Origin of the sequence: Shimia litoralis, assembly GCF_005518135.1 — a bacterium.
Classification (GTDB): Bacteria; Pseudomonadota; Alphaproteobacteria; order Rhodobacterales; family Rhodobacteraceae; genus Shimia_E; species Shimia_E litoralis.
In genome coordinates this window covers 171,117-228,787 of record NZ_SULI01000001.1, presented here as the reverse complement: position 1 = coordinate 228,787, position 57,671 = coordinate 171,117, and the positions used below count along the sequence as shown (strand labels likewise).

The 57,671-nt window shown below is 54.9% G+C and carries 54 protein-coding genes (2 of these 54 cut by a window edge); 33 read left to right on the top strand and 21 right to left on the bottom strand.

The window, feature by feature from the left end; genetic code table 11:
• Positions 1-692, bottom strand: the 5' portion of a protein-coding gene (locus FAP39_RS01060) for an SseB family protein (protein ID WP_138014510.1). Its footprint begins 100 nt before the window's first position; the window shows 692 of its 792 coding nt (coding positions 1-692); the start codon lies at positions 690-692; the stop codon falls past the left edge of the window.
• Complete coding sequence (locus FAP39_RS01055) at positions 670-1,263, bottom strand: uracil-DNA glycosylase family protein (RefSeq protein WP_138014509.1); 594 nt, start codon at positions 1,261-1,263, stop codon at positions 670-672. Before FAP39_RS01055 ends, FAP39_RS01060 begins: the two co-directional genes overlap by 23 nt.
• Positions 1,264-1,367: 104 nt before the next feature.
• On the opposite strand from FAP39_RS01055, the gene FAP39_RS01050 reads away from it, so the two are divergent.
• The 6 genes from FAP39_RS01050 to FAP39_RS01025 all read left to right on the top strand — a co-directional run bounded on the left by FAP39_RS01050 (position 1,368) and on the right by FAP39_RS01025 (position 7,670).
• Positions 1,368-1,712, top strand: a complete 345-nt coding sequence (locus tag FAP39_RS01050; protein ID WP_138014508.1) for an ArsR/SmtB family transcription factor — start codon at positions 1,368-1,370, stop codon at positions 1,710-1,712.
• Complete coding sequence (locus FAP39_RS01045) at positions 1,705-2,739, top strand: permease (protein ID WP_138014507.1); 1,035 nt, start codon at positions 1,705-1,707, stop codon at positions 2,737-2,739. The genes FAP39_RS01050 and FAP39_RS01045 overlap by 8 nt, the downstream gene beginning before the upstream one ends.
• Before the next feature lie 256 nt (positions 2,740-2,995).
• Complete coding sequence (locus FAP39_RS01040; protein ID WP_138014506.1) at positions 2,996-3,655, top strand: ABC transporter ATP-binding protein; 660 nt, start codon at positions 2,996-2,998, stop codon at positions 3,653-3,655.
• On the top strand, positions 3,633-5,309 hold the full coding sequence (locus FAP39_RS01035) for a KpsE/RkpR family capsule polysaccharide export protein (RefSeq protein ID WP_138014505.1): 1,677 nt from the start codon (positions 3,633-3,635) through the stop codon (positions 5,307-5,309). Before FAP39_RS01040 ends, FAP39_RS01035 begins: the two co-directional genes overlap by 23 nt.
• 3 nt (positions 5,310-5,312) lie before the next feature.
• The gene (gene kdsA / locus FAP39_RS01030; RefSeq protein ID WP_138014504.1) at positions 5,313-6,146 is read left to right on the top strand and encodes a 3-deoxy-8-phosphooctulonate synthase; all 834 of its coding nucleotides are present in this window, start codon (positions 5,313-5,315) and stop codon (positions 6,144-6,146) included.
• 27 nt (positions 6,147-6,173) lie between these two features.
• Positions 6,174-7,670, top strand: a complete 1,497-nt coding sequence (locus FAP39_RS01025) for a phosphomannomutase/phosphoglucomutase (protein WP_138014503.1) — start codon at positions 6,174-6,176, stop codon at positions 7,668-7,670.
• Positions 7,671-7,802: 132 nt separating this feature from the next.
• Here FAP39_RS01025 and FAP39_RS01020 read toward each other — a convergent pair whose 3' ends face one another.
• From FAP39_RS01020 to FAP39_RS01000, 5 genes are all read right to left on the bottom strand, one after another.
• On the bottom strand, positions 7,803-9,815 hold the full coding sequence (locus FAP39_RS01020) for a M3 family metallopeptidase (RefSeq protein WP_138014502.1): 2,013 nt from the start codon (positions 9,813-9,815) through the stop codon (positions 7,803-7,805).
• Between the two features lie 98 nt (positions 9,816-9,913).
• Positions 9,914-10,963, bottom strand: a complete 1,050-nt coding sequence (locus FAP39_RS01015) for a HesA/MoeB/ThiF family protein (RefSeq protein WP_138014501.1) — start codon at positions 10,961-10,963, stop codon at positions 9,914-9,916.
• The gene (dut, locus tag FAP39_RS01010; protein WP_138014500.1) at positions 10,963-11,424 is read right to left on the bottom strand and encodes a dUTP diphosphatase; all 462 of its coding nucleotides are present in this window, start codon (positions 11,422-11,424) and stop codon (positions 10,963-10,965) included. Before dut ends, FAP39_RS01015 begins: the two co-directional genes overlap by 1 nt.
• Positions 11,425-11,471: 47 nt before the next feature.
• A complete protein-coding gene (coaBC, locus tag FAP39_RS01005) occupies positions 11,472-12,665 on the bottom strand; it encodes a bifunctional phosphopantothenoylcysteine decarboxylase/phosphopantothenate--cysteine ligase CoaBC (RefSeq protein WP_138014499.1) in 1,194 nt (397 codons plus the stop codon).
• A gap of 64 nt (positions 12,666-12,729) precedes the next feature.
• The gene (locus FAP39_RS01000) at positions 12,730-13,467 is read right to left on the bottom strand and encodes a ChaN family lipoprotein (RefSeq protein ID WP_246058892.1); all 738 of its coding nucleotides are present in this window, start codon (positions 13,465-13,467) and stop codon (positions 12,730-12,732) included.
• 239 nt (positions 13,468-13,706) lie between these two features.
• On the opposite strand from FAP39_RS01000, the gene cobU reads away from it, so the two are divergent.
• From cobU to FAP39_RS00980, 4 genes are all read left to right on the top strand, one after another.
• Entirely contained in the window at positions 13,707-14,228 is a 522-nt protein-coding gene (gene cobU, locus FAP39_RS00995) for a bifunctional adenosylcobinamide kinase/adenosylcobinamide-phosphate guanylyltransferase (protein WP_138014498.1), read from the top strand.
• Positions 14,225-14,800: a histidine phosphatase family protein gene (locus tag FAP39_RS00990; RefSeq protein WP_138014497.1), complete on the top strand. Its 576-nt coding sequence runs from the start codon at positions 14,225-14,227 to the stop codon at positions 14,798-14,800. The genes cobU and FAP39_RS00990 overlap by 4 nt, the downstream gene beginning before the upstream one ends.
• Before the next feature lie 58 nt (positions 14,801-14,858).
• Positions 14,859-15,731 (top strand): glutathione S-transferase, encoded by an 873-nt coding sequence (locus FAP39_RS00985; RefSeq protein WP_138014496.1) that lies wholly within the window; start codon positions 14,859-14,861, stop codon positions 15,729-15,731.
• A gap of 71 nt (positions 15,732-15,802) precedes the next feature.
• Positions 15,803-17,320: a YifB family Mg chelatase-like AAA ATPase gene (locus tag FAP39_RS00980; protein ID WP_138014495.1), complete on the top strand. Its 1,518-nt coding sequence runs from the start codon at positions 15,803-15,805 to the stop codon at positions 17,318-17,320.
• Here the strand turns inward: FAP39_RS00980 and gshB are convergent, their stop codons facing one another.
• From gshB to rsmI, 3 genes are all read right to left on the bottom strand, one after another.
• Complete coding sequence (gshB, locus tag FAP39_RS00975) at positions 17,321-18,259, bottom strand: glutathione synthase (protein ID WP_138014494.1); 939 nt, start codon at positions 18,257-18,259, stop codon at positions 17,321-17,323.
• A 63-nt stretch (positions 18,260-18,322) separates the two neighbouring features.
• Positions 18,323-18,679: a YraN family protein gene (locus FAP39_RS00970; RefSeq protein WP_138014493.1), complete on the bottom strand. Its 357-nt coding sequence runs from the start codon at positions 18,677-18,679 to the stop codon at positions 18,323-18,325.
• A 73-nt stretch (positions 18,680-18,752) separates the two neighbouring features.
• Positions 18,753-19,610 carry a 16S rRNA (cytidine(1402)-2'-O)-methyltransferase gene (gene rsmI / locus FAP39_RS00965; protein ID WP_138014492.1) on the bottom strand — a complete coding sequence of 286 codons (858 nt, stop codon included), beginning with the start codon at positions 19,608-19,610 and terminating at the stop codon, positions 18,753-18,755.
• 97 nt (positions 19,611-19,707) lie between these two features.
• Here rsmI and FAP39_RS00960 point away from each other — a divergent pair, with 97 nt between their 5' ends.
• The 4 genes from FAP39_RS00960 (at position 19,708) to FAP39_RS00945 (ending at position 25,807) form a co-directional block, all read left to right on the top strand.
• Positions 19,708-20,877 carry a penicillin-binding protein activator gene (locus tag FAP39_RS00960; RefSeq protein ID WP_138014491.1) on the top strand — a complete coding sequence of 390 codons (1,170 nt, stop codon included), beginning with the start codon at positions 19,708-19,710 and terminating at the stop codon, positions 20,875-20,877.
• A gap of 10 nt (positions 20,878-20,887) precedes the next feature.
• Complete coding sequence (locus tag FAP39_RS00955; RefSeq protein WP_171006755.1) at positions 20,888-23,647, top strand: [protein-PII] uridylyltransferase; 2,760 nt, start codon at positions 20,888-20,890, stop codon at positions 23,645-23,647.
• Positions 23,644-25,179: a murein biosynthesis integral membrane protein MurJ gene (murJ, locus tag FAP39_RS00950; protein ID WP_138014489.1), complete on the top strand. Its 1,536-nt coding sequence runs from the start codon at positions 23,644-23,646 to the stop codon at positions 25,177-25,179. The genes FAP39_RS00955 and murJ overlap by 4 nt, the downstream gene beginning before the upstream one ends.
• A 112-nt stretch (positions 25,180-25,291) precedes the next feature.
• A complete protein-coding gene (locus FAP39_RS00945; RefSeq protein WP_138014488.1) occupies positions 25,292-25,807 on the top strand; it encodes an HdeD family acid-resistance protein in 516 nt (171 codons plus the stop codon).
• 53 nt (positions 25,808-25,860) lie between these two features.
• Here the strand turns inward: FAP39_RS00945 and FAP39_RS00940 are convergent, their stop codons facing one another.
• Positions 25,861-26,550, bottom strand: coding sequence for a rhomboid family intramembrane serine protease (locus FAP39_RS00940; protein WP_138014487.1), 690 nt, complete (start codon positions 26,548-26,550; stop codon positions 25,861-25,863).
• 72 nt (positions 26,551-26,622) lie between these two features.
• On the opposite strand from FAP39_RS00940, the gene trpS reads away from it, so the two are divergent.
• The 14 genes from trpS to FAP39_RS00870 all read left to right on the top strand — a co-directional run bounded on the left by trpS (position 26,623) and on the right by FAP39_RS00870 (position 40,099).
• On the top strand, positions 26,623-27,657 hold the full coding sequence (gene trpS / locus FAP39_RS00935) for a tryptophan--tRNA ligase (RefSeq protein ID WP_138014486.1): 1,035 nt from the start codon (positions 26,623-26,625) through the stop codon (positions 27,655-27,657).
• A 225-nt stretch (positions 27,658-27,882) separates the two neighbouring features.
• Positions 27,883-29,766, top strand: coding sequence for a PhoX family protein (locus FAP39_RS00930; RefSeq protein WP_138014485.1), 1,884 nt, complete (start codon positions 27,883-27,885; stop codon positions 29,764-29,766).
• 190 nt (positions 29,767-29,956) lie between these two features.
• Positions 29,957-30,832, top strand: coding sequence for a branched-chain amino acid aminotransferase (locus FAP39_RS00925; protein ID WP_138014484.1), 876 nt, complete (start codon positions 29,957-29,959; stop codon positions 30,830-30,832).
• Between the two features lie 59 nt (positions 30,833-30,891).
• A complete protein-coding gene (locus FAP39_RS00920) occupies positions 30,892-31,347 on the top strand; it encodes a universal stress protein (protein WP_138014483.1) in 456 nt (151 codons plus the stop codon).
• A 111-nt stretch (positions 31,348-31,458) separates the two neighbouring features.
• Complete coding sequence (locus tag FAP39_RS00915) at positions 31,459-32,022, top strand: NifU family protein (RefSeq protein ID WP_138014482.1); 564 nt, start codon at positions 31,459-31,461, stop codon at positions 32,020-32,022.
• The gene (gene tsaB, locus FAP39_RS00910) at positions 32,012-32,602 is read left to right on the top strand and encodes a tRNA (adenosine(37)-N6)-threonylcarbamoyltransferase complex dimerization subunit type 1 TsaB (RefSeq protein ID WP_138014481.1); all 591 of its coding nucleotides are present in this window, start codon (positions 32,012-32,014) and stop codon (positions 32,600-32,602) included. Before FAP39_RS00915 ends, tsaB begins: the two co-directional genes overlap by 11 nt.
• The gene (locus tag FAP39_RS00905; protein WP_138014480.1) at positions 32,599-33,012 is read left to right on the top strand and encodes a GNAT family N-acetyltransferase; all 414 of its coding nucleotides are present in this window, start codon (positions 32,599-32,601) and stop codon (positions 33,010-33,012) included. The genes tsaB and FAP39_RS00905 overlap by 4 nt, the downstream gene beginning before the upstream one ends.
• A gap of 172 nt (positions 33,013-33,184) precedes the next feature.
• Positions 33,185-34,186: a BMP family lipoprotein gene (locus FAP39_RS00900; protein ID WP_138014479.1), complete on the top strand. Its 1,002-nt coding sequence runs from the start codon at positions 33,185-33,187 to the stop codon at positions 34,184-34,186.
• A gap of 97 nt (positions 34,187-34,283) precedes the next feature.
• Complete coding sequence (locus FAP39_RS00895; RefSeq protein ID WP_138014478.1) at positions 34,284-34,640, top strand: hypothetical protein; 357 nt, start codon at positions 34,284-34,286, stop codon at positions 34,638-34,640.
• On the top strand, positions 34,637-36,166 hold the full coding sequence (locus tag FAP39_RS00890; RefSeq protein WP_138014477.1) for an ABC transporter ATP-binding protein: 1,530 nt from the start codon (positions 34,637-34,639) through the stop codon (positions 36,164-36,166). Before FAP39_RS00895 ends, FAP39_RS00890 begins: the two co-directional genes overlap by 4 nt.
• Before the next feature lie 99 nt (positions 36,167-36,265).
• The gene (locus tag FAP39_RS00885; RefSeq protein WP_138014476.1) at positions 36,266-37,360 is read left to right on the top strand and encodes an ABC transporter permease; all 1,095 of its coding nucleotides are present in this window, start codon (positions 36,266-36,268) and stop codon (positions 37,358-37,360) included.
• Positions 37,360-38,325 carry an ABC transporter permease gene (locus FAP39_RS00880; RefSeq protein ID WP_138014475.1) on the top strand — a complete coding sequence of 322 codons (966 nt, stop codon included), beginning with the start codon at positions 37,360-37,362 and terminating at the stop codon, positions 38,323-38,325. Before FAP39_RS00885 ends, FAP39_RS00880 begins: the two co-directional genes overlap by 1 nt.
• A gap of 92 nt (positions 38,326-38,417) precedes the next feature.
• Positions 38,418-39,335, top strand: coding sequence for a sulfite exporter TauE/SafE family protein (locus FAP39_RS00875; protein ID WP_138014474.1), 918 nt, complete (start codon positions 38,418-38,420; stop codon positions 39,333-39,335).
• Positions 39,335-40,099 (top strand): TIGR02186 family protein, encoded by a 765-nt coding sequence (locus FAP39_RS00870; protein WP_425471383.1) that lies wholly within the window; start codon positions 39,335-39,337, stop codon positions 40,097-40,099. The genes FAP39_RS00875 and FAP39_RS00870 overlap by 1 nt, the downstream gene beginning before the upstream one ends.
• Positions 40,100-40,107: 8 nt before the next feature.
• Here FAP39_RS00870 and FAP39_RS00865 read toward each other — a convergent pair whose 3' ends face one another.
• The 6 genes from FAP39_RS00865 to FAP39_RS00835 form a co-directional block, all read right to left on the bottom strand.
• A complete protein-coding gene (locus FAP39_RS00865) occupies positions 40,108-40,842 on the bottom strand; it encodes an SDR family oxidoreductase (protein WP_138014473.1) in 735 nt (244 codons plus the stop codon).
• Positions 40,839-42,359, bottom strand: a complete 1,521-nt coding sequence (locus tag FAP39_RS00860; RefSeq protein ID WP_138014472.1) for an ATP-dependent DNA helicase — start codon at positions 42,357-42,359, stop codon at positions 40,839-40,841. Before FAP39_RS00860 ends, FAP39_RS00865 begins: the two co-directional genes overlap by 4 nt.
• Before the next feature lie 53 nt (positions 42,360-42,412).
• Complete coding sequence (locus tag FAP39_RS00855) at positions 42,413-43,054, bottom strand: acyl-homoserine-lactone synthase (RefSeq protein ID WP_138014471.1); 642 nt, start codon at positions 43,052-43,054, stop codon at positions 42,413-42,415.
• Between the two features lie 91 nt (positions 43,055-43,145).
• Positions 43,146-43,859: a helix-turn-helix transcriptional regulator gene (locus FAP39_RS00850; protein ID WP_138014470.1), complete on the bottom strand. Its 714-nt coding sequence runs from the start codon at positions 43,857-43,859 to the stop codon at positions 43,146-43,148.
• Between the two features lie 400 nt (positions 43,860-44,259).
• Positions 44,260-45,546: a crotonyl-CoA carboxylase/reductase gene (ccrA, locus tag FAP39_RS00840; RefSeq protein ID WP_138014468.1), complete on the bottom strand. Its 1,287-nt coding sequence runs from the start codon at positions 45,544-45,546 to the stop codon at positions 44,260-44,262.
• A 153-nt stretch (positions 45,547-45,699) separates the two neighbouring features.
• Positions 45,700-47,058 carry a 1-acyl-sn-glycerol-3-phosphate acyltransferase gene (locus FAP39_RS00835; protein WP_138014467.1) on the bottom strand — a complete coding sequence of 453 codons (1,359 nt, stop codon included), beginning with the start codon at positions 47,056-47,058 and terminating at the stop codon, positions 45,700-45,702.
• 72 nt (positions 47,059-47,130) lie between these two features.
• Between FAP39_RS00835 and FAP39_RS00830 the strand changes: the two genes are divergently transcribed.
• Both FAP39_RS00830 and FAP39_RS00825 read left to right on the top strand, forming a co-directional pair.
• Complete coding sequence (locus FAP39_RS00830) at positions 47,131-47,721, top strand: GNAT family N-acetyltransferase (protein WP_138014466.1); 591 nt, start codon at positions 47,131-47,133, stop codon at positions 47,719-47,721.
• A gap of 99 nt (positions 47,722-47,820) precedes the next feature.
• The gene (locus FAP39_RS00825; protein WP_138014465.1) at positions 47,821-49,788 is read left to right on the top strand and encodes a protein meaA; all 1,968 of its coding nucleotides are present in this window, start codon (positions 47,821-47,823) and stop codon (positions 49,786-49,788) included.
• A 105-nt stretch (positions 49,789-49,893) separates the two neighbouring features.
• On the opposite strand, the gene FAP39_RS00820 is transcribed toward FAP39_RS00825, so the two are convergent.
• From FAP39_RS00820 to FAP39_RS00805, 4 genes are all read right to left on the bottom strand, one after another.
• A complete protein-coding gene (locus tag FAP39_RS00820; RefSeq protein ID WP_138014464.1) occupies positions 49,894-50,313 on the bottom strand; it encodes a universal stress protein in 420 nt (139 codons plus the stop codon).
• 11 nt (positions 50,314-50,324) lie between these two features.
• On the bottom strand, positions 50,325-52,949 hold the full coding sequence (locus FAP39_RS00815; protein ID WP_138014463.1) for a TRAP transporter permease: 2,625 nt from the start codon (positions 52,947-52,949) through the stop codon (positions 50,325-50,327).
• Between the two features lie 91 nt (positions 52,950-53,040).
• Positions 53,041-54,012, bottom strand: coding sequence for a TAXI family TRAP transporter solute-binding subunit (locus tag FAP39_RS00810; RefSeq protein ID WP_138014462.1), 972 nt, complete (start codon positions 54,010-54,012; stop codon positions 53,041-53,043).
• Between the two features lie 85 nt (positions 54,013-54,097).
• Positions 54,098-54,985 (bottom strand): MurR/RpiR family transcriptional regulator, encoded by an 888-nt coding sequence (locus tag FAP39_RS00805; RefSeq protein ID WP_138014461.1) that lies wholly within the window; start codon positions 54,983-54,985, stop codon positions 54,098-54,100.
• Positions 54,986-55,107: 122 nt separating this feature from the next.
• Between FAP39_RS00805 and FAP39_RS00800 the strand changes: the two genes are divergently transcribed.
• The 3 genes from FAP39_RS00800 to deoD all read left to right on the top strand — a co-directional run.
• Positions 55,108-55,890 carry a beta-keto acid cleavage family enzyme gene (locus FAP39_RS00800; protein ID WP_171006754.1) on the top strand — a complete coding sequence of 261 codons (783 nt, stop codon included), beginning with the start codon at positions 55,108-55,110 and terminating at the stop codon, positions 55,888-55,890.
• Positions 55,887-57,221, top strand: a complete 1,335-nt coding sequence (locus tag FAP39_RS00795; RefSeq protein ID WP_138014459.1) for an aspartate aminotransferase family protein — start codon at positions 55,887-55,889, stop codon at positions 57,219-57,221. Before FAP39_RS00800 ends, FAP39_RS00795 begins: the two co-directional genes overlap by 4 nt.
• Before the next feature lie 111 nt (positions 57,222-57,332).
• Positions 57,333-57,671: the beginning of a purine-nucleoside phosphorylase gene (gene deoD, locus FAP39_RS00790; protein WP_138014458.1), read on the top strand. 366 nt of this gene lie beyond the right edge of the window; only the first 339 of its 705 coding nucleotides appear in the window; it begins with the start codon at positions 57,333-57,335; its stop codon lies off the right edge, out of view.

Below are 57,671 nucleotides of genomic sequence, written 5' to 3'. Positions count from 1 at the left end.
CGCGCAAGCTGGGCCGCAACAGGATCGCTTGCCGAAAAGAACCCAACGTCCAAGGCCCCCGCTTCGATGCCGGAAAACGTCAATGCCTCGGACACAGCCTTGGCCAGCGCGGTTTGCGCCGCATCAATGGCATCGATAAACCCCAACATGTGGCTTTGGGTGCCGTTGTCATAGGTTGTGCCCACCAAATACGCGGATTGCGCCAATCCGGCGGCCGTCGACAGTTTGGCATCAAGGGCCGTGATCAACGTCTCGGGAAGACCAGCTGGCGGAGTGAACCCCTGAACATGGGCTTCCACCTGATCGGGGGCATGTGTCAAGGTCTCGGCCAACCACCCAAGCGCCTCTGGGGGGATAAGAATAGAAGACGGCGCAACCTCAAGGTTCACGCCCAAACCAATGCCCTGCCCTGCCAACATCGAGGCCACAATTCGCCCAGACAGCCCCGCATAGGGTGCGGGTTTTCCCACAAACTCTGCGAGGCGCTCTTCGGTGTCAAACACCAACACAAATGAATGATCCGAAAGGTCAAAAACTTCTGGTGCGATATTTTCGCCTTCGGCCTCTTTGCTTAACAGCAAAAACAGCTCTGCGTCGGCGAGGCGTTCATAAAACCGAAGCCGTGCGGCATCATCCGAGGGGTGCGCCTGCATTAGGGCATGCGCAATATCAAGCGGTGTCTCGTTGGTCATCTAGAACATCCCTTATGCGACAACGCAGCTCTGGCAACAGATCGGTTGTGAACCACGCGTTTTTCTTGATCCATCCCGTATTGCGCCACGACGGATGAGGCAAGGGAAAGACGTCGGGCGCATGGTCGCGCCATGCCTGAACCGTTTGCGTCACAGAGCCACGCGTTGACAGATGCCACTTTTGCGCATGCCCGCCGATAAGAAGCGTCAACCGCACATTTTTCAACGTCGCAAGGGCATCGCTGCGCCATGTTTTTGCGCAGATTGCTGGCGGCGGAAGGTCGCTACCTTTGCCCGAATACCCCGGAAAGCAAAATGCCATCGGGAGAATGGCAATCTTGGTTTTGTCGTAAAACACAGCATCCTCAAGCCCCATCCATTCTCGCAGGCGGTCTCCGGACGGGTCGGTAAAAGGTCGCCCGCTTTGGTGAACGCGTGCACCCGGGGCCTGCCCCGCAATCAGAATGCGCGCAGAAGGGTGAAACCACGCAACCGGACGCGGTGCGTGCTGCGTGGCGGCGAACCGATCAGCACAAATCTGACAGGCTTGGATCTCGTGCAACAAGGTCATGGTGCGATTGTGGGCCAGATCACGCGGATTTTGAATTCAATTTTATTTCGACAATACTCGAAGTATCTCTTGCGTTGCCAATTTATTTCTATATTTCTAGAAATATGAAACATGAATCACCTTATGACCTTTCGCTTGAAGTTGCAGCCTCGACCTTTGCTGCACTTGGTTCTGAACAACGCCTGTCTGTGCTGCGCTGTCTTGTACGCGCTGGCGAACAAGGCTTGAGCATCGGAGAGTTGGGCAAACGATCCGGCATAAGCGGGTCAACGTTAACCCACCACATGAAAATTCTCACACAGGCGGGCCTGACCACCCAAATGAAACAGGGACGCTCTATTATCTGTGCGGCCGTCGCCTATCAAGAGTTGCGCACCCTCTCAGAATTCCTTCTCAAAGAATGTTGTGCCGACAGCACCACCTGCCCCGAGGACCACATCCATGGCTGATACAACGCATTCCCCGTCGCCGTTCAAAACCTTTTTGGGCCAAGTTGACAAAGCATGGCTTGCGCTGGCTCTCATTCTTTTGGCGGTTGCCATTCTGGATCGCGCCCAGTTCATTCCAACGATCATCTTCTCGACCCAAGCTTTGGCAAGCACAGCGCCCTTTATCGCCTTTGCCGTCTTTGCGATTGGGTATTTAAAGGCGTCGGGTGCTGAAAACCTCTTGGCCAAAGCATTTGAGGGCCGCGAAACCCGGATGATCCTGTTTGCAGCGTTGCTTGGCGGCTTGTCACCGTTTTGTTCCTGTGAGGTCATTCCGTTTATTGCCGCGTTGCTCGCTGTCGGGGCCCCGTTAAGTGCGGTCATGGCGTTTTGGTTGGCATCCCCGTTGATGGATCCCGCAATGTTTGCGATCACATCCGGAACATTGGGGATCGAGTTTGCCCTTGCCAAAACTGTGGCTGCCGTCGGGCTGGGGTTGATGGGAGGTTTCCTTACCATGATCTTTGCCAAGTCCGCTGTGTTTGCAGACCCGCTTCGCGAACGCCCACAGGTTGGTGGCTGTTGCGGTACCCAGAAACCGTTTTCTGCGGCCCCAAAATGGAAATTCTGGCAGGAGGCCGAACGCCGCGAGACCTTTCGGGCCACGTCGCTGGAAAACGCACTGTTCTTGGTGAAATGGCTTGCGTTGGCTTATGTGATCGAAGCTTTGATGATCCATTATGTCCCGGCAGAGATCATTGCGGGCGTGCTGGGTGGCGACGGCATGATGCCAATTCTGCTTGGCGCACTGGTCGGGGCACCTGCTTATTTGAACGGATACGGCGCGGTGCCGTTGGTCGATGCGCTCTTGCAGCAGGGCATGTCAAATGGCGCGGCCATGAGCTTTGTCATCGCAGGTGGTGTGAGCTGCATTCCAGCGGCAATTGCAGTCTGGGCGCTGGTCAAACCTCGCGTCTTTGTGGCGTACCTTGGGTACGCTTTGGTGGGGGCATTTCTGGCCGGGATCGCATGGCAGGCGGTCGCCTGACCGCCTGGCGGGCCGACAATCCAAGCCTAGGCCCCACGGGATGTTGCATAAATCTGGGTATTTCTAATGAAAATTCAGATCAAAAAGTTGGAAAACCGGGGCCTAGGCACCGGTTTTTTGCATGACAATGTCACTTTCTTGCCCCAGAGAGTTGCTATACCCCCCTTGGTTCCGACATATTGGACCTTAAGACGCCACATAGAGCGTTAACTTTAGTCCTGTAACTAGGATGGCCAGAGCAGAGCCGGAGCGATTGATGCTCGAATTTGATAATGTAAGTAAGTCCTTTTGGACTGGCAGCCAGCGCAAGGTGATCCTTGACCGCGTTTCTTTTCGCGTGGATTTGGGCCGCTCACTCGGCATTCTTGCACCAAACGGAACGGGCAAAACGACATTGATCAACATGATGGCCGGCCTAGAAAAACCTGACGAAGGTGAAATCCGGCGCACCTGCCGCATCTCATTTCCGCTTGGGTTTATGGGCGGGGTCATCGGACGGCACTCCGCGATGGAAAACAGCCGCTATATCGCACGGCTTTACGGGTTGGACCCGGACTATGTCGAAGCATACTGTCGCTGGCTCTGTAATCTGGGTGAATATTTTGACCAACCTTTGGGCACCTATAGCTCTGGGATGCGGTCACGGTTTACATTTGCCCTGATGTTGGCGCTTGATTTCGACATCTATCTGATTGACGAGGGAATGCCCAACTCGACCGATGTCGAGTTCAACCGCAAGGCAGGATCTATTCTAAAAGAACGCCTGCGTACGACGACCATTATCATCGTATCGCATCAGGCCGAAGTTCTGGAAAAATTTGCAAGCTCAGCCGCCGTTCTGGTAGATGGGCAATTACACATGTTTGACACCTTGGAAGAGGCAAAGCAGCTCTATGACTACCAAGCCCAAGGCTAAAAAGTTTCGTATCCGCCGCAGCCCTTCCATGGCCGAGGGCACCGCAGCACCTGCGGCCCGTTCGGATGCTCCAACGCCGCCCCCTGCAAATCAGCACCCTTCTGAGCAGCAACCAACGGCCGCGCCAGTCGAACAGCCTCCGGAGCAGCCCACTGTGGCGCCGATCGATCCGACACCTGCGCCCATTGCAGGGCAAAAACCGAGCGCGTCCGGCATGACACCCGAACAAGAAATCGATGCCATCAAGCGCGAGGGCCTCACAGGACGTCAGGTGCGCATGGCGCGCCGTATGGCCCAGAAACAGGGGCTTGCCGCCACGTCCGACTATGACGCGGTTCGACTGTTGCGCGCCCAAGGCATTGACCCGTTTCAGCGCACCAACATGTTGGAATTGGTTCAAGGCAACACCGCAGGTGCCCAGCAAGACGGAAACAATCGCGTCCAGTTGCCCCAAACCATGGTGCAACAAACGCACCTTCCGTCAACCGATATTGCCTCACCAGCAGAAATTCGCACCCGTGAAATTTCTGAAATCCAACGCGACATTGCGCGGCGCCGACGTCGGCGTCTGGCGCTGCTGGCGGCACGATTGTCGGCTTTCGTATTTTTGCCTACTCTGTTGGCGGGATGGTATTTCTATGCCATCGCGACGCCCATGTACGCTACCAAATCCGAGTTCCTGATACTTCAGGCCGATAACACGGGCGGTGCGGGCTTTGGATCTTTGCTATCTGGGACGCAATTCGCCACCAACCAGGATTCGATTGCAACGCAATCGTATCTACAATCCAAAGACGCGATGATCCGCCTTGATCGGGATGAAGGCTTTAAGGAACACTTTTCCGCACCAGACATCGACGCAATCCAGCGGTTGCCAGAGAATCCGTCGAACGAAGCGGCCTACAAACTCTATAAGAAATACTTCAAAATCGGATATGACCCAACTGAGGGCCAGATCACCATGGAAGTCAGTGCGCCCGACCCACAGGTCAGTGCACGCTTTTCGGAACAGCTGATTTCCTATGCCGAACAACGGATTGACGACCTGTCCCAGCGCAAACGCGAGGATCAACTGCAAGATGCCCGAGAAAGTCTGGATCTTGCCAAGTCAGAACGCCGTGAAGCGCAGCAACGACTTGTGGCCCTACAAGAAAGCACGGTGCTTGACCCCGAAGCGGTGATTGCCAGCCTACGCTCTCGCGTTACCACGGTACAAATCCAGCTTCAGGAAAAAGAGCTTCAACTTCAAGCATTGTTGGACAATCCACGTCCTAACAAAGCACGTGTCGAAGGTGTCCAAGGTGACGTGCGCCGTTTGAAAAACTTGCTAAAGTCTCTTGAAGATAAGATGACCGAGGCCAATTCCGGTGATACGTCATTGGCACAAAAGACCTCGCAGATTCAGATGGCACAGGCCGATCTTGCGACTGCAGACGTGCTCATGCAAACGGCGCTGCAAACGCTCAAGACCACAGAACTTGAGGCCAACCGCCAAGTGCGATATTTGACAACCAGTGTCATTCCGGTGCCCTCCGAAGACCCGAGCTATCCACGTTCATTCGAAAATACACTGCTGTCATTCCTAATTTTCTCGGGTATTTACCTGATGATTTCGCTCACAGCCTCCATCCTCCGAGAACAGGTATCCACTTAAGCTATGAAACACATCAAAATTGCGGGCCTCACCGTTGGCAACGACATGCCCCTGACGGTCATTGCAGGCCCTTGCCAGCTTGAAAGCACGGATCACGCCCAAATGATTGCGGGTCACATGAAAGAGGCTTGCGACGCCGTCGGAGCGCAATATGTGTTCAAGGCATCATATGACAAAGCCAACCGAACATCTGTGTCGGGCAAACGTGGTTTGGGCATCGACGCAGGCCTTAAGGTGATGCAAGACGTTGGCAAGGCCATCGGAGTGCCAACGCTGACCGATATCCATTCCGAAGCCCAGTGCGCACCAGCGGCCGATGCCGTAGACATTCTGCAAATTCCTGCGTTTTTGTGTCGTCAGACTGATTTGCTTTTGGCAGCAGGAAAAACCGGCGCGGTGATCAACGTGAAAAAGGGCCAGTTCCTTGCTCCTTGGGACATGGATAACGTCGTCACCAAAGTAGAGAGCACCGGCAACACGCGGATCATGCTGACCGAACGTGGCACCTCGTTCGGATATAATACGCTTGTGACTGACATGCGCGGTCTGCCACGCATGGCGAAAACCGGATATCCGGTCGTCATGGATGCCACGCATTCTGTGCAACAACCAGGAGGCCAAGGTGGCTCTTCCGGTGGCCAGCGCGAATTTGCGCCGGTCATGGCGCGCGCAGCTGTGTCGCTGGGCATTGCGTCGGTATTTATTGAAACACACGAAGATCCAGATTCGGCGCCCTCAGACGGCCCAAACATGATCCCGTTGGATCAAATGGCAGCCCTTGTAAAATCCTTGATGGCATTTGATAAGCTGGCAAAGTCCGACCCTATTACTTTGTAATTATCTATTTTCAGGAAACGTATTGTTATGACTCGCCCCGCTTCTGATGTGACCCCGAATACTTGGGAATTTTTGCGCGATCCAATGATCAAACCCACAGGGTTTCGTGAATATGACGCGCGCTGGAAATTTCCAGAAGAAATCAATCTACCTGGTGTGACCGCATTAGGGCTTGGCCTTGGAACGCAAATGCGCCGCCGCGGCATCGAGCCCGTCATCGCCGTTGGGAATGACTATCGCGACTATTCTGTGTCTATCAAAAATGCGTTGATCCTTGGCCTCATGCAGGCGGGTATTCAGGTCAAAGACATCGGCCCTGCCCTGTCACCGATGGCCTATTTTGCCCAATTCCATTTGGACGTGCCTGCGGTTGCAATGGTCACCGCATCTCACAACCCCAACGGCTGGACCGGTGTCAAAATGGGCTTTGAACGCCCTTTGACACATGGTCCGGTTGAAATGGACGAACTGCGCGACATTGTTCTAAACGACGAGGGCATGGCTTGCGATGGTGGATCTTACGAGTTCATCCATGGCGTCAAGGAAGCATACCTTGATGATCTGGTTGGTGATTTCAAAATGTCTCGCCCGCTCAAGGTGGTCTGCGCAACAGGCAACGGCACGGCGTCTGCCTTTGCGCCTGAACTCTTTGCGCGCATGGGTGTCGAGGTCGTCGAGAGCCACAACAGGCTCGACTATACGTTTCCCAACTATAACCCCAACCCCGAAGCCATGGAAATGCTGCACGATATGTCTGACAGCGTCAAAGCCTCAGGCGCGGACATGGCGCTTGGGTTTGATGGCGATGGCGACCGTTGCGGCGTTGTCGACGACGAAGGCGAAGAAATTTTTGCCGATAAGGTGGGCGTCATCATGGCCCGCGATCTGTCAAAACTGTATCCAAACAGCACATTCGTGGCAGATGTGAAATCCACCGGCCTGTTTGCCTCCGACCCGGAATTGCAAAAAAATGGCGTCACCGCTGACTATTGGAAAACCGGCCACAGCCATATGAAGCGCCGCGTCAAGGAAATTGGTGCGCTGGCAGGGTTTGAAAAGTCCGGTCACTACTTTTTGGCGGAACCCATTGGCCGTGGGTATGACTGTGGGATGCGGGTTGCAGTCGAGATCTGCAAACTGATGGACCGCAACCCTGACATGTCAATGTCAGACCTTCGCAAAGCATTGCCCAAGACATGGGCCACCCCGACCATGTCGCCGTATTGTGGTGACACGGAAAAATACGACGTGCTCGAGCGTTTGGTGGCCAAGCTTGTCGCGAAACACGAAGCTGGCGAAACATTTGCAGGACGCCCCATCAAAGAGGTTGTCACCGTCAATGGCGCACGCGTTATTCTGGACAATGGCAGCTGGGGGCTTGTACGCGCCTCAAGCAACACGCCGAACCTTGTCGTGGTTTGTGAAAGCAGCGAAAGCGACGCAGAAATGCGGGCTATTTTTGCAGATATCGACGCGGTCATTCGGACTGAACCGTCTGTCGGGGACTACGATCAAACAATCTGATCGGCGCTCCCGCCCCCTAACAGAACGCCCCTTATGGGGCGTACCATCAGGCCTTGGGCCAAGCCGGGCACGCTGTGCCCGGCGTTTTTTCTTGTGTCAGAATACGTCGTAACCGTCGTAAACTGGAATACTTCAGCTATTCAAACCGCGGCCCTTAAGCAAGGCCGAGACCCCGGGGAGGCGTCCGCGAAACGCCTTGTATAGGTCTTCTGGATCTTGCGAGCCTCCGGTTGACAGGATGCAGTGCTCGAGCGCCTTTGCAAGCTTGGGGTCAAACGCACTCCCTGCCTCTTCGAAGGCAGAAAACGCATCTGCATCCATCACCTCGGACCACATGTAGCTATAGTAGCCGGACGCATACCCATCCCCGGAAAAGACATGTGCAAAATGCGGCGTGGCATGGCGCATGGTGATCGCAGACGGCATGCCAATGACTTGCAACACCTCAGCTTGCGCGGCCATCGGGTCAGTGGGTACCTTGCCTTGATGAAAGGCCAGATCCACAAGCGCCGAGGACACATATTCAACGGTCTGAAACCCCATATCAAAATTGGCAGCCCCAAGAACCCTATCCAGCAGTGCCTTAGGCATCGTCTCGCCCGTATGAGCATGCGTTGCAAATTTCTCCAATACCTCTGGCACATCCAGCCAGTGCTCGTAGAGCTGTGAAGGAAGTTCAACGAAATCACGCGCAACCGACGTGCCCGAGACGGATTCATACGTCACATTCGACAGCATTTGATGCAAGGCATGGCCAAATTCGTGGAACAGCGTGCGCGCATCATCATATGACAATAGGGCCGGATCCCCCTTGGCAAAGTTACAAACATTTATCACGACAGGCGCTTGGTCATGCGGGAACTTGGCTTGCGCACGCATTGCCGAACACCACGCACCAGACCGTTTTGACCCGCGTGCAAAGTAATCTCCGATAAACACCGCGACGTGCGCTCCATCGCGTGTGACCTCCCAAGCGCGGCAATCCGGATGATACAGCGGCACATCCAATTCCCTGAACTCTAGCCCGAACAAGCGGGTCGCACAGTCAAACGACGCCTCGATCATGCGATCCAACTGAAAATACGGTTTGATAGCGGCTTCATCCAAATCGTGTTCGGCAACCCGACGTTTTTGCGCATAATAGCGCCAATCCCACGGTTCCAGATCCCCGTTGATGCCATCCGCATGCATCATCTTGGTCAAGACATCCGCATCACTCAGCGCGGCAGCTTTGGCAGGTTCCCAAACATCCATCAACAGATCATGAACCGCGTCCGGCGTTTTGGCCATTTCGGTTTCAAGCTTATAGGCCGCAAAAGATGCGTATCCCAGAAGATTGGCCCGCTCTTGGCGCAACTCAAGAATTTCAGCGGCAATTGCGCGATTGTCAGTGGCGCCACCGTTTGCGCCTCGGGCAGCCCACGCCGCAAACGCAATTTCACGCAGGTCACGCCTTGCAGAAAACTGAAGGAACGGGGTGATGATCGAGCGCGACAGGGTCACAACCGGGCCTTGCACCCCTTTTTCGACCCCGGCAGCCCGCGCCGCATCAATCAAAAACTCTGGCAGCCCGTGCAAATCGTCATCCTGCAGTTCCATGAACCAATCGCGTTCGTCGGCCAGCAAGTTCTGGGTAAACTGCGTGCCCAACACGGCCAAGCGCGATTTGATGTCTTTCATACGCGTATCTTCATCGCCGTCTAATGCGGCCCCGCCTCTGACAAACCCACGGTGGGTCAACATCAACACACGGGCCTGCTCTGGGCTGAGGTCAAGCGTATCGCGCGCGTCCCAAACATGTGCCACACGCGCAAACAGTGCCTTGTTCGATGAAATTTCTGCGCCGTGCGCCGCCAGCTTTGGCGAGAACATGCGCTGAAGCTCTTCGCGTTTGGGGGTGCTATCGGCACCTGCCAACGTGAAAAAGACCGACAGCACCTTGTCCAACGCCGCGCCCGAGGCCTCTAGAGCTTCGATGGTGTTGGCAAACGTCGGTGCTTGGGGATTGTCCGCGATAGATGCAATTTCAGCCTGATGTGCCTGCAAGGCCGTTTCAAAGGCAGGTGCGAAATCATCATCCGAAATTGTATCGAACGGGGCCAGTTGAAACGGGGATGTCCATTCAGACAAAAGAGGGTTGGTCATGCGGCGACTCCTTGTTTGAAGGGCACTCTACGCAGTCCGCATGAGCGCCGCAATCAAGGGCGCCTTCATTTCCAGATTACGTTTGAGACGGCTCAGGTTTACGCTGTGTCTGGCGCATTCGCCCCACACACAGGACAATCCTCGCGTGGCTTAAGCCCAAATTTCCGGCTTTCGCCATAGAGGGCATCAAAAATGAACATTTCTGAACGCAGGGCATGACCCGCCCCAGTGATGACCTTGATCGCCTCGACTGCCATCATCGTTCCGATGACACCTGGCAATGGCCCGATCACCCCCGCTTCGGAACAACTTGGCGCCAACCCATCTGCAGGTGCCTCGGGAAACACACATTGATAACAGGGGGTTCCGTTCGCAGGGTCAAATACACTTAGCTGACCTTCCCACTGTGACAACGCCCCAGAGATGAGCGGTTTTCGGTGTGCGGCGCAGACACGGTTCACCAGATACCGTGTGTCAAAGTTATCTGTGCCGTCCAAAACCAAATCAAACTCGGCGACCAGTTGATCGGCATCTTTTGCCTCTAGCCGTCGGTGAAAAGGGCGTACCGTGACATATGGGTTTTGCGCCTTCATTGCGTTCATGGCTGAGACGACTTTGGGCGTTCCGATCGCATCATCGGTATGGATCACCTGACGCTGCAGATTAGAGTTTTCCACGACGTCATCGTCGATAATACCGATTGTCCCCACACCAGATGCGGCGAGATACAACAACGCGGGCGAGCCCAACCCGCCAGCACCAACCACCAGAACCTTGGATTCTTTCAGCTTTTTCTGCCCTAGCCCCCCGATTTCGCGCAGAACAATGTGGCGGGCATAGCGATTCAGCTCGGTCTCGGAAAACAGCTCCGGCTGCGCAACCGGGATCTCGGGCGCAACACGTCTGCGCAACCATCGCAACCCCGCCCGATAGACCAAAAAGATCACAAAGCTCGCGCCGATCATCAACCACAAAACGGGGCTTTGGCCTGTCGCCATGCGCAACGAATGCCCTGCCGGAAGCGTCAGGTTGATCAGCAAAACAGCCAGATATAAAATCCCGATCATGCTCCAGCGTGCAGATGCCGGTGCCTTCATCACCGCGCCGATGCCATAAATCGCAACCGCCATCACCAATACCAGCAGCATCAGTTTACCCCCGTCGAGCCAAAACCACCCTCGCCGCGCGCGGTTTGGCCAAGATCGCCCTGCACCCCAAACGTTGCTTGCACGACAGGCGCAACAACGAGCTGTGCGATCCGCGCACCATGGGCCACGTGAAACGGGGTATCGCCCAAATTCAGCAGGATAACCCCCAAAGGTCCGCGGTAATCGCTATCAATCGTGCCGGGGCTGTTGGGAATGCTGATCCCATGTTTAAGCGCAAGGCCGGATCGTGGGCGCACTTGCACCTCAAACCCATGTGGAATTTCAATCGCCAGCCCTGTCGGGATCAAAGCCCGCGCACCGGGCTGTAAAAGTACCCCCGCGCGATCATCAGGAGCAAAATTGGCACGCACATCCGCGCCTGCTGCACCTGTGGTTTCATAGGACGGCAAGGCGACGGATTGATCCGCACGATCAAGCCACTTTACTTTGATGGACAGCACTCCGCGTTCCCCTTGTCGTCTGGACGGGCCAAGTTATGCGCCGACGCCTAGTGCAATGCCGCAGCAATGCGTTCAGCAAGTTTATGCGCCACGGCCTCTTTTCCCATGCGAGGCCAGCTTTCGGCGCCTGCGTCCGAAATCACAGTCACGGCGTTTTCACTGCCGCCCATGATACCGGTTTCCGGGCTGACATCATTGGCCACGATCCAATCACAGCCTTTGCGCAACCGCTTGGCTGTCGCATGGGCAATCACATCGTCCGTTTCAGCGGCAAACCCGACCACCAGCTCGGGCCGACCTGTTTTCATTTGACTTACGGTGGCCAGAATATCGGGGTTTTCCGCAAACTCGAGCGTCGGGATTGCGCCGTTTTGTTTCTTGATCTTGCTGTCAGAGACCGACGTGACCCGCCAATCAGCAACCGCTGCGGCAAATATGGCCACATTGACCGGCAACACGGCCTTAACCGCAGAGAGCATCTCGGCCGCAGTTTGCACCTCAACAATATGCACCCCTTGCGGGCGTTCTGCATCGGCAGGGCCTGTCACAAAAACCACATCCGCGCCCTGTACCGCCAATGCGCGGGCGATGGCACTGCCTTGTGATCCAGACGAGCGATTGGCGATATAACGTACCGGATCAATGGGTTCATGCGTGGGGCCGGAGGTCACCAGAATGCGCTGTCCAGACAAGGGGCCATCAGCCAACATGCCTTCAATCGCCGACACAATTTCAAGAGGTTCCGCCATCCGGCCCGGACCGTATTCTCCGCAGGCCATGTCACCTTCGTTGGGTCCGACGAATCCAATGCCATCGCCACGCAGGGTTTTGATATTGCGCTGCGTCGCAGGATGTTCCCACATACGCACATTCATTGCAGGGGCCACCAGAACCGGGGTGTCCGTCGCCATCAATAGCGTTGAGGCCAGATCATTGGCATGCCCATGCGCCATCTTGGCCATCAAATCCGCCGTCGCAGGCGCGACCACCACCAAATCTGCGGAACGTGACAGCTGAATGTGCCCCATCTCGGCTTCGTCGGTCAGGTCGAACAGATCGCGATACACCTTTTCGCCCGCCAATGCCGACACCGACAGAGGCGTCACAAACTCGCCCCCGGCATTGGTCAGGATCGGTGTGACCCACGCGCCGCGTTTGCGCAGTTGGCGGATCAAATCCAGTGATTTATAGGCAGCAATCCCGCCCCCGATAATCAATAGAATGCGTTTGTCTGTCAGCATCTTGGCGTCCGTTTGCAACTCTTGGCCCAACACTATGCCTTGATTGAACCAGAGACAAGCAGGCCTAGTTTTTCTTGAACGCCAAACAGGGATCTTCGCGCATCGCCTCAGGGCTCAGGATATAGTGATCATGGTTGATATCCCCGTCAGGGCGGGATTCAAGTTGCGCGATGCTGACCGTGTGCAGGACCGGATCCATCAGGGCCGGCGCCCCCCAATCCGTGCGTGCATGCCCATTGCCCGTGATCACAACCACGGGTCCACCTGTTTCAAAAAATGCATCCATCGCCGCCTTGGCCAAGCTTGCATCGCGCATGCGTTGCACCAACACCATCGGCGCCAGCATCTCTTTGGGCAAGGCATCGCAATGGGCTGCGAACTGTGCGTCTTCGCGTAGCGTTTGCTGTTCTTTTGGCAATGCGGATGTCAGGCCGAAAATCTCTGCATCAAGGCCAAAGCTGGCGGTGATATCCCCAGTTTTTATCAATGCACGAGCTGCGTCACGTGTGACTTGTGCCCCATAGATTTCCGCATACGGTGCGGCCTTGATAATCGGATAATACATATCGAAATCAGGCCATCCGCTATTATCCCAATCCAACGCGGCCCGAAGCGCGCGCGGGTCTTCCCGTAACGCGGGGGTTATCGTGGAAGATTGCGCTGCGGTCAGCATTTCAAACACAATTGCAGAAGGTTCGATCAGCGCCACGGCCTCGGCCTGACGTTCATGGTGATAGGGATTGTCGTGAAGTTCACCCAAGAAAAACACATCAGTTTTAAAAAAACTGGAAATATCCGACACCGTAATCTCCTCAGCAATGGCTGGGGTGACACACATACAAAGCGAAACAATCAAACGTATCATAAGCGCCTTTTTGAACCCGAATAGCATCGGGTTCAAGCGTCCAAATGGCATTGGAAATAGGTCGTCCAAAGATCGTAAGCGCCTAGCCTATAGTCGATCTCGTGTACGCCTCTTGAAACAGACACCGGACAGAGCTACGCACTATAGATCAATGGATTCAAACGCGGGCAAAGCTCATGCTTCCAAAATTAACGTTTGTGCTTGGCGGGGCCTCTTCTGGAAAATCTGCGTTTGCAGAAAACCTCGTCATGCAATCAGGCGCGCCGCGGGTGTACATCGCCACGTCGCAAGCATTTGACGACGAAATGACCGCCAAGATCGATGCGCATATCCTTGCACGCGGACCAGATTGGCACACCATTGAGGCCCCGACCGATGCGTCAGCGGCGTTGGCACAGGTCGAAACAGGCCAGATCGTGTTGTTCGATTGTGCAACCATGTGGCTGAGCAATCAAATGCTAGCTCAAGCCGATATCGCGACAGAAACCCAATCTCTTGTGGCCGCCCTTCGCGCCTGTAAAGGGCGTGTGGTCATTGTCTCGAACGAGGTCGGCATGGGGGTGGTGCCCGACAACTCACTGGCCCGACAGTTTCGCGACGCCCAAGGCAAGCTGAACCAACATCTGGCCGGTATCTCTGATCTCGCGGTATTTGTAGTGGCGGGCCAACCTCTTGTCTTGAAAGGCACCCTCGGATGAGTAGGATATTTCTGGTCCGGCATGGCCCCACGCACGCGAAATCTATGGTGGGATGGTCTGACATTCCGGCCGATCTTTCGGACACCGCAGCCCTTGCGCGCCTGTCTGATTTTTTACCCGAAAACGCCGTCGTGATCAGCTCGGACTTGTGCCGCGCGGTGGATACCGCCAGCGCAATTCAAGGCAGGCGTACGCGACTGCCGCATGATCCGGACTTGCGCGAAATACATTTTGGCGATTGGGAACTAAAGAGGTTCGCCGAGGCCGAGGCGATGGACCCGGCCCGTATCCGCGCGTTTTGGGAAACCCCTGGTGACTCGACACCGCCGAATGGCGAAAGCTGGAACCAAGTATGCGCGCGCGTAGATACCGCAGTGGATCGCGTCATGGCCGCACACGCGGATCGTGACGTGATCGTGGTTGCCCATTTTGGCGCCATTTTGACCCAGATTGCACGGGCGGAAAACCTCGATGGCTCTGCCGCGTTTTCCCATAAGATCGATAATCTTTCGGTCACGACACTTCTGACTCAACCGACATGGTCCGCGCAGCAAATCAATCACAACCCGTGATGGACCTTGCAAAAATATTTCATTTTTCGATCAATGCAAACCTCGCTAGGCTGTTTGCATGACCTATTCTCTTTTGCTCGGCGATTACGCCTATTCATCGTGGTCCCTGCGTGGCTGGCTGTTATTTGAACGGTTCAACATTCCGTTCAAAACCCACATGCTCGACTTTTCCAAAGCCTCGGTTGCCGCCCAACTGGCCGCCTTTTCGCCTGCGCGCACCGTTCCGACCGTTCAGACACCCGAAGGGGCAATTGTCTCGGAATCATTGGCCATCGCCGAAGAACTGGCCACCCGTCATCCCGAGGCCGGACATTGGCCGACATCCCCGCTAGAACGCGCCACCGCCCGCAACCTGACGGCGGAAATGCATGCAGGGTTCATGGCGCTGCGCGCGGCATGCCCGATGAATTTGCGCACCGCCTACATCAACACATCCCCGTCAGAGGACGTCCTTACGGACATCGCGCGGCTCGAAACGCTTTGGGATCACGCGCGCGCAATTCGAACAACCAAGGGGCCTTGGCTATTGGGTCAATATAGTATCGCAGATGCCTTTTACGCGCCTGTCGCCGCCCGTATCGCAGGCTATGATCTTCCTGTCTCTGCGGCATCCAAAGCCTATGTGCAAACCCATCTTGCGGACCCGGCATTCCGCAGGTGGCGCGCGATGGGCCTCGTGTCTGGTGCGACGCTGGAACGCTATGCACAAACATATGACACACGACCATGGCCCGGCCCCGCACCGTTGCCCGCTGCAGCCGTGGGCGGGACTGATTCTGAAAATGAGGCGTGTCCATATTCCGGCGCATCCGTCACGCATGTGCTTGAAATCGACGGGCGCCGCATTGGATTTTGCAATGCGTTCTGTCGTGACAAAACCGTCGCAGATCCCGAGGCGTGGCCCGCATTTATGAGTTTGCTCAACGCATAGCGGTCCCATTTACTTTTCGCTAACCATGTCTGGATATCGTGTCCGTCATCCCTTGACGAAAGACATCCGACATGGTGGCGCGCGCCTATTCCGTTGCATTTGAAGGCGTCGACGCCCATCTCGTCGAAGTGCAATGCGCGGTGTCCGCAGGCCTACCGGCATTTTCAATTGTCGGTCTTCCTGACAAGGCGGTATCCGAAGCCCGCGAACGCGTCAGGGCCGCCCTGAATGCCATGGCAATTGCCCTTCCCTCCAAGCGTATCACGATTAACCTGTCTCCTGCGGATTTACCCAAAGAAGGCAGCCACTTTGACCTTCCAATTGCGCTTGCCTTATTGGCGGCCATCGACGTGCTGCCTCCGGACTCCATAGAAGGCACCGTGTCACTGGGCGAGCTGTCTTTGGACGGCACCTTGGTTCCCGTGATTGGCGCGCTGCCCGCCGCAGTATTGGCAGCAGAAGAACAACGCACGTTGCTATGCCCGCGCGCCTCTGGTCCCGAGGCCGCATGGGTCGGAGATGCACAGGTGTTTGGGCTCGGATGCCTTGCTGACGTCGTGCGTCATTACACTGGGCAATCGCCGCTTGCACCTTGCGAGCCAGGCGAAGTCATCGCAGATTCCGGTCAATTGGATCTGCGTGATGTCAGAGGACAAGAAAGGGCCAAACGCGCCTTGGAAATCGCCGCCGCCGGTCGGCACCATTTTCTGATGACGGGCGCACCGGGATCTGGAAAATCCATGTTGGCCGCACGGCTTGCGGGTATATTGCCGCCACTAACCCCATTGGAAGCCCTTGAAACATCTATGATTCATTCGATTTCCGGCTTGTTGGATCAGGGCGGCATTTCCAGACGCCCGCCATTTCGCGAACCCCACCACACAGCGAGCATGGCCGCAATCGTCGGCGGTGGCCGGCGCGCCCAACCGGGCGAGATCAGTCTTGCCCATAACGGCGTTCTGTTTCTGGATGAACTCCCTGAATTCTCGCGTGCGGTGCTTGAAACGCTTCGGCAACCTCTTGAAACTGGCAAAGTCATGGTGGCACGCGCAAACGCACATGTGTCTTATCCCTCGCGGTTCATGCTCATTGCGGCGGCGAACCCGTGCAAGTGCGGCCACCTGTATGACCCTGCACGTGCATGTTCTCGCGCACCAAACTGTGGTGAAGACTACTTGGGGCGCATTTCAGGCCCAATGATCGACCGTTTGGATTTGCGAATTGACGTACCTCCAGTGGACATCCGCGACCTTGATCTTGAAAAAAGCGGTGATACCTCGGCGACCGTGGCCAAACGTGTGGCCGCAGCCCGCGAGCGCCAAAAACAGCGATTTGCGACAGTCTCAAACCAGACCATGAATGCCACAGCGCATCACGACGCGCTTGACCAAACCGCCGCCCCTGATCCTGAAGGCCGCACATTTTTACTGAGGGTCGCAGAAAAGTTCGGCCTCTCCGCACGTGGATATCACCGTGTCTTGCGGGTCGCGCGCACAATCGCCGATCTTGATGCAAGTGACGACGTGCGCAAACCCCATATCGCCGAGGCGGTCAGTTATCGCCTCGGGCCGCTCGCCAAAGAGGTATAGCTATCCCTCTTTGCGTCGTTCAATGGCCTGCCAGATTTTCTCTGCGATATTCACGCCATCGAACCGCTCGAGTTCCTGAATGCCTGTCGGCGAGGTCACGTTGATTTCTGTGAGATAATCACCAATCACGTCGATCCCCACAAACACTTGCCCTTTTTCCTTGAGCAATGGGCCAATTGCGGCGCAGATTTCCTTGTCACGCGCGCTCAGGCCGACTTTTTCAGGGCGCCCTCCGACATGCATATTGCTCCGGGTTTCGCCCTTGGCAGGAACACGGTTGATCGCGCCGACGGGTTCGCCGTCCACCAAAATTACGCGTTTGTCGCCATTGCTAACGTCAGGAAGGAACTTTTGCACAATCAGCGGCTCGCGGCTGAATCCGGTGAAAAGCTCGTGCAGTGACGTCAAATTCCGATCATTGGCATCCAGACGGAACACGCCCGCACCACCGTTCCCATAGAGCGGCTTAAGAATGACGTCTTCATGCTTGGCCTTAAACGCCTTGATGGTTTCAAGGTCACGGGCAATTGTGGTTGGCGGCGTCAGGTCCGGAAAATCCAGAACCAACAATTTTTCAGGATAGTTGCGCACCCAAAACGGATCATTCACCACCAAAGTGCCCGGCATCAACCGATCCAACAAATGTGTCGACGTAATATAATGCATGTCGAACGGCGGATCTTGCCGCAGCCAAACCACATCGAAATCAGCCAGATCAACATGGGTGACAGGCCCCAAGTCCACATGATTACCTTGCTCGCGGCGTACCGTCATCGATTGCCCGCGCGCTGTGATGCGACCCTCTTCATAGGCCAGCATATCAGGTGAGTAATAAAACAACTCGTGGCCTCGTGCCTGCGCTTCTTCGGCAAGGCGAAAGGAACTGTCGGCATTGATATCAACAGATGTGATCGGGTCCATTTGAAACGCAATTTTCATGGGCAGTCCTCTGAATAGCTTGCCCATTACATGGCCCAAGCCGCGCGCCCTTGCAATGCCCCGTCAGAATGCGTTGTCCAGAATTTGAATTTCACCTGTTGCGTTCACTAAGGCCACATCGAACCGACATTCGGTCAATTCGCCATGCGGTTCCTGCACCAAAAAGGCCGCAGCACCTAACTGAATGCGCTGAATTTGGCGGGCGCCAAGACTTTGCGCGGCGCGTTCAAAAGACGCAGATTTTTTCACCTCGATGAACACAACGACGTCCCCATCGCGTACCACAAGATCAATTTCCGCATCCGCGCTTCGCCACCGCCGCGCCGCCACGACGCAGCCATGACGAACATAGTGCCGCTCCACGCTCTGTTCTGCTGCGGCCCCCGAGAGGTAGGCCCGTTTACCGCGATCACGGCGCACAGGGCTGGGCGTACAGGGCTGGGCGTACAGGGCTGCGCCAGCGGATTCAGTTGCATAGGATTTGTCTCTATCGCTATTTCGCAGAGAGTTTTAGCGCCAGACTATAAATTTTCCGTTTATTCACACCGTATGCTTTGGCCACACTATCGGCGGCATCACGCACCGACATGTTTTCAAGCGCGGTCTCAAGCGCAGTTTCAATATCACCCTCGTCAACGGCTTCGCTGCCTGCGCGATCAATCAGCACGACCACCTCGCCTTTGAGTGCCGCGCCGCCGATGTCTTCGGCCAAACTCTCGAGGGTGCCGCGCTTGATTTCTTCGAATTTCTTGGTGAGCTCACGACAGACCACTGCGTCGCGCGTCCCCCCAAGAACGCGCGCGGCGTCCTTGAGCATCTCGCCGGTCCGGCGCGGAGATTCGTAAAACACCAGTGTCCCCGGCACGTCCCGCACCGCCTCAAGCGCAGTGCGACGCGCCCCTTTGGCATTGGGCAAAAAACCCGCAAAGAAAAACGCATCCGTGGGCAAGCCCGCCAGTGTCAGCGCGGTGATGATGGCCGATGGTCCGGGTGCCGAGGTCACCTGATACCCTGCGGCCGCCGCATCTTTGGCCAGATGATATCCCGGATCGGCAATCAACGGCGTGCCTGCCTCAGACGCATAGGCCACCGATTTCCCCGCTGCCAGAAAGCCAATAAGCTTTTCGCGCGCCTTGGCACCGGAATGGTCATGATAGGCCAAAACAGGCCGATCCCCCAACGGAACCCCATGAATTTCCAGCAACCGGCGCATGGACCGCGTGTCTTCTGCTGCAATAACGTCGGCGCTGGCCAAAACGTCCAACGCACGCAACGTGATGTCTCTGGCAGTCCCAATGGGTGTGGCGACAAAGTACAACCCTGACTGTAATCTATGGATTTGATGATTCAAAGCTGGACCCGCATCTTGTGTCGTTTATGATCTTCCCCAACCGGTCGGGGGACGCCAAAGCGGTGCACCCTCTCCGCCCAGTATGCAAGGAATTTCGATGTTGGCCCGTTTTATCTCTACGCGACGTTTTCTGAAAGGGGCTGTTGCGGCCCTTGCCCTATTGGGGCTGTCTGCCTGTGAACCCGGTGTCGGGGGTGGGCCATCTATTGACACCAGCAAACCGATCCCCGTTGCGCTGTTGATCCCCAAAGGATCCAGCAGATCGGGGGATGCCGTTCTGGCGCAAAGCCTTGAAAATGCAGCACGTCTTGCCATTGCCGACCTAAGTGGCGTCAGCATCGATTTGCGCGTGTATGCCACGGCTGCCGACGCCGGAACCGCACAGCAAGCCGCCATCAAAGCGGTCGATGAGGGCGCGAAAATTATTCTGGGTCCTGTCTTTGCAGAAGCCGCCAACGCCGTAGGCGTCGGGGTTGCCAGCAAAGGTGTCAATGTCCTGTCGTTCTCAAACAACACCACCATTGCAGGCGGAAACGTCTTTGTTTTGGGGCCAACGTTTTCCAACACGGCGTCGCGTCTTGTGGATTACGCGACCAAACACGGCAAAAGCAACTTCATGATCGCGCATGCCAATAACGTCTCGGGCCAGCAAGGAAACAGCGCCATCAGCGCCGCGATCAACAACTCATTTGCGACCAATGCCGGCTCTGTCAGCTATGAGTTTTCGCAACAAGGTGTGGTGAACGCAGTCCGCAAAATCACGACGACGGCTGCAGATACAAAACCTGACGCATTGTTCCTCACGGCGGATACCTCGGGGGCGTTGCCGCTGTTTTCGCAGCTTTTGCCAGAAGCAGGCATGAGCCCGCTGACCACGCAGTTCATCGGCCTGACGCGTTGGGATATCCCTGCGCAAACGCTTGCACTGCCAGGTGTGCAGGGCGGCTGGTTTGCAATGCCAGACCCAAGTCTGAGCCAAAAATTCCAAACCCGCTATGCACAGGCTTATGGTGGACTGCCCCATCCGATTGGCGGATTGGCGTATGACGGCATTGCGGCGATCGGCGCACTGGCCAAAGCAGGAAAATCCAATGCATTAACCGGCAGTGCCCTGACACAAAGTGCAGGGTTTCAGGGCGTGAACGGAATTTTCCGGCTGCGCTCGGATGGTACAAATGAACGCGGGCTGGCTGTGGCCACAATCCGCGATAAGAAAGTGGTAATCATTGACCCTGCCCCAACACGTTTCGGCAGCGCCGGCCTCTAAGCCAACGCCGATGTTGCTTCCAGATCCGCAATCAGATCTGATTTGCCCCGCAGACGACATTTTTGATCGCGCAGCTATTTCTGCGCGATTGGAAACGGCAGCGCAGACCCATACGGATGATATGGCGCTGCGTGCTGATATCGTGCAGGTGCTCAATGAAGCCCGTAAATCAGGCACTGCCGCCATCGAAGAGGCTTTTACAGCCAACCCATTTGCCGCGCGCCGTATGACGCGGGCCTATACGTGGCTCACCGATTGTCTGGTGGGGGCGGCGCACCACATGGCGACCACACATATTCATCCCCTACCCAATCCCACCGAAGGCGAGCGCATCGCGCTATTTGCGGTTGGTGGATATGGACGCGGCGAAATGGCGCCGCAATCTGATGTAGACCTGCTGTTTCTGACGCCCTACAAAATCACCGCATGGGCCGAAAGTGTCATCGAAACAATGCTTTATATCCTTTGGGATTTGCGGCTTAAGGTTGGGCATGCTTCGCGAACAATCAAAGACTGTATCCGTTTGGGAACAGAAGATTACACCATTCGCACCGCATTACTTGAAAACCGGTTTCTTAGGGGCGACGCCTCCCTCGCCCAAGAGCTTGAAACGCGTCTGTATAATGACCTTTTCAAAGGCACCGAGCGCGACTTCATCGAAGCCAAACTGGCAGAGCGCGACGCACGTCACGTAAAACAGGGCGAGCGATACGTCGTCGAACCAAACATCAAAGAAGGCAAAGGCGGCCTGCGCGATCTACAATCTCTGTTTTGGATCGCAAAGTATGTTTACCACGTGCACACCGTTGCCGAACTTGTGGATCTTGGGCTGTTTGAAGAAGACGAATTCACCCTATTTTCTGAGGCCGAGCGCTTCTTGTGGGCCACCCGTGGCCATCTGCATATTCTTGCCGGACGCCCGGTCGAGCAGCTGACGTTTGACATGCAGGTGCTTGTCGCCCAACGGATGCAATACACCGACAAAGGTGGGAGGCGCGCGGTTGAACATTTCATGCAGGATTACTTCCGGCATGCCACGGCCGTTGGCAATCTGACGCGTATTCTGTTGACCAAGCTTGAGGCCGCACATACAAAATCTGCCCCCTTATACGAGCGTTTGTTTCGGCGCCGGCCACGCATCAAGAAAGGATACACGGTCATTCATAACCGTTTGGCCATTCAGGATGACGATGTCTTTCTTGCGGATAACCTCAACCTGCTGCGCCTGTTCGAAGAAGGCCTGCGGACCGGATTATTGATTCACCCAGACGCGATGCGTCTGGTCACGGCAAATCTGGATATGATTGATGCCGAAATGCGCGCCAACAAAGAGGCCCAGCGCATTTTCCTTGGACTTTTGTTGAAACATGGAAACCCGGTGCGCGCGTTGCGCCGCATGAATGAGCTGGGCGTTTTATCTGCATTTGTGCCAGAGTTCGAACCCATCGTCGCGATGATGCAATTCAACATGTATCATTCTTATACCGTGGACGAACACACCATTCAGGTGATCTCGAATTTTGCCCAGATCGAGCGCGAAGAACTTGAGATCGAGTTGCCGATTTCGTCCGAAATTCTCAAGACCGGTATCAACCGCAAGGTATTGATGGTTGCGATGTTGCTGCACGATATCGGCAAAGGCCGCGACATGGATCATTCGATCCTTGGCGCTCAGATTGCGCGCAAGGTGGCGCCAAATCTTGGATTGAACAAAGCCGATAGCGAAACCGTGGAATGGCTTGTACGCTATCACCTATTGATGTCGGACACGGCGCAAAAGCGTGATATCGCCGACCCGCGCACCATTCGGGGCTTTGCCAAAGCCGTAAAAAGCGTCGATCGGCTAAACCTTTTGACGGTTTTGACAGTCTGTGACATTCGCGGCGTCGGGCCTGACACATGGAACAACTGGAAGGCCGCGCTGATCCGCGGTCTGTATCGTCAAACCCGTATCGTTCTGGAAAATGGCATCGAAGCCATCAGTCGCGAAAACAGGGGCACCGAGGCCAAGAAAAAGCTTCGCCAAGAGCTCAGTGCATGGCCACCGAAAGATGTGAAAAAAGAGACCACGCGCCATTATGACCCTTATTGGCAAGGGCTCCATATTACTGCGCATGTGGTGTTTGCAGGGTTGCTGCGTGACATTGCAGACGACGAAATCCGCATTGACCTGCACCCGGATGAAGATCGCGATGCCACACGCGTGTGTTTTGCCATCGCGGACCATCCTGGCATTTTCAGCCGCCTTGCCGGAGCGCTTGCGCTTGTCGGGGCGAATGTTGTCGACGCACGCACCTATACGTCCAAAGACGGCTATGCCACGGCGGCATTCTGGGTACAGGATGCCGAGGGCAAACCGTATGAGGCGAACCGCCTCAAACGCCTGTCACGAATGATTGAACGCACGCTCAAGGGCGAGGTGGTGCCAACCGAGGCCATCAAGTCGCGGGACGCTATCAAAAAGCGCGAGCGTGCATTCCGAGTGCCCACAACGATCACCTTTGATAATGAAGGCTCCGAGATTTATACAATCATCGAAGTAGACACCCGTGATCGCGCGGGATTGTTGTTTGACCTGACCAGAGCCTTGGCCAACGCAAACGTGTATATCGCCAGCGCAGTGATCGCCACATACGGCGAACAAGTCGTGGACAGCTTTTACGTCAAAGACATGTTTGGGCTAAAATTTCACACCTCTGGCAAACAAAGCACGCTTGAGAAGAAACTGCGTGAGGCGATTGAGCAGGGCGCAAAGAGGGCGCGCGCGTGAAACCCATTCGACTGATGCGCAGTTTTCTGACCGTCGGTGGCTGGACGATGGCCAGCCGTGTCCTTGGGTTTGTGCGCGACGCGCTGATCTTGGCTCTGCTGGGCACGGGCCCACTGTACGAAGCGTACGTCGTCGCGTTTCGCCTACCCAATATGTTCCGCCGCTTTTTCGCCGAGGGCGCATTCAATATGGCCTTTGTGCCGATGTTCTCAAAAAAGGTCGAGGGCAAGGAAGACGCGTTGGGCTTTGCCAGAGAAGCCTTTGCTGGATTGGCGACAGTCCTGATCGTGCTGACCATACTGGCCCAAGCGGCGATGCCGTGGCTGGTATGGCTTTTGGCATCGGGATTCAAAGGTCAGGATCAATTTGCACTGTCTGTCGAATTTGGCCGATATGCCTTCCCTTATATTCTGTTTATCTCGCTGGCAGCGCTTTTGTCCGGCGTCTTGAATGCCACAGGACGGTTTGCTGCCGCCGCAGCCGCCCCCGTGCTTTTGAATATTCTGTTGATTGGCGGCGTTGTGGTCGCGTCTTACACTGGTGCGGACGTGGCACGCACCTTGATCCTGATGGTGCCAATTGCCGGTATTGCACAGCTTGTGTTGTTGCTGGTGGCCGCAAAACGCGCTGGTTTTACCATGCGCATTCAACGCCCCCGCTGGTCGCCCGAAATGAAACACCTTGTGCGCGTGGCCGTTCCAGCGGCCTTGGCCGGAGGCGTTGTCCAGATCAACCTTTTGGTCGGACAACAGGTGGCATCGTATTTTGACCGGGCCGTCGGATGGTTGTTTACCGCTGACCGTCTCTATCAGTTGCCACTTGGTGTTGTCGGCATTGCTGTGGGGATCGTCTTGTTGCCCGATCTGTCCCGCCGCCTAAAAGCGAATGACGACACGGGCGCACGCACCGCATTTTCGCGCGCCGGAGAGATTTCTCTGGCATTGACCATCCCGTCCGCTGTGGCCCTGATGATTATCCCTCTGCCGCTGGTGTCGGTCCTGTTTGAACGTGGGGCCGCGACCGCGGATGATAGTGCTGCGATCGCTGTCGCCGTTGCGATCTATGGTCTGGGACTGCCTGCGTTTGTCCTTCAGAAAATTCTGCAACCGCTGTTTTTTGCACGTGAAGACACCAAAAGCCCGTTTCGCTATGCGCTTTGGGCCATGGCGGTAAATGCGCTTGTGGCGGTTGGCCTTGCGCCGGTTGTCGGATGGATTGCCCCGGCAATTGCAACAACATTGGCAGGCTGGGTCATGGTTGGGCTCTTGGCCCGCGGCGCTGCGCCAATGGGATATGTCGCCCGTTTTGACGCGCGTTTTCGCAAGAGAATGCCCCGCATTTGCGCCGCATCGATCGTGATGGGTGCAGAGCTGTGGCTGGCGACCCTGCTTCTGGGTCCGATGCTGGGCACACAGGGGTGGCGGTATCTGGCGCTGGCTTTGTTGGTGGGCTCTGGCACTGTGACATATTTTGCGTTTGGCCAGTTGATTGGCGCCTTCCGTCTGTCAGATTTCCGGCGATCACGCAGCTAGGTCCGCCTAAAACGCGACGGTGAACATATCTGCAAAAGTAATATTTTCATTGCCCGAATGCCCGTTTCAGGGTCTTCTGCACCCACACAGTACAATTGTGAGGGGAAAACACATGAATAACTGGGTCACGATGCTTATCATCGGGGTGCTTTCGTTGATCGCTGGCTTGATGGCGATGTTTAATCCGTTTGGCGCCTCTTTGGTCGCCACAGCGATCGCGGGATGGTCATTCGCCATTTTGGGTGTTCTGCAAATCTTTGACGGTGTGCGCGCAGAAGGATGGGGCGGCAAGCTTTGGGCAATCTTGCTTGGGGTTATTGCGCTCTTTCTGGGGATCAACATTCTGGGCGAACCGCTTCAGGGGATGGTCGCACTTACTGTCGTTGTCGGCTTTATGTTTGCCGTGTCAGGGATTTTCAAAGTGATCGTCGGATTTGCAGTCCCAAGTTCGCCACTCAAATGGGCGGTCTTGGTTTCTGGTGCCGTGTCACTGGTGTTGGGGTTCATGGTTCTGTCGAACATTCCCGGGTCGGCGGTTGTCGCCCTCGGCGTTTTGTTGGCGGTTGAGCTTTTGTCCAACGGTGTCAGCATGATCGCCTTGGCTCTGGCACGCAAAGACGAAGCCTAAACAGGTCAGATGATGAGGGCGTACAGTGCTGCTGTACGCCCTTTTTACGCGCATCACTGACGGCGGATATAGCTTCGAATTTTCGCCCATCCCCCAGGAGCCAAAAAGAACGACATCAAGAACCCTGTGGCAAATCCGGCGACATCCGCAACCCAATCACCGTTGCCACCGAAGATCAGCCCAAACAACAATTGTATTCCAACAAGAATACCAATCAGGGAAAATGCGCGGGCCTGATTGGCCCCCATTTCCCCAAGCCGTGTCCACAGCAGAAATGTGAATGCCCCGATCAGGCCATACACACCGGGATAGGCCCCAATCAAAAGGGCCCCATGCGACCAGACCATCGCATAGACCAAGGCACCAATCACACCCGACAGAATAAACACCGCCAATGTGGCAATGGCGGAAAATACCTCTCCGACCATTTTTCCCATCGCCAGCAATAGCACCCCGGCAAAGGCCGCGTGGGTCAGGTTTGCATGCACGAACAGATAGGTCACACAGCGAATAAGATGCTCGACCGGCCACACGCCACTGTCGAGCATCCAGCGAAAGACCTCTGCGATGAACGCGTATTTTTGTAAGGCGGCCAAGCGCCATCCGACCGCGGATGGCCCGCCAATGATGCCTTGGCTGCCGAGCCAGAACACTATTTCAATGCCGATGATCAGCAAGAACAGCGCCACCACGACAGGTGGCAACGGATTTATCGGACTCTGTTTCTCGGTTTCTTGGTGCATACTGCTCTCCTTGACGGCGATTAATGCCATGGGTAAGGCAACAGAACCTTTTAATCCAGACGGAGAAATCCCATGACTGAGGCGGTCCAAACGTCTTCCAGCTTCGCCCCACGTGTCTTTTCTGGCATCCAGCCTTCTGGCGACTTGCATCTCGGCAATTATCTTGGTGCCATGAAGCGGTTTGTCGACATGCAAAATACCGGCATCGAAACCGTATATTGCATGGTAGATTTACACGCGATTACCGTCTGGCAGGACCCTGCCAAGTTGAAACATGCCACACGTGAACTCTGTGCCGGATTTATTGCGTCAGGCCTGGACCCTGCAAAATCGATCTTGTTCAATCAGTCGCAAGTTCCCGAGCATTCCCAGCTTGCTTGGATCTTCAATTGTGTGGCGCGCATGGGTTGGATGCAACGCATGACACAGTTCAAGGACAAGGCGGGCAAGAATGCCCAAAATGCGTCTTTGGGGCTATTTGCCTATCCCGCGCTGATGGCGGCAGATATCTTGGTATATCACGCGACCCATGTGCCTGTGGGCGATGACCAGAAACAGCATCTGGAACTGACACGCGACATTGCCACCAAATTCAACCACGACTTTGGTGTCGATTTCTTCCCGATCACCGAGCCCGTCATTGAAGGCACGGCAACCCGCGTCATGAGCTTGCGCGACGGATCAAAGAAGATGTCAAAATCTGATCCGTCTGATGCATCACGCCTGAATATGACGGATGATGCAGATACGATCGCCAAGAAAATCCGCAAAGCCAAAACCGACCCGGATGCCCTGCCCTCTGAAGCCAAAGGATTGGAGGCGCGCGCGGATGCCCGTAACCTCATCAATATCTATGCGGCCCTTGCTGACATGACGGTCGAAGAGGTTCTGCGTGATGTCGGCGGCAAGCAATTTTCCGAATTCAAGCCCATGCTGGCGGACCTTGCTGTTGCAAAGCTTGCACCGATTTCCACGGAAATGGCGCGTTTGATGAACGATACAGCCGAGATCGACAAGATTTTGGGCGACGGAGCCACGCGCGCACGCGCCATCGCAGCGCCAATTTTGGCGAAAACCTATGATATTGTGGGTATGGTCTCGTCCTGATCCACCCTTAGAGCCTCCGAGATATCGGGGGCTCTCTCCCGCCCATCTTCACTGCCGGACGGCAGTTCTTCTGGTTGGGCGTGGCCTCGCGTTGCTCGGCGTCAGCGCATGTCAGCTGTGCTGTCACAAAACGGATATATCAAAGACATAAAAGTGAATCCATGGCAGCGTAGCAGACAGGTTGAGCATCAAGAGGATGCCTGTAACCAAGCTAGGGAGCCAGGGATGGACCGCGAAGACCTGTCATTTGACGCACATGATGAACTGATCAATCCACGCGCTGAAGAAACCGATTTTGACCAAATCGTTGATACGGCTCTGTCCCGTCGCGGATTTCTTGGCGGTGTCTTGACCTTTGGGTTGGGCAGCTTCCTCGTGGGGACAACAGCCCTGACACGCGATGCACAAGCTGCGGACCGTTTTGGCTTTGCTCAAATCCCAACAAACACCTCGGACACGATCACATTGCCTAAGGGCTTCGAATGGGAGCCCGTTGTCCAATGGGGTGACCCACTGTTTTCAGACACACCAGAATTCGACGACGCCACACGCGGCACCGCCGCAAGTCAGGCGCGCGCTTTTGGCGATAACAACGACGGCATGTCGACCTTTACCAAAAACGGTCGCACCGTCATGGCCGTCAACAATGAATACACCAACCGCAAGACAATCTGGGGCAATCGCCCTGAGGGCAAGCCAGCAGACGCTGACGACATCGAAAAGGGCATGATGGCCCACGGTATCTCTGTGTTTGAAGTTGCTCAGGACACAGCGGGCCATTGGCAAGTGGTCAAAGATAGCGATCTGAACCGTCGCATCACACCGCGCAGCGAAATCGCATTGACTGGCCCCGCCGCAGGTCATGATCTTTTGAAAACTGATGCCGACCCCAGTGGCACAAAGGCCTTGGGCACATGGAACAACTGTGGCAACGGCGAAACACCTTGGGGTACCTATCTGACGTGCGAAGAAAACTTTAACGGTTACTTCTCTGCCGCGGACGAAGATCACGCTGTCAGCGCCGAGCTCAAGCGGTATGGCATTTCCTCAAAAGACTGGGGATATGGCTGGGCCAAAGTCGACGAGCGCTTTGATGTATCAAAGAACCCGAACGAGCCGAACCGTGCAGGCTATGTGGTAGAAATCGATCCGTTCGATCCAACCTCTACGCCGAAAAAACGCACCGCATTGGGCCGTTTCAAACACGAAAACGCAGAAGTCGTGATAGCCGCAAATGGCAAAGCCGTAGTGTATCTGGGTGATGACGAACGTGGCGAGTTCCTGTACCGTTTTGTGTCCGAAGGTACATATTCAGCAACTGGCGACAATTCCGATTTGCTGGAAACTGGGGCGCTGTATGTCGCCAAGTTCCACGATGACCTGCGGGGCGAATGGTTGGCGTTGACACCAGACACCACTGGTATGACCGAGGCGGAAATTCGCATTCACACCCGTCAGGCGGCCTCTTCGGTTGGAGCCACCACAATGGATCGCCCTGAGTGGGTTGCCGTAAACCCGACCAAGGTTGAATCTTATGTTGCGCTGACCAACAACAAAAACCGCGGCAAGAAGCCCAACAAAGGCGGTGATGATACATCCGTCAACGGCCCGAACCCGCGCGACGACAACCGGTACGGTCAAATCCTGCGCTGGGTGCCGGACAATGCCGATCATGCAGCAGACGGGTTTGCTTGGGATCTGTATGCTTTGGCAGGCAACCCAGATGTGCATGACGACGCCTATGCGGGCTCGGAAAACATCAACTCTGGCAATATGTTCAACAGCCCAGATGGCATGGCCTTTGACTCGACCGGCCTGTTGTGGATCCAGACAGACGGCAAATACTCCAATGAAGGTAACTTCGCGGGTATGGGTAACAACCAAATGCTTTGCGGCGACACCACAACCGGTGAAATCCGCCGCTTCTTGGTCGGCCCCAAAGAATGCGAAGTCACTGGCCTTTGCTGGTCACCTGACCGTCGCACCATGTTTGTCGGCATCCAGCATCCTGGTGAAAAAGGGAATTCGCATTTCCCACGCGGCGGCTCTTCGGTGCCACGTTCGGGTGTGTTTGCGGTGCGCCGCACCGATGGTGGCCTAATCGGCTAGGCCCCCTACGCATTTCACCACAGAAAATTTTCATGACGTTTCCCCCTTCGGCGCCCCCGCCGGAGGGGAATTTCGTTCGGGCATGATGCGCCAGCCACATCGCACTCTCGCCACCTTCGCGGTGCTTTAGATATGGACCTCGCTAGCGGGCAAGACTAGCATTCCGCGACAGAGCGAGGGAGCAATACCAATGGCCATCGGGCAAAAGATTCGGACCTATTTCAACGGCACATGGCATGACGGCGATATCCCCGTCATCAATGCGGCCGATCATGGGGCTTGGTTGGGGACCACCGTGTTTGACGGCGCGCGTTTCTTTGACGGATTGACGCCAGACCTTGAGGCTCACCTTGCGCGGGTCAATCGTTCGGCAAAGGCATTGATGCTGGCCCCCACCGTAACAACGCAAGATATGCTGGCCATCACCCGAGAGGGCCTGAAGGGTTTTGACAAATCCGAGGCGGTGTATATTCGCCCAATGTACTGGGGGGTCGACGCTGATATGACCACCAGTGCAATCGCCCCAAGCCAAGACACCACAGGTTTTGCCATTTCACTTGAGGCCATTCCAATGGCATCCGCCGAGAGCACGACGACCCTGACGCGCACACGGTTTCGACGTCCAGTTTTGGAAAGCGCGGTGGTGAATGCCAAAGCAGGCTGTCTGTATCCGAACAATGCCCGCATGCTGGCCGAAGCCCGCTCAAAAGGGTTTGCAAATGCGCTGGTCGCAGACGCCATCGGCAACGTTGCGGAAACCGCGACATCCAATGTATTTATGGTCAAAGACGGCGAGGTCTTTACACCCGTGCCCAATGGGACGTTTCTCGCGGGGATCACCCGTGCACGCCATATCAAGAACATGCGTGCGGATGGCATGCGCGTACATGAAACCGTGCTGTCTTTTGAAGATTTTGAGGGCGCGGACGAGATCTTCGTCACGGGGAACATGTCCAAAATCACCCCCGTCACTGCCTTTGACGATCAGCAATATCAGGTCGGATCCACGACCCGTCGCGTGCGCGATATGTATTGGGACTGGGCACTTTCAGAACCGTCAACGTGACATTCGGGATTGCGCTATTGCGGGCTTAGCGCCATGTTCAAACTCCAAGGAGACAGAGTATGCGTAAATTTCTTGTCGTCTTAGATGACAGTCGTGAATGCTTGAATGCAATGCGATTTGCGGCGATGCGGGCTGCGCGCACCAATGGTGGAGTGGAAATTCTATCAATTATTCCGCCTGACGAGTTCAATCACTGGATTGGGGTTGGAGCCGTCTTTCGCGAAGAAGCTCGCGAACGTATCCACGCCCACTTTGAGGTGTTCGCCAAGTGGATGCGGGACAAACAAGGTGTCGATCCCACGCTTGTGATACGCGAAGGCGAAACCGTAGATGAAATTCTGGACCATATTCGTGAAGATTCCGAAATTGGCGTGCTCGTGCTTGGCGCTGGAAATGACAAAAAGGGTCCTGGCCCCTTGGTGACCCAGATGTCGCGAAATTCCGGCAGCCTCCCCATCCCAGTTACTGTCGTACCCGGGGACCTGTCCAAAGAGCGGCTGGAGGCCATCACCTGAGGCGAAAGAGTATTTCTGACCACCAGCGCCCCAATTTAGAATAATTCTAAACCTTGACACTTTGCCATCGCAGGCGCATATCTTTGGCACGTAAGAAAAGGTGCGCCTGTCATGTTTATTCAAACCGAGTCCACACCAAACCCTGCAACGCTCAAGTTTTTGCCCGGCCAGACCGTGCTTGAAACTGGCACTGCAGATTTCCCATCCTCAGAGGGCGCAAGCGTGTCGCCTCTGGCGTCGCGGATTTTTGCCGTCAACGGCGTAAGCGGTGTGTTCTTTGGCAATGACTTTGTCACAGTCACCAAATCAGAAGCCACCGAGTGGGATCATATCAAACCCGCGATTCTTGGCGCGATCATGGAGCATTTCCAATCCGGCCAACCGGTGATGGCAGGCGAAGCCGCCGCGCCTTCAGGCCATGCGGCACATGACGGACCAGATGGCGAAATCGTTGGCCAGATCAAAGAACTTTTGGATACGCGTGTGCGTCCTGCGGTCGCCCAAGATGGCGGCGATATTACGTTTCACGGGTTTGATCGCGGCGTGGTCTATTTGCACATGCAAGGTGCATGCGCCGGTTGCCCGTCGTCAACGTTGACCCTGAAAATGGGCATCGAAAACCTGCTGCGGCACTATATTCCCGAAGTCACAGAGGTACGCCCTGTTGCCGTCTGAACCACTGGTATTGGGATTTGACACTTCGGCCGCGCATTGCGCGGCCGCTTTGGTATCCGGTGATCAGGTAATCGGTCATCACGTCAAAGAAATGTCACGCGGGCAAGCCGAATATCTGATGCCTATGCTAGAGGGGCTTCTGGCCGAGGCTGGCAAAGACTGGAAAGATCTCAACGCCATTGGCGTGGGAATTGGCCCTGGAAACTTCACCGGCATCCGCATCTCCGTCTCCGCCGCACGGGGCTTGGCACTGGCGCTGGATATCCCCGCAGTTGGGGTATCGACCTTTGAGGCGACCGCGTTTGGCCATGCTGCACCGTGGTGTGTCGCCGTCGCGGCCCCACGGGACCGTGCGTATGTTCAGACGTCAGACCCATCAAGCGTCCCCGAATTGGTCGAGGGCCCGGTCATGTCAGACATGCCGACCTTAAGCCCCCCAGCCGCCCCAGTGCTGGTTGCGAATATCGCACATATCGCCGCCCTCAAACGCGCAGCGCAATACGTGCGCCCGGCTCCGCTTTATGTGCGCGCCGCAGATGCCGCCCCACCACGCGATCCAGCCCCGAAAATATTGCCATGACCCCCCATGACCTTGCGACGCTGCATGCTGCAGCATTCGAGAACACACGCAGTTGGGCAGAAGCCGAATTTGCCGATCTTTTGGGCTCGGACTTTAGTTTTGTGGAGGGGGATGATTCTGGCTTTGCACTGGGGCGCGTCATCGCCGATGAAGCCGAATTGTTAACATTGGCAACGCTACCAAGCTTGCGACGCCAAGGCTTTGCCCGCCATTGGCTTGCGCGATTTGAATACACCGCGAAAAAACGCGGCGCGACAACCGCCTTTTTGGAAGTCGCCGAAGATAACACCGCGGCAATCGCGCTGTATCTCTCTGCTGGGTACGCAAAAACCGGTGCGCGCTCAAACTATTACACCCGCACTGATGGTTTGCATGTTGGCGCCCTGATTATGGCCAAAACTCTTCCCTAGCGTCACCCGATTGATTTTGATTGATTACCTCTGATTTTTGCCCATTTGGTCGAATTCGGGTTGACCCTTGTGCACCTCTGCGGCCTAACTTGGGAATGATCTGTTACGATCTGTCTGATTTCAAAGGGCTGGCGCGATAATGACCGGCCCGATCACCGTTTGGGAGAGATACATGACCCTCATGACCAAAATTCTGGGTGCCACAGCTGCCGTGGCCCTGACAGCTGGCGCTGCGCTGGCCGAACCTGCCTTGATCTTTGATCTTGGTGGCAAGTTCGACAAATCCTTTAACGAAGCGGCCTATAATGGCGCAAAACGTTGGGCGGATGAAACCGGTGGCAAATACCTCGAGATTGAACTGCAATCCGAAGCACAGCGCGAACAAGCCTTGCGTCGGTTTGCAGAAGCGGGTGCAAGCCCCCTGATCACCATGGGCTTTGGTATGGCGGACCCGCTCACCACAGTCGCGCCTGACTATCCCGATACAAAATTCGTGGTGATTGATGTCACATGGATTGAAGGCGAAAACATTCGCCAGATCGGCTTTGCCGAGCACGAAGGCTCTTATTTGGTTGGTATGATGGCCGCGATGGCGTCCAAATCCGGCACTGTCGGATTTGTCGGCGGCATGGACGTGCCTTTGATCCGCCACTTTGGTTGTGGCTATGCCCAAGGCGTCAAAGCTGTGAACCCTGATGCCAAGATCATTGCCAATATGACAGGCACAACACCCGCCGCATGGAACGATCCGGTAAAAGGATCTGAACTGACCAAGGCGCAAATCTCGCAAGGCGCAGATGTCGTGTATGCAGCCGCTGGCGGCACAGGTGTGGGCGTTCTGCAAACTGCCGCTGACGAAGGCATTCTGTCTATCGGCGTCGACAGCAACCAAAACCACCTGCATCCGGGCAAGGTTCTCACCTCAATGCTCAAGCGTGTGGACGTCGCGGTTTATGAAGCCATGAAAGCAGGAGATGCCGTCGAAACAGGTGGTGTGACCATTCTGGGTCTGTCCGAAGAAGGTGTTGGATACGCTCTGGATGAGAACAACGCTGCATTGGTCTCTGATGACATGAAGGCATCCGTCGATCAGGCGCGTCAAAAGATCATCGATGGCGAGATCGAAGTCACATCATATTACGCCAACGACACCTGCCCTGTTCTGGATTTCTAATCTGTCTGTAGGTGTATGAACACGTCAGGGCGGCTATCGTGGCCGCCTTGCGACCCAAGGCTTGCGCCAAGTTTGCCTTGATGACGAAAGGAACAGGATGCCAAGCGCGATTGAAAATTTTTTCGCCGCATGGGGAATGACCGACGACGGCGCACGTGCCAACGTCATCCAAGACTGTGTCCCAACAAAATTCTACTACGTTGATCCGCGCACAGACACACCCATTTCAGATCTGCCTGCTTTGGTGAGCTATGTCGCGATGTACACACAATATGCGCCCGGCGCGACGGCAACAGTCGTGGCCCAATCCACCACCAAATCCCACGTGCGTGCCACCGTTGAATTTGGAATGCCCGACGGTAAAACACAACTTGGCCAATATTTCATAGACTGTGATTCCGATGGCCGCCTGTGCAACATGGTGGGCTTTGTCGGATTGGGAGAGCCCGCATGACCGCGCCAGCAATTGAGCTTCGGGGGATTTCAAAATCCTTTGGTCCCGTCCAAGCCAACAAAGATATCTCTATTTCCGTTCAGCCGGGAACCATCCACGGCATCATCGGCGAGAACGGTGCCGGAAAATCGACATTGATGTCCATTTTGTATGGATTTTACAAAGCCGACAAAGGCGAGATTTTCATTAAGGGCACAAAAACCCAAATCCCGGACAGCCAAGCCGCAATTGCCGCGGGCATTGGCATGGTGTTTCAACACTTTAAACTGGTCGAAAATTTCTCGGTCTTAGAGAACATCATTCTTGGTGCCGAAGATGGTCGCCTTTTGCGCCCTTCCCTGTCCAAAGCCCGCAAATCTTTGGCGCATCTTGCGCAAGAATACGAACTGAATATTGATCCGGACGCGTTGATCGAGAACCTGAGTGTCGGACATCAGCAGCGGGTCGAGATTCTCAAAGCGCTGTATCGCCAAGCCGACATTTTGATCCTTGATGAACCCACTGGCGTTTTGACGCCCTCCGAGGCCGATCAGTTGTTCCGAATTTTGGATCGCCTGCGCGCCGAAGGTAAAACCATTATCCTAATCACGCACAAGCTGCGCGAGATTATGGATATCACTGACACCGTCAGCGTGATGCGTCGCGGCCAAATGACGGCCACGGTCAAAACGTCAGAAACCAGCCCCGAACATCTGGCAGAACTGATGGTTGGGCGTAAGGTATTGTTGCGCGTCGAGAAGAAACCATCGACACCCGGCGACGTCGTGCTTGAAGTAAACAACCTGCAAGTCACTGACGACAAAGGTGTTGCACGTGTCAAAGGTATTGATTTGACGGTGCGTGCAGGAGAAATTCTTGGCATCGCAGGGGTGGCCGGAAACGGTCAATCCGAACTGCTAGAGGTGTTGGGTGGATACGCCAATGGATCAGGGACCATCCGCATCAACGGCCAAGACCTTGCGCTCTCGAGCGCGGGCACGCTCGGACAAGAACGCCGCGCCGTCGGGATTGGCCATGTCCCCGAAGACCGACAGCGCGAGGGTCTGATTATGGATTACTCTGCTTGGGAAAACACGGTGTTTGGGTATCATCATGATCCGGCCTATCAATCGGGCCTGATGATGGATAACGCCGGTATCCAGAAGGAAGCCCAAGACAAAATGGATCGTTTTGACGTGCGTCCACCTGACCCCAAGCTGGCCGCCAAGAACTTTTCCGGCGGCAACCAGCAGAAAATCGTTTTGGCGCGTGAAATTGAACGGAACCCTGACCTATTGCTGATTGGGCAGCCCACACGCGGCGTCGATATCGGCGCGATCGAATTCATTCACCAGCAGATCGTGGCCTTGCGTGACCAAGGCAAAGCCATTTTGCTGGTCAGTGTCGAACTTGATGAAATCATGTCGTTGTCTGATAGAATTGCGGTGATGTTCGACGGCACAGTCATGGGCGAACGTGACCCTGCACAGACAGACGAAAAAGAACTCGGCCTATTGATGGCGGGCATTGATGGAGAAGCCGCATGAGACGTCTGACTTGTGACATGGTATCGCGCGCAGAGCGGTGCATGGCGTTCCAACCCACGGTCATTGGCCTTAACCATCTCACACTGCAAGGACAGCACAATGGATAAGATGCCAAAGTGGGCCGATATTGTCTTGATCCCGCTGATCTCGTTGCTGCTGGCTGCGGGGTTGTCCGCACTGGTGATCCTTGCCATCGGCGAAAGCCCGATTGATGCCTTTACGCTGATGGTGCAAGGCGCGCTGATGCGATCTGCAGGTTGGGGGTATACGCTGTACTATGCGACCAACTTTATGTTTACGGGCCTCGCTGTCGCTGTTGCCTTTCATGCAAGGCTGTTCAACATCGGTGGCGAAGGTCAGGCCATGCTTGGCGGACTTGGGGTGGCGATTGCGTGTTTGTATATCCCTTGGCCACATTGGTCTCTGGCCCTGATCGGGGCAAGTGTGGGAGCGGCTGTGTTCGGGGCACTGTGGGCATTGATCCCCGCATATCTTCAGGCCAAACGCGGCAGTCACATCGTGATCACCACCATCATGTTCAACTTTATCGCCGCTGCGGTTCTGAACTATGTCTTGGTGAATATGTTGCGACCCGTCGGCGCGATGGATCCGGCATCCGCAAAATTTCCGGTTTCGACCCACCTGCCAACGTTTCGCGATATGTTCTCGACGGCTGATAATATCCTGTTCCGCGGCGCACCTGCGAACGTCACGTTCTTCCTTGCTGTTGCCGCCTGTCTTGCGGTTTGGGTCCTGATTTGGCGCACACGGTTGGGGTATGAAATTCGCGCACTCGGGCACTCAGAATCTGGTGCCAAGTATGCTGGGATATCGCCCGTCAAAATCACAGTGATCGCAATGCTGATTTCTGGGGCACTTGCCGGAATGATGTCGGTCAACACCACCCTTGGTGAAAGCGAGCGTTTGATCCTCAATTCGACCGAAGGTGCCGGATTTATCGGCATCGCCGTTGCTCTGATGGGGCGCAGCCATCCGTTTGGGGTCTTTCTGGCCGCAATCCTGTTTGGTTTTTTGTATCAAGGCGGCGCAGAGCTGGCGCTATGGACGAACATTCCCCGTGAATTGATTGTGGTTATTCAAGCCTTGGTCATTCTGTTTACAGGCGCATTGGACAATATGGTACGCATGCCACTTGAAAAGCTGTTCCTATCCCTGCGTAAGAGGAAAGCATAATGGACTATATGACTTTTCTTCAGGTGCTCGACTCGACCGTGCGCCTTGCGACGCCCCTTTTGTTGGCGTGCCTTGCCGGTTTGTATTCAGAACGCGCCGGCATTTTCGATATCGGCCTCGAAGGTAAAATGCTTGCAGCTGCATTTTTCTCGGCGGCGTTTGCCTATACCTCTGGGTCCGTCTGGATCGGTTTGTTGGCAGGAATCGTGGCCTCGCTGATCTTGTCGGGCCTGCACGGGCTTGCGTCGATCACGTTTCGCGGCAATCAACTGATTTCGGGTGTTGCCATCAATTTCCTTGCCGCTGGTATGACCGTTCTTGTGGCCCAAAGTTGGTTCGAACAGGGCGGACGTACGCCGTCGCTTTCAGGCAATGCGCGCTTTGACTCTATCGAGCTCCCCTTCGCCGACGCGCTGCAGGGAGTGCCGATTTTTGGCCCGCTCTATTATGAACTGATTTCTGGCCATTCCATCCTCGTCTATGCCGCGTTTGCCATGGTACCTCTCACGTGGTGGGTCTTGTATCGTACGCGCTTCGGGCTTCGGCTGCGCGCTGTTGGCGAAAACCCCGCAGCGGTCGATACGGCCGGTGTATCGGTTGTTGGCCTAAGGTATGCGGCCGTCATGATCTGTGGTGTCCTGTGCGGGATCGCAGGGGCCTATCTGGCAACAGCGCTTCAGGCCGGTTTTGTTAAAGATATGACAGCTGGTCGCGGTTTTATCGCGCTGGCCGCCCTGATCTTTGCCAAGTGGCGACCTTGGTACGCGCTATCTGCAACCTTGCTCTTTGGTTTGCTTCAGGCTGTCGCGCTGCGATACCAAAGCATCGAACTTGGCGGATTTGTGATACCGGTCCAGTTCATGGATGCCCTGCCATACATCTTGACTGTGGTAATCCTCGCCGGGTTCGTGGGCAAAGCCATCCCTCCGCGCGCGGGCGGCGAGCCTTACGTCAAAGAACGTTAGGATAAGTCCAGTTGCAGTATTTCATCAATCCTGTCAGCATTTTGTAAGGTCGGCAGGTTGTAACCCACATTGTCATTAAGTTAAAAGTTTACATGCAAATATACCTACCAATTGCCGAAGTCTCTGTGAACGCGTTCCTTTTGCTGGGATTGGGCGGAATAGTCGGCGTGTTATCCGGAATGTTCGGTGTAGGTGGTGGTTTCTTGATGACGCCCCTTTTGTTTTTTATTGGTATTCCACCCGCAGTGGCTGTGGCCACCGAAGCCAATCAAATCGTTGCGTCCTCATTTTCCGGCGTCTTGGCCCACCTAAAGAGGCGCACGGTTGATCTCAAGATGGGCACCGTGCTTTTGATCGGCGGGTTGGTCGGCGCTGGTCTGGGTGTGGTGCTGTTTAACTATCTCAAGGCTCAGGGTCAGGTCGATTTGCTGGTCAAGCTTTGTTATGTCGTCTTTCTGGGCATCATCGGTGGGCTCATGTTTTTCGAAAGCTTGAATGCTATTCGAAAATCTCGCAAAAACTCGGCCCCAACCAAACGCAAAAACCACAACTGGATTCACGGCCTGCCGTTTAAAATGCGGTTTCGGGTCTCGGGATTGTATATCTCGGTCATCCCCCCGCTCATTGTTGGTCTGTGCGTTGGTATTCTGGCCGCTATTATGGGGGTTGGTGGCGGCTTTATCATGGTGCCTGCCATGATCTATCTCTTGGGGATGCCTACCAAGGTTGTCATCGGAACATCGCTGTTTCAAATCATCTTTGTCACCGCCTTTACGACGCTTTTGCACGCCACCACGAACTATACCGTGGATATGGCTCTTGCGGTCTTGCTGTTGGTTGGTGGCGTGATCGGCGCGCAAATCGGGACACGCATTGGCACCAAGCTCAAGGCAGAACAGCTTCGTATCCTGCTGGCACTTATGGTGCTTGCGGTCTGCGGAAAGTTGGCGCTTGATCTGTTGCTACAACCCAGCGAACTCTACTCTATTGGCGCAAGTGGGGGGCACTGATGATGATACGGATCCTCTCAGTCCTACTCGCCTTGATCGCCAACCAAATATTGGCCGAAGAAGTGGTCTTGGGCCTTAGCCAAAACCGCGTGGCGATCACCGCAAATTTTGACGGGTCAAAAATCCTGATCTTTGGCGCAGTCAAACGCGAAACCGAAATTCAGCAAGAGCCGCCTCTTGAGGTGGTCATTACGGTGTCCGGCCCCGACCAACCCGTCACTGTTCGGCGCAAAGAAAAGAAGCTTGGCATTTGGGTCAACGTAGACAGCGTTGATGTCGATGCAGCACCCAGTTTTTATGCCGTCGCCACCAGCGGCCCGTTTCACGACGTGCTGAGCAGCGTGGAAGATTTGCGACACAAGGTGTCTCTGCCCATGGCCATTCGGTCGGTGGGTGCCCCGACGAACGTCGAAGATGCCCAGACATTTTCCGAAGCCATTATTCGCATTCGGAGCAAAAGCGGTCTGTATCAGATGCTCGAGGACACCGTCATCGTCGATCAGCAAACATTGTTTCAGACCTCGATTGCGATGCCCGCGAACCTTACCGAGGGCGACTATGAAACACGTATTTTTCTGACGCGCGGTGGCAAAGTTGTGTCGAGTTTTTCGACTTCGATTGACGTCCGCAAGGTCGGTCTGGAACGCTGGTTGTTCAATCTGTCACGCCAAAAACCGCTGGCCTATGGTCTGTTGTCTTTGGCCATCGCAATTGCGGCTGGTTGGGGGGCCTCGGCGGCCTTCCGGATGTTCCGTCAGACCTAGCGCGCACTTTAACCACGCCCGATATACGGCATCTTTGTCGCCATTACGGTCATGAATTGCACGTTTGCCTCTGGGGGCAAATCCGCCATATGCTTTACCGACCGTGCTGCGTCTTGGACATCCATCATCGGCATCAATTCAGCATCCGGAGATTTGGCCAAGATACGCGCATTCAGCTCGTCGACCAGTTCCGTTTGGGCATTGCCGATATCGATCTGACCACACGCAATATCAAACGGGCGCCCATCCAAAGATAGCGACCGCGTCATTCCGGTGATCGCGTGTTTGCTTGTCGTATAACAAATGGATCCGGGGCGTGGATTATGCGCCGACAACGATCCATTATTGATAATACGACCGCCCTGCGGAGACTGGCGACGCATATGCGCAAACGCAAGGCGCGCGCAAATAAACATACCGCGAATATTGACGTTGATGACCTGATCAAACGCTTCAAGATCGATCTCGTCGATGGGGCCTGCATCGCCAAACAAACCCGCATTGTTGAACAACACATCCAAGCGCCCCGCCTGCCCCACAAAATCGGCAAATGCCGTTTCCATTGCCACGGCATCGGTAACATCCCCCGACATGGGAACCGCATTATGCCAGTTTTGAGCAATTTCTTGCAGCCGATCCTGACGGCGTGCAATCAGTCCAACGCGCCATCCCGCATTTAGAAACTCTTCGGCCGTCGCCCGACCAATTCCCGAGCTCGCCCCGGTAATGATGATGCTTTTCATTCTTGGCTCTCCAAAGTGAGGGTGGCAGGTGCCGGTTTGAGATCATCAACCCGTAAAGGACCGCTTGGCCGCGACAGAGAATTGCGCACCACCCAATATAGCCGCTCTTGGGCACGCGTAATGGCGACATATGCCAAACGTTTCCACAGCGGTTGTCCTGCCTCGACGCGCCCCATGCGCGCGGCCACAAACAAATCCGGTGCAAACACCTGTACCTGCTCCCACTGCGATCCCTGAGATTTGTGAATGGTGACGGCCGCCCCATGCAGGAATGCCGCCCCCATGCGCGCCGCATATGGGATAAAGGGCTCTTCTTCATCCGGCATTTCGATTTTCACAATCGAGGCCGCAGACACTTGCGGGTCTTCTGCGCCCATCACGTGCAAACGCGAAAACCCCGGTTTGCGACCAGGCCCAAGATAGACAACTTGCGCGCCTTTGATCAGCCCCCGCGCCTCAAGGTCCAGCCGCTTTTTGCGATGCTTTAACGGAAGTTCGATGCCATCACAAATCAGTGGCTCTCCCTCAAGCAACATATCGGCAGGGGCATCATGGACGCGGCGAAACGCATTGATCAGCCGAATTCGGGTTGCGTTTCTCCAAACCAAAACCGGAGACCGCGCCATAAAATCGACTTCGACGCGCTGCGCAAAAACGACGCGATCGTCTATGCGGGACTTTTCTTCGATCATCCGTTCGAAATCTTGAAACTCTAACTGTGGATCGGCCAACGCGTGCGCCAAGTCCAAAATCGGGTTGTCTGCCTTTTGCCTATGGACACGGCTCAGGGAATGTATGGCCGATTCTGGAAGTTTCTCAAAGACCATCGCCCCGGATTGATTCACGGGCGCCAACTGTGCGGGGTCACCGAACAATAATAGTGTCGGGAAAATCTCTTTCAGATCATCAAACTGACGATCATCCAGCATGGATGCTTCATCCACAAACCCGATGTCCAGCGGCTCGTCCCGCCTCTTCCAGCCGGTGATAAAGTCCGACCCCCTTAAACCTGCTGCCGCCAATGCTCCAGGAATAGACTTGTGAAGTTGATAAAACTGCAAAGCCCTGTTCAAGGCTTCTTCGCTCAGGCCTTCGATCTCGGGTTTGTCGCCGTTACCTGCCAGCCATTCGGCGATGCGCTCATACTCAGGGTCATATACCGGACTATAGATAATCCGGTGGATGGTGGTAGCAGGCACCCCGCGCATGCGCAAAACACTCGCGGCTTTGTTCGTGGGCGCCAAAATTGCCAAGGTTCGCCGGTCTTTACGTGGCTTGCCCTCGTAATCACCCGAGACCACATCCACCCCAGCCGCTTCCAGTGCTTTGACAAGTTCAGCCAACAGCAGCGTTTTGCCGGAACCCGCTTTTCCAAGAACTGCGCCGACGGCTGACTTGGTTCCTTTCGGAGGCGTCAACAGCGTGTCGTTTAAGTCAACACCGGCCTCCCGCAGGATGTCCGAGATGTTGTCAAAGGCCTCGGCCTGATCATGCGAAAGAGTCAGCGTATCTGTCATGGGGCGACCCTACAGTCGGCCCATGACGAGCGCCAGTTATGCTTGGCATTTTGTCACGCAATCTTTTGAGCAGCGAGATCTTGAGGACTGTGCCCAAAGGCCAGCTCGAACCACATGCGTGATGTCTCCAATGGCAGCCCCGCACGCTCTGCCACCGCAGCGCGTGCCTCTTGGGTGAATTCCCAAAGGCCGACGCTGATCTTGTTACGCCCGGTGCCTTCGGACCCCAGAACTTCGGGAGAGGAGCCGATCATGCGATAAATCCGCACCATGCGCGCGTCAAACACACCAACATAGTGCTTAACACCAAACCCGCACATCACTTCTCCGCCTGCCAGCATCAGAGCCGCCGCCGTGCGTGGTTCCGTGTCCCGCGACAGGCAAAACCGAGTGCATTCCCAAATGAGATGGCTGGAAATCCGAACGCCGTCGGTCAGGTTCAAGAAGTGGTCATTAACCATGCAGGGGCCGGTGGTCGGCAACAAACGCATCGAACCACCATGCGTACCATCGGGTTTTTCCCAAATCACATAGAGCGGATTCAAGGCGTCATATTCATCACGCTCTTCACCGTTTTCGTCGACATGCACATCCCAACCAAGGCGCGTTTTGAATTGGTCTGCTCTGTCCAGAAACATCGTGCGTTCAAGTTTCGGATAGTTGTGAAGATCATTCCCATAGATATAGCGGAGCATTTTGCAATCCCTTCCCATTGACGAGCTGGGAACAGGGCTAGAGGCAAAGAATTAACCATAAACTAATGCAGCGTACGCAAATGTTCACGTTTTAGACCACAATTAACCCCCTACTCATGGCTCTAGCTACCGCATGGGTTGTATTCAGAGCCCCAAGTTTGGATCTGGCAGATTCAATATACACTCGGAGAGTATGCTCGGAAATCGAGAGAGAATTGGCCACTTGCGCGCGGCTATACCCCATTGCGATCAATGTTATGGCATCAACTTCTCTGGGTGATAACGCGCGGGAATGCTCGGGTTGCCGGCCGGGTTCAAACTCCAGCGCTTTGCGATTGAATTCATGCGCGATCAAAATCAGATCGCGCCGGTTCCCCTCGGTGAATTCAGACCAAACATCGTCAGTGCAATGATGACTTGCTGTAAATAGGGCGAACTGCCCGTGCGGGCCGCGTATGGGGACCGTAAACCCCTGATTGCCGATGCCATAGGAAATGGCTTCTGACTGAAAGCTGCGGGCCGCCTTGTTGGCCCAATCCAAACGCTTCCAGTCAACAGGATGAAATCTTTGAAAACACCCAACAATTACCGGATCAACGCGAATGTACTGTTTTTCCAGATACCGTTGCACCCACTCGTCAGAATACGTGCCACATCCATATTGATCCCCCGCGGCACTCACCCAATGGTACACCATATGGTCAACGCCAAAATGGTCCCTGAGCGCCGCAATAATGTCCTGAAGGGCGTCAAGCTCTTGCGCTTGTTCGAGCTCCTCCAGAATAGCTTCCCGTCTTTGTTTCATCTGCGTATGGCGCTGTGCCAGACCTTTCCGCTATCGACGTGATCTCGGCAGTCGCAACCAGTTTAGTATCTTCAAGTTGCGCCGCCAGAGCATCCAAACCGTTTGCATGCGCAAAATTACGCAGATCTGCAAGCACGTCGAGTATCCAGTCGTTCTTCATGATTAACTCTCGTTTTCAGTGGTTAATGAAAGGTTAATACAAGCATAGCACGAGTGAATTATTGGTCATATTCACCTATTCCCCCTCCCCCAAAATAGCGAGGGGCCGATCCGCTAAGTCATTGATTGTTGGAAAGCCCTAGAGCGCAAACGAAATCCGCCCGCGACATCACAACTGATTCGCGGGCGGATATGATCGAATTTTCACCTTTGGGGCGTTCACCCCAGGGCGAAATTTTATTTATTTTCCGGCTTCAAGCACGTCTTCCAGCGTACGCAGACCGGTTTTAGGAGCCTGAACCAAAACAGACATGTTGCCTGGCTTGTGCTCGTTGCGCATCATTTTCACGTGCGCATCAGGAATCTCGGCCCATGGGAACACTTCTGACATGCAAGGGTCGATGCGACGCTCAACCATCATGCGGTTGGCAGACGCGGCTTGCTTCAGGTGCGCAAAGTGCGATCCTTGAAGACGCTTTTGGTGCATCCACATATACCGCACGTCAAACGTACAGTTAAATCCGGATGTCCCTGCACAGATCACAACCATGCCGCCTTTTTTGCAGACAAAGGTAGAGACAGGGAATGTGGCTTCGCCCGGGTGTTCAAACACCATGTCGACGTTGTTGCCCTTGCCGGTGATATCCCAGATGGCCTTGCCGAACTTGCGGGTTTCTTTGAACCATTCTGCGTACTCGGGCGTGTTCACTGTTGGAAGCTGACCCCAGCATTTAAAATCTTTCCGGTTCAGAACACCTTTGGCCCCCAGAGACATCACGAATTCACGTTTGTCTTCATCGGAAATCACGCCAATCGCGTTGGCACCAGCAGCATTGATCAACTGGATGGCAAAAGATCCCAGACCGCCCGATGCGCCCCAAACCAAGACGTTTTGACCTGGCTTAAGTTCGTGAGGCGCGTGGCCAAACAACATACGGTAAGCGGTCGCCAATGTCAGAGTATAGCAAGCCGACTCTTCCCAAGTCAGGTGCTTGGGACGTGGCAAAAGCTGTTGCGCTTGAACGCGTGTAAACTGTGCGAACGATCCGTCAGGTGTTTCATAACCCCAGATACGCTGCGACGGCGAGAACATCGGATCGCCACCGTTACATTCTTCGTCATCACCGTCGTCTTGGTTACAGTGAATGACAACTTCGTCACCCACTTTCCAAGTTTTCACCTTATCGCCCACCGCCCAAACGATGCCGGACGCATCAGAGCCTGCGATATGGTAATCTGCGTTGTGCCCATCAAAGGGAGAGATTGGAACGCCAAGGCCGGCCCATACGCCGTTATAGTTCACGCCAGCGGCCATCACCAATACCAGAACTTCATGGCTGTCCAGTTTGGGGGTGTCCACGACCTCTACTTGGAAAGACTTGTCAGGCTCTCCGTGACGTTCGCGGCGAATAGCCCACGCATACATCTTTGGTGGAACAAAACCCATCGGAGGCATTTCTCCAACTTCATACAGGTCTTTTTCGGGTGCATCATAGGCCGCAATGCCGATTTCAGTGTCCAGAGCCATCTTACTCTCCTGAAGTTAAACTCATGCCGCGACGCAGAATCGCGGTTTCTTTAGCTGAAATATCCCCAGCCGAGTAACATTGCAACCACACTTGGATTGATTTTGTAATTTTATAACCCCGCAACTGCAGAAATTCTTGCTGCACCTGCACGGTTAGCCAAACAAATGGGCGATTGAGTTGGCATAGAACGCTAATGCCGTCGCTTGATCCGGGTTTGACACGTATTGCCCTGACTTTTTGAGAATCATTTTTCTCTCAAGCAGTGTCCGTATTCCAACTTCTGAAGCATATGACAGATCACCGCGAGGCAGATGCACGTGCGGTGCAGCGAGTGTTCCGATAAGTTTGGCATATGCCTGCTCGATGGCGGCGCGCGACACAGGACCCTGCGCCTTCCGTATAATATAGGCCACCATGGGGACCGGCACCACGGGCATCACCGCTTCAATGCGGTGCATCAACTCTTGGGACAGGGATTCCGTAATATCACCCTCGCGGTTGGACCCGAATTCACCAAGTGAGAGCGGGTGCCCAAAGCTGACCGCAGCATAGCCAAATTTGTGATACTTGCCGCGCATCCGCAGCCAAAGCTGTTTCATGAAAAACCCTGAGACAACGCTGATCTTCGCATGAAAGCGTCGCCCGCCACCCTCAAGCGCCTTAAGAAGAATGCGATCCTCGAGCACACGATCATAATTCAGGGCCACGGGCACAAACACGACATCCCGCACCTCTGGATCAAACCCGTCGGTGATGTATTTCAACAACCCAAGCTTGGCCTCTTGCGGAGCCCCATCAAGTGACAGCCCGCCTTCGGGGAACATGGCTTGCGTCACACCACCATCGGTGGCCAGCCGCACATATCGCGCCAGCACCTTACGATAGAGCGCATTTCGTGATTTGCGGCGAATAAAATAGGCGCCCATTGCCTTGATCAGACGCGATAATGGCCAAACACGCGCCCATTCGCCAACCGCATACGCCAATGCCGAACGCTCGGCGGCAAGATATGTCACCAGCACATAATCCATATTGGATTTGTGGTTCATCACAAAAACCACTGTGGCATCCTTGGACACATTCTGAAGCGTGTCGGCATCAAAGTGGGCCAATCGAACCCGATACAGCGCCCGACTGAGGAATCGCGCCAAACGAATTGCAAACCCGAAGTAGGCCGAGGCGCTAAAGGATGGCACGATTTCCCGCGCGTATGACTTGGCCTCTTGAAATGCGACATTCTCTGGAATGCCCTCAGCTTTGGCGTGTTCTACAATCGCCCGCGTCACATCGGGATGGTATATTAACTGTTGTATCATGTCGTGCCGCCGGGCCAGCTTAAACGGTTCGATCGGCCGTTCCAGACGCTGGTTCAAACGGGCAACTGCCCGTTCCATACGACGACGGAAGAACCAGCGCACCGATGGAAATAGAAAATGGCTTGCGGCCGTCACAGCTGCAAACAGCAAAATCAAAAGGAACAGCCACAATGGGACTTCGACACTAGACGTCATGCCAAACCCTTGCAGTCACAGGCGTCAGGGTAAATATATTAATTGAGGAAAATCGACATTTCGAGAGCCCAGATGCAATTTACAATTCAATCAGGTTTTACAGAAGCCCATCGCGACATGGCTGCGGCCCTCTACTGGCAAGCATTTTCGGAAAAGCTGGGCAAGATCATGGGGCCGGATGACAAAGCGCAGACGTTCTTTCGCTCTATCCTGAAACCTCAGTTTGCTATCTCGGCCCAAGGACCTGACGGCCAGCTGCTGGGCATGGCGGGTTTCAAAACAGCGCAGGGCGCGTTGACCGGCGCGAGCATGCAAGACCTTGCTGCGGCCTATGGGTGGCTCGGGGCTTTGTGGCGGGCACCTGTTCTCAGCATACTGGAGCGCGACCTGATGCAGGACACATTGGTGATGGATGGCATATTCGTATCGGCTGACGCACGCGGGCTTGGGGTTGGCACCGCCCTGCTGGATGCAGTCAAGACAGAGGCCCTGCAGAGAGGCCTTGGGTCCGTCCGTTTGGATGTGATTGACGTGAACCCCCGCGCAAGAGCACTTTATGAGCGGGAGGGTTTTGTCGCGCTGGGGACAACGCACATCGGCCTGCTGCGTCATATATTTGGGTTTAAAACCAGTACAGCCATGCAGTTTACCGTCAAAAACTAGGGTAAATGCCGCGATGCAGCGAATTCGCTTGCATCTAATATTACGTACGACTACGTTTTGGCGCAACAAAATTGCCAAGTTGATTCACGAGGACACCCCATGTCGCAACAGCAAAAAGACCGCCCCTGGCTCATCCGGACGTATGCGGGTCACTCGACCGCGCAAGCGTCAAACCAGCTTTACCGCGACAACCTTGCCAAGGGTCAAACCGGCCTTTCAGTTGCCTTCGATCTGCCAACGCAAACCGGATATGACAGCGACCACATCCTGTCGCGCGGCGAAGTCGGCAAAGTGGGTGTACCTGTCTGCCATCTTGGGGACATGCGCACACTGTTTGACCAAATTCCGCTCGATCAGATGAACACGTCGATGACCATCAACGCCACGGCGCCTTGGTTGCTATCGCTCTATATCGCAGCCGCCGAAGAACAGGGTGCGGATATTTCCAAGCTTCAGGGCACCGTTCAGAACGATCTGATCAAGGAATACCTAAGCCGGGGTACATATATCTGCCCGCCCAAACCATCGCTGAAGATGATCGCGGATGTGGCCGAGTATTGTTATACAAACGTGCCTAAATGGAACCCGATGAACGTGTGTTCCTATCACCTGCAAGAAGCTGGTGCGACACCCGAGCAAGAGCTGGCCTTTGCCCTTGCGACCGCAATTGCTGTACTCGATGCTTTGAAACCACGTGTTCCCGCCGAAGATTTTGGCCCTATGGTCGCCCGAATTTCGTTCTTTGTGAACGCGGGAATCCGGTTCGTAACCGAGATGTGCAAAATGCGCGCCTTTGTCGAACTGTGGGACGAGATTTGTCTAGAACGCTATGGGGTCACCGATCCAAAGCACCGCCGCTTCCGGTATGGTGTTCAGGTGAACTCATTGGGGCTCACCGAGCAACAGCCTGAAAACAACGTCTACCGGATTTTGATCGAGATGCTCGCGGTCACGCTGTCCAAGAATGCACGTGCACGCGCGGTTCAGTTGCCTGCGTGGAACGAAGCCCTTGGCCTGCCTCGTCCGTGGGACCAACAATGGTCCATGCGGATGCAACAGATCATGGCCTATGAAACCGATTTGCTGGAATATGAAGATCTGTTTGACGGCAACCCTGCGGTCGACCGTAAGGTTCAGGCGCTGAAAGACGGCGCGCGTCATGAGCTGTCCACATTGGACGGTATGGGCGGTGCCATCGGGGCCATTGATTACATGAAGTCACGTCTGGTGGAATCAAACGCCGACCGTTTGAACCGCATCGAAGCGGGCGAAACCGTGGTGGTGGGTGTGAACAAATGGCAGCAAGGCGAGCCTTCACCGCTGATGACCGGCGATGGTGGCATCATGGTCGTCGACCCAGCTGTAGAGCAACAACAGATCACGCGCCTGCAAGAGTGGCGCGACAACCGCGATCAGGCCGCTGTCGAAAAAGCCCTAGCTGATCTGCGTGCCGCTGCGGCAAACGGCGACAACGTGGTTCCGCCATCCATCGCCGCCGCCAAAGCAGGCGTCACCACAGGTGAATGGGCTGCACAAATGCGCGCGGTTCACGGCGAGTATCGCGGCCCGACAGGTGTATCTGCCTCGCAATCAAACAAGACCGAAGGTCTGGATGAAATCCGCAACGCCGTAGACACCGTCAGCGACAAGCTTGGCCGCCGCCTTAAGTTCATCATTGGCAAACCCGGTTTGGACGGGCATTCCAACGGTGCAGAGCAAATCGCATTCCGGGCCCGCGATTGCGGTATGGACATTGAATATGAAGGCATCCGCCTGACACCCGAAGAGATCGTCGCCAGTGCTCAAGACAACGAGGCCCATGTTGTCGGCCTGTCCATTCTATCAGGGTCGCATATTCCTCTGGTCGAAGATTTGATGGCGCAAATGCGTGCTGCTGGCCTTGGTGACACACCTGTGATCGTCGGTGGTATCATTCCTGATGACGATGCCGAACGTCTGTTGGCAATGGGTGTGGCACGGGTTTACACGCCAAAAGATTTCGAACTGAACACCATCATGATGGATGTTGTGACATTGGTCGAACCCAAGTCGGTGGCCGCACAATAACCTCGCATATCTGTTCAAATTCAAACGACAAAAGCCCTGACAGTATGTCAGGGCTTTTGTGTTTTCATGCTCTGCGCAACTCATCCACCGGTTGCGATCTGGAGTTCAGTCCCGAATTACAAGAACCGACCGGTTGGAATGGCGCACCACACGGGCCGCATTTGAACCCAGCAGATAATCCCGCAGTTCAGGCTGATGCGCCCCAATCACAATAAGGTCAGCCTCAAGCTTGGACGCCAAACCAATCACACGATCGTACACAGTTCCGGACAAGACATGCTGCTTGGCCGCTAGGCCTTCTGACTCGAGCGCTTGGGCAAGCGTCTCGATCACCGCCTTGCGTCCTTCATCAACCACATCTTCATCGAAATAGGACCCAACGATTGGCATGCCCACATTCGGGATGACGGTCAGAACATGAATTTCACAGTCCCACCCCTGTGTGAGTGTTTTGGTCTTTTGAAGAAGCTTGCGCGTGTCACCCTCGACAGACACATCCACAGGCACCAGAATTTTCTTAAACATCTCAGATCTCCTTAGAATGCAGGTTGCGTTGCACGTGGTCGCTGAATAGCGACAATCATCAACAGCAAAAGCAAAGCAGGGATAAAGAAGAGCTCTTTGGCCATGCGTTCATTTTCAACAGCAACAGATGCGATTTGTGCCGGTTCATCCCCGTAAAAATCATAGTCATTTGCGAGGGTTTCAAAGTACGGCGTGCCGGGGAAAGGTTCTTCCAACGTCAAAAGGCCGTTGTTTTCAATCACCGTCAGTCCAGCAGCGCGCAATCGCTCTTCGCTGCTGCCTTCTGCATCGGGGCTAAAGGTCACCGTGGTGGCCCCGACAATGCCGGTGTCAAAATCAGGTGCCGAGATGCGCAACCGTGCCGATGATCCGACAGGCAGTTCTTCCAAGGCGGTCAAAGCAGCAGGACCCGTATAGTGAGTGTATTTGTCCTGCCATTGATCCAAGAAAAAGTCGGGACGGAACAACATGAACACAACGACCATCATCACCGCCGCTTCCCATTTACGGGTTTTGGCAATGAAATATCCTTGGGTCACCGCAGCGAACACCAACATCGCAATCAAGGAAATAAAGAACACCATGATCGCCTTTAGCGGACCAACATCAATCAACAGAAGATCTGTGTTGAAAATGAACATAAACGGCAACAGCGCAGTTCGGATGTCATAGCTAAAGCCAATCAAACCGGTTTTGATGGGGTCCCCGCGCGAGATCGCAGCCGCAGCATAAGCTGCAAGCCCCACCGGCGGAGTATCATCCGCCAGAATGCCGAAATAGAACACAAACATATGGACCGCGATCAACGGAACGATCAGACCGGATTGCGCGCCCACCGACACGATGACTGGCGCCATAAGCGACGAGACAACGATATAGTTTGCAGTCGTCGGCAGCCCCATTCCCAAAACCAGAGACAAGACCGCAACCAAAATCAACAAAATGATCAAGTTGCCACCAGAGATGACTTCGATCACTTGGCCGATGATCTGATGCGCCCCAGTCAGGGAAATTGTCCCGACAATGATGCCCGCTGCACCCGTGGCGACACCAATTCCGATCATGTTGCGCGCGCCACCTTCAAGGCCCGCGACAAATTCTTTCAGTCCGGCAAGCATCTGGTTTGCCAGATCAGATTCCCCACGGAAAATCGCTTTGATCGGCCGATGTGTCACCGCAACAAGGATCATCGTCACAGTTGCCCAAAACGCAGAGAGCGCGGGTGACAAACGGTCAAGATGTTCTGTGCGCACCATCAAGTTCCACACCAACACAAAGATCGGTAGCGCGAAATAGGCACCCCCAAGGAATGTGGGTGTCAACCGTGGTGCTGTCACGGCCTTGGCATTCGGATCGTCAACCTCGATATCCGGATATTTGGCGGCAACATACAGCAACCCAAGATACGCGGCGGCCAGCAATACAAGCGCAGGATAGACCGTTGCCCCTGGCATCATCGGCTCGAGCATGGCGCGAAATCCGATCACAAGAAACGTAATGACCGCCATCCCCAGAAAGCCGGTGATCATCAGGATCAGGATCATCAAAACGCCAATATGACGCCCGGGCTTTTTCAGGCCCTGCAAACCCATTTTCAGGCTTTCAAGATGCACGATGTACAGCAGCGCGATGTATGAGATCACCGCAGGCAGAAACGCGTGTTTTACGACTTCGATGTAGGGAATGTTGACGTATTCCACCATCAAAAAGGCCGCGGCCCCCATCACAGGTGGCGTCAATTGGCCATTCGTCGACGACGCGACCTCTACGGCGCCGGCCTTTTCAGGTGAAAACCCAATGCGTTTCATCAACGGGATCGTAAACGTCCCCGTCGTCACCGTGTTGGCAATCGAGGACCCTGAAATCATGCCAGTCATCATAGACGACAGAACGGCAGCCTTTGCTGGCCCGCCACGCAGGGCGCCCAACATGGAAATTGCGACTTTGATGAACCAGTTGCCGCCGCCTGCTTTTTCAAGCAATGCGCCGAACAGCACAAACAAAAAGATCATAGATGTGGACACACCCAAAGCGACCCCAAAGACGCCTTCGGTCTGCATCCAATAGTGCCCCATGGCCTTGCTAAAGGATGCCCCGCCATAGTTGGTGATGCTGCCAACCCATTCAGAGTACCCGCCAAAGAATGCAAGTGCGAGGAACATGGATCCGATAATGACAAGCGGCAATCCAAGCGAGCGAAACACTGCGATCATCAGGACGGTCATGCCAATCGCTGACATCACAACATCTGTTGTTGTCCAAAGGCCGGGGCGGTCTGCGATCTCGAATCTAAACACGATGAGATACAAACAGGCCGATGTCCCAAGCGCAACGAGCGCCCAATCATACAGGGGAATACGGTTGCGATGCCCAAACATCGGGAATGCCAGCGTTGCCAAAACGATCGCAAAGGCAAGATGCACATATCGCGCTTGCGCAACGATGTTTGCCATCATGCTGATACCGGTGGCTTGCGCCAAGACACCCGGAAGTTTTGATGCGATGTAAAGTTGGAAAATCGACCATGCGATGCACAATCCAAAGATAAGCCGCGATGCGAATTCACCGGCGTTACGCGCGCCGGTATCCGCCTCAGCGACCATATCTTCTGCGCTTCTGGTTGCTGCCTCGTTCATTCCATAGCCCCCCGTCTATGTGTGAGAAAAACGCCAGCGCATCAAAACAGACACGCAGGCGTTGGTATTTTCAAGACATCTTACGATGCTCTTATTGCATCAGACCCAGTTCTTTGTAGGCCCGCTCTGCACCGGGGTGCAGCGGAGCAGACAAACCATCGCTGATCATCTGAGCGCCATCGAGGTTTGCAAAGGCAGGGTGCAGACCGCGGAAATCATCCAGATTGGACAGGACGGCCTTGGCAACGATATACGCCACTTCTTCTGGGACATTTGCTGAGGTCACAAAGGTTGCGCCCACACCAAAGGTGGTGGTGTCTTCATCAGACCCAGCATACATGCCGCCCGGAATAACCGCTGTACGGTAATACGGGTTGTCCGCAATCAGCTTGTCGATGGCCTCGCCAGCAACAGACACAAGTTTCACGTCACACGTGGTTGTGGCTTCTTTGATCGCCGCAGCCGGGTGACCAATGGTATAAATCATGGCGTCGATATTATCGTCGCAGATCTGTTTTGCCATCTCGGACCCTTTGTATTCGGTCGCAAGTGCAAAGCTGTCCATGTTCATGCCATAGGCATCCATCACGACTTCCATCGTGGCGCGCTGACCTGATCCCGGGTTGCCAACGTTTACACGCTTGCCAGCCAGATCTTCGAACGACGCGATGCCGCTGTCTGCGCGCACGATGAGCGTGAACGGTTCAGGATGGACCGAGAACATCGCCCGAACTTCGGGGAATGGGTTATCAGCAAACTTGGATGTGCCATTGTACGCGTGGTATTGCCAATCAGATTGGGCCACACCAAATTCCAGTTCGCCAGCTTTGATTGTGTTGATGTTATACACCGAACCACCGGTCGACTCGACAGCGCAGCGGATGCCGTGCTCGCGACGATCGCGGTTCACCAAACGACAAATCGCACCACCGGTTGGATAGTAAACGCCGGTCACGCCACCAGTACCGATAGAGATAAATTGTTGGTCTTGAGCGGTTGCAGCACCGCCAATTGCAATTGCAGCAGCGGCGACGACGCCACCGATAAACTTAAGTTGTTTCATGGAGCTCTCCCTAAATCCGATACCTTCTCTTGGCACCGGCCACCCGCAGAGCGTCTAATATGTTTGCAAGGATGTCACGAAAAAACTAATGTTTTTTTTGGGCAACCCAATACGCATTGTTTTCGATCCGCACGGTTTCATACGACGCGATTCGATCCCGTGCGCCCTGCCCCCCCCTGTGCATCAGAAATGCCACAAGCATCTCAACCACCGCCATCATGCCAGAAAAACACCCGAAGTGATGGGTGCTAAGGACAGACGTCACAAGCATTTGCTCTGGCTGCAAATGTGGAGACACAATTTCCGAGTCACTGATAAGCAAGAGCTTAAGGCCTCTTTTCTTGGCGTACTCGCAAGCTTTGATCGTTTCGGTGGAGTACGGCGTGACCGTGATTGCCACCAAAACATCTCCCGGTTCTGCGTCATTGAGATCATCAATTGCGCTGTTCATATGCCGCGGAATAAGCTGCATGGATGGTAGCGCCATACGGCCCACATAATGGAAGTAATAGGCAACCGCATAGCTCGACCGGACCGCGGTCAAATACACAGACCGCGCCCCAATAAGCATATCAACCACGGCTTCAAGTTGGCTCAGCTGCTGACGATCCAAAGAACGTTTCACGATAGAAAGTGCATTTTCCGCCGAGTCGGCAAAGACTTTTCCAAGATCCCCCTGTTGCCTCTCTTGGTCAAAGCGATCCGTATTCCCTGCCCCTGACGCGCCTTCGATAAGGGCCGACCGAAACGGCCGCCGCAAATCTTCAAACCCGGAAAAATCCAGTTTTTTCGCAATATTAACAAGGGTATATGTGCTCACCTTGGCTTTGGAAGCTGTGTCACGAATTGGGTCCAATCCAAAATCGGATGGGTGATCCACAATATACTTTGCCGCCGTACGCATCTGCGGTGACAGCTCTGCCATGTGATCTTTGAGCTGGGCAATGATCTTGATTCTAAGCGTTGGGTCCATGTCGAATCGTCCTACAATATTTAATAACATATGTTATTTTTCTGACAGATTGACACAAGATGTAATTCCAGCTTGGGATGAAGTCACATTCGTCGACACCTTTCTTGTGCAGGAATACTCACATGAGCACAGCCTTTGACCTGATGGTGGCCCCCAATGGTGCGCGCCTGACACAGTCGGACCATCCGGCACTGCCGCTGACCACGCGCGAGATCGCCCACACCGCTATGGCATGCGCCAAGGAAGGCGCCACAGCGGTGCATGCCCACATCAGGGATGCTCGCGGGCAACACTCTCTGGATGCAGCATTGTATCACCAACTGATGCGCGACATCGCCGCAATATCGTCGATACACGTTCAGTTCTCGACCGAGGCTGCGGGAATTTTTGATGTCGCCACCCAGCGCACCTGTCTTGAGGCGGCCCCGTCACAAGACGCAAGCATTGCCCTACGCGAAATTGCCCGCGATCCCGCCAACCTGCGCGCGATCTATCATGCGGCTGCAGACAAGGGGATCGACATGCAACACATCGTCTATGACACCCACGATCTTGTCGCCTTGCTGGACCACTTTGAGACCGGCACAATCCCGATGCAATCCCGGCGTGTCCTATGTGTTCTGGGTCGGTATTCCCACGACCTGACCTCGACCCCACAGGATTTGGATCCGTTTCTCAAGGCCATGGGGGGGCACGACCTGAACTGGATGGTCTGCGCGTTTGGACGTCACGAGCAAGATTGCCTGATGGCAGCCCTTGATGCTGGCGGGCATGCCCGCATTGGGTTTGAAAACAACCGTCTTACCCCCGACGGATCAATTTTGCCCGACAATGCCGCATCTGTTGCGTCATTCGTCGAACGCGCCGCCAAGTCAGGATTTTCCCCCAAGCAGGTCACATCATGAGCCACGTATTTCCACGCCAGATCAATGCTGCTCCGGTCAAGGCGGTCTCGAGCCAAGGCTGTTATATCACCGACGAAACGGGCAAGCGCTACTTTGATGGATCAGGTGGCGCAGCAGTGTCTTGCCTCGGCCATGGCGATGCGGATGTGATACGTGCCATTCAAGAGCAAACCGCACAGATGGCGTTTGCACACACCGGTTTTTTCACCAGCGACCCTGCCGAAGATCTGGCTGACTTACTGATTTCGCAAGCCCCCGACGGGCTGGATCGGGTGTATTTTGTATCGGGCGGGTCCGAGGCCGTCGAAGCTGCGATCAAGCTGGCACGCCAATACCATATCGAGAACGGCGAACCCCAACGGCGCCACCTGATTGCCCGCCGTCAGAGTTATCACGGCAATACCCTTGGCGCGCTTGCCGTGGGGGGGAACCAATGGCGACGCGCACAGTTTGAACCCATCCTTGTGGATGTCACCCATATTGCACCATGTTATGAATATGTTGGTCGCTCGGACGATGAAACCCCGCATGAATATGGCCAGCGCGTCGCACAAGAGCTTGAGGATGAGATTCTACGCTTGGGCCCAGACACGGTCATGGCGTTTGTTGCGGAACCCGTGGTGGGCGCCACCATGGGGGTCGTCCCCGCCGTTCCGGGGTATTTCAAGCGGGTTCGCGAAATATGCGACACCTATGGTGTGCTGTTGATACTTGACGAAGTCATGTGCGGCATGGGGCGAACGGGTCATCTGTTTGCCTGCACCGCAGATGACGTGTCACCCGATATATTGTGCATAGCCAAGGGGTTGGGCGCTGGATATCAACCTATCGGAGCAATGATGTGTTCCAAAGACATCTATGACACTCTTGGCCAGGGGTCCGGGTTCTTTCAACACGGACATACCTATATGGGGCACCCTGTGGCCTGTGCCGCGGGCAAGGCGGTGGTGTCGGCGATCCTGAATCGGGGGCTGCTGAACAATGTGCACGCGCGCTCGGAACAATTATTTGGCGCGTTGAACAGCAAATTCGCCCAGCACCCTCATATCGGTGATATCCGAGGGCGCGGCCTGTTCGTAGGGCTGGAGTTTGTGGAAAACCGCGACACCAAGCGCCCCTTTGATCCCTCGGTCAAAATTGCGGCACGCCTGAAGAAGGCAGCATTTGACGCGGGTCTGATTTGCTATCCAATGAGCGGCACACGGGATGGAAAACACGGCGATCATCTATTGCTCGCACCACCCTTCATCTTGACCGAATCCGAAACAGATGAATTGGTCGCCAAGCTGGGCGATGCAATGCACGCGCTCCCCGAGTTGTCAGACATCTAAGGGAGTGCCCAGCGTTCCCTGTGCCTTATCATCTTGAAAAAGGTGAAAACGGCGATTGAAGACGCTTTTGCCGCGTCCTACTCTGGGCCTTCAACTTGAGGGGCACGAACTATGACTATTCACATTGGGGCAAAGCCCGAAGACATTGCAGAAACCGTTCTATTACCGGGAGACCCGTATCGCGCCAAATGGGCAGCCGAGACATTTCTCGACGATGTCACACTGGTGAACGAAGTACGCGGTATGCTGGGCTTTACCGGATATTGGAAAGGCAATCGCGTCACCATCCACGGATCGGGTATGGGCATGCCGTCGCTTTCTATTTACGCCAATGAGCTGATCCGCGATTACAATGCCCAAACCTTGATCCGCATCGGATCCTGTGGCGGCATGCAAAAGCACGTCGATGTGCGCGATGTCATCATCGCCATGACTGCCACCAGCCTGTCG

Excerpts from the sequence above, each read along its gene's own strand:
- FAP39_RS01040 (WP_138014506.1), top strand. The coding sequence starts at position 2,996 with ATGCTCGAATTTGATAATGTAAGTAAGTCCTTTTGGACTGGCAGCCAG.
- FAP39_RS00825 (WP_138014465.1), top strand. The coding sequence starts at position 47,821 with ATGTCGCAACAGCAAAAAGACCGCCCCTGGCTCATCCGGACGTATGCG.
- FAP39_RS01050 (WP_138014508.1), top strand. The coding sequence starts at position 1,368 with ATGAAACATGAATCACCTTATGACCTTTCGCTTGAAGTTGCAGCCTCG.
- FAP39_RS00870 (WP_425471383.1), top strand. The coding sequence starts at position 39,335 with ATGATGATACGGATCCTCTCAGTCCTACTCGCCTTGATCGCCAACCAA.
- FAP39_RS00835 (WP_138014467.1), bottom strand. The coding sequence starts at position 47,058 with ATGACGTCTAGTGTCGAAGTCCCATTGTGGCTGTTCCTTTTGATTTTG.
- FAP39_RS00885 (WP_138014476.1), top strand. The coding sequence starts at position 36,266 with ATGGATAAGATGCCAAAGTGGGCCGATATTGTCTTGATCCCGCTGATC.
- FAP39_RS01025 (WP_138014503.1), top strand. The coding sequence starts at position 6,174 with ATGACTCGCCCCGCTTCTGATGTGACCCCGAATACTTGGGAATTTTTG.
- FAP39_RS00820 (WP_138014464.1), bottom strand. The coding sequence starts at position 50,313 with ATGTTTAAGAAAATTCTGGTGCCTGTGGATGTGTCTGTCGAGGGTGAC.
- FAP39_RS00930 (WP_138014485.1), top strand. The coding sequence starts at position 27,883 with ATGGACCGCGAAGACCTGTCATTTGACGCACATGATGAACTGATCAAT.
- gshB (WP_138014494.1), bottom strand. The coding sequence starts at position 18,259 with ATGAAAATTGCGTTTCAAATGGACCCGATCACATCTGTTGATATCAAT.
- FAP39_RS00960 (WP_138014491.1), top strand. The coding sequence starts at position 19,708 with ATGTTGGCCCGTTTTATCTCTACGCGACGTTTTCTGAAAGGGGCTGTT.
- coaBC (WP_138014499.1), bottom strand. The coding sequence starts at position 12,665 with ATGCTGACAGACAAACGCATTCTATTGATTATCGGGGGCGGGATTGCT.
- FAP39_RS00990 (WP_138014497.1), top strand. The coding sequence starts at position 14,225 with ATGAGTAGGATATTTCTGGTCCGGCATGGCCCCACGCACGCGAAATCT.
- FAP39_RS00945 (WP_138014488.1), top strand. The coding sequence starts at position 25,292 with ATGAATAACTGGGTCACGATGCTTATCATCGGGGTGCTTTCGTTGATC.
- FAP39_RS01015 (WP_138014501.1), bottom strand. The coding sequence starts at position 10,963 with ATGCTGCTGGTATTGGTGATGGCGGTTGCGATTTATGGCATCGGCGCG.
- FAP39_RS00800 (WP_171006754.1), top strand. The coding sequence starts at position 55,108 with ATGAGCACAGCCTTTGACCTGATGGTGGCCCCCAATGGTGCGCGCCTG.
- FAP39_RS00855 (WP_138014471.1), bottom strand. The coding sequence starts at position 43,054 with ATGCTCCGCTATATCTATGGGAATGATCTTCACAACTATCCGAAACTT.
- kdsA (WP_138014504.1), top strand. The coding sequence starts at position 5,313 with ATGAAACACATCAAAATTGCGGGCCTCACCGTTGGCAACGACATGCCC.
- FAP39_RS00955 (WP_171006755.1), top strand. The coding sequence starts at position 20,888 with ATGTTGCTTCCAGATCCGCAATCAGATCTGATTTGCCCCGCAGACGAC.
- FAP39_RS00795 (WP_138014459.1), top strand. The coding sequence starts at position 55,887 with ATGAGCCACGTATTTCCACGCCAGATCAATGCTGCTCCGGTCAAGGCG.
- ccrA (WP_138014468.1), bottom strand. The coding sequence starts at position 45,546 with ATGGCTCTGGACACTGAAATCGGCATTGCGGCCTATGATGCACCCGAA.
- trpS (WP_138014486.1), top strand. The coding sequence starts at position 26,623 with ATGACTGAGGCGGTCCAAACGTCTTCCAGCTTCGCCCCACGTGTCTTT.
- FAP39_RS00895 (WP_138014478.1), top strand. The coding sequence starts at position 34,284 with ATGCCAAGCGCGATTGAAAATTTTTTCGCCGCATGGGGAATGACCGAC.
- FAP39_RS00890 (WP_138014477.1), top strand. The coding sequence starts at position 34,637 with ATGACCGCGCCAGCAATTGAGCTTCGGGGGATTTCAAAATCCTTTGGT.
- FAP39_RS00925 (WP_138014484.1), top strand. The coding sequence starts at position 29,957 with ATGGCCATCGGGCAAAAGATTCGGACCTATTTCAACGGCACATGGCAT.
- FAP39_RS00940 (WP_138014487.1), bottom strand. The coding sequence starts at position 26,550 with ATGCACCAAGAAACCGAGAAACAGAGTCCGATAAATCCGTTGCCACCT.
- FAP39_RS00880 (WP_138014475.1), top strand. The coding sequence starts at position 37,360 with ATGGACTATATGACTTTTCTTCAGGTGCTCGACTCGACCGTGCGCCTT.
- FAP39_RS01035 (WP_138014505.1), top strand. The coding sequence starts at position 3,633 with ATGACTACCAAGCCCAAGGCTAAAAAGTTTCGTATCCGCCGCAGCCCT.
- FAP39_RS00865 (WP_138014473.1), bottom strand. The coding sequence starts at position 40,842 with ATGAAAAGCATCATCATTACCGGGGCGAGCTCGGGAATTGGTCGGGCG.
- FAP39_RS00850 (WP_138014470.1), bottom strand. The coding sequence starts at position 43,859 with ATGAAACAAAGACGGGAAGCTATTCTGGAGGAGCTCGAACAAGCGCAA.
- FAP39_RS00915 (WP_138014482.1), top strand. The coding sequence starts at position 31,459 with ATGTTTATTCAAACCGAGTCCACACCAAACCCTGCAACGCTCAAGTTT.
- FAP39_RS00985 (WP_138014496.1), top strand. The coding sequence starts at position 14,859 with ATGACCTATTCTCTTTTGCTCGGCGATTACGCCTATTCATCGTGGTCC.
- FAP39_RS00905 (WP_138014480.1), top strand. The coding sequence starts at position 32,599 with ATGACCCCCCATGACCTTGCGACGCTGCATGCTGCAGCATTCGAGAAC.
- FAP39_RS00830 (WP_138014466.1), top strand. The coding sequence starts at position 47,131 with ATGCAATTTACAATTCAATCAGGTTTTACAGAAGCCCATCGCGACATG.
- FAP39_RS01055 (WP_138014509.1), bottom strand. The coding sequence starts at position 1,263 with ATGACCTTGTTGCACGAGATCCAAGCCTGTCAGATTTGTGCTGATCGG.
- FAP39_RS00805 (WP_138014461.1), bottom strand. The coding sequence starts at position 54,985 with ATGGACCCAACGCTTAGAATCAAGATCATTGCCCAGCTCAAAGATCAC.
- FAP39_RS00920 (WP_138014483.1), top strand. The coding sequence starts at position 30,892 with ATGCGTAAATTTCTTGTCGTCTTAGATGACAGTCGTGAATGCTTGAAT.
- FAP39_RS01020 (WP_138014502.1), bottom strand. The coding sequence starts at position 9,815 with ATGACCAACCCTCTTTTGTCTGAATGGACATCCCCGTTTCAACTGGCC.
- FAP39_RS00860 (WP_138014472.1), bottom strand. The coding sequence starts at position 42,359 with ATGACAGATACGCTGACTCTTTCGCATGATCAGGCCGAGGCCTTTGAC.
- FAP39_RS00900 (WP_138014479.1), top strand. The coding sequence starts at position 33,185 with ATGACCCTCATGACCAAAATTCTGGGTGCCACAGCTGCCGTGGCCCTG.
- FAP39_RS00980 (WP_138014495.1), top strand. The coding sequence starts at position 15,803 with ATGGTGGCGCGCGCCTATTCCGTTGCATTTGAAGGCGTCGACGCCCAT.
- cobU (WP_138014498.1), top strand. The coding sequence starts at position 13,707 with ATGCTTCCAAAATTAACGTTTGTGCTTGGCGGGGCCTCTTCTGGAAAA.
- FAP39_RS01045 (WP_138014507.1), top strand. The coding sequence starts at position 1,705 with ATGGCTGATACAACGCATTCCCCGTCGCCGTTCAAAACCTTTTTGGGC.
- FAP39_RS00815 (WP_138014463.1), bottom strand. The coding sequence starts at position 52,949 with ATGAACGAGGCAGCAACCAGAAGCGCAGAAGATATGGTCGCTGAGGCG.
- FAP39_RS00875 (WP_138014474.1), top strand. The coding sequence starts at position 38,418 with ATGCAAATATACCTACCAATTGCCGAAGTCTCTGTGAACGCGTTCCTT.
- FAP39_RS00810 (WP_138014462.1), bottom strand. The coding sequence starts at position 54,012 with ATGAAACAACTTAAGTTTATCGGTGGCGTCGTCGCCGCTGCTGCAATT.